General features: G+C 69.4%; 47 protein-coding genes and 5 pseudogenes. 20 read left to right on the top strand and 32 right to left on the bottom strand.

What is annotated here, in order from left to right:
- From ACIBK8_RS33655 to ACIBK8_RS33615, 9 genes are all read right to left on the bottom strand, one after another.
- A partial coding sequence (locus ACIBK8_RS33655; protein WP_399046252.1) for a transposase occupies positions 1-153 on the bottom strand: 153 nt, incomplete at its 3' end.
- Positions 154-891: 738 nt separating this feature from the next.
- Positions 892-1,317, bottom strand: a complete 426-nt coding sequence (locus tag ACIBK8_RS33650; protein WP_399046247.1) for a lasso peptide biosynthesis B2 protein — start codon at positions 1,315-1,317, stop codon at positions 892-894.
- The gene (locus ACIBK8_RS33645; protein WP_399046245.1) at positions 1,314-1,577 is read right to left on the bottom strand and encodes a lasso peptide biosynthesis PqqD family chaperone; all 264 of its coding nucleotides are present in this window, start codon (positions 1,575-1,577) and stop codon (positions 1,314-1,316) included. The genes ACIBK8_RS33650 and ACIBK8_RS33645 overlap by 4 nt, the downstream gene beginning before the upstream one ends.
- Positions 1,578-1,585: 8 nt before the next feature.
- The gene (locus ACIBK8_RS33640; RefSeq protein ID WP_399046243.1) at positions 1,586-3,436 is read right to left on the bottom strand and encodes an asparagine synthase-related protein; all 1,851 of its coding nucleotides are present in this window, start codon (positions 3,434-3,436) and stop codon (positions 1,586-1,588) included.
- Between the two features lie 243 nt (positions 3,437-3,679).
- The gene (locus tag ACIBK8_RS33635) at positions 3,680-3,823 is read right to left on the bottom strand and encodes a lasso RiPP family leader peptide-containing protein (RefSeq protein WP_399046242.1); all 144 of its coding nucleotides are present in this window, start codon (positions 3,821-3,823) and stop codon (positions 3,680-3,682) included.
- A 181-nt stretch (positions 3,824-4,004) separates the two neighbouring features.
- On the bottom strand, positions 4,005-4,568 hold the full coding sequence (locus tag ACIBK8_RS33630; protein WP_399046240.1) for a cellulase family glycosylhydrolase: 564 nt from the start codon (positions 4,566-4,568) through the stop codon (positions 4,005-4,007).
- A 186-nt stretch (positions 4,569-4,754) separates the two neighbouring features.
- The gene (locus ACIBK8_RS33625) at positions 4,755-5,723 is read right to left on the bottom strand and encodes an amidohydrolase family protein (protein WP_399046238.1); all 969 of its coding nucleotides are present in this window, start codon (positions 5,721-5,723) and stop codon (positions 4,755-4,757) included.
- A gap of 11 nt (positions 5,724-5,734) precedes the next feature.
- The gene (locus ACIBK8_RS33620) at positions 5,735-6,994 is read right to left on the bottom strand and encodes a beta-ketoacyl-[acyl-carrier-protein] synthase family protein (protein WP_399046236.1); all 1,260 of its coding nucleotides are present in this window, start codon (positions 6,992-6,994) and stop codon (positions 5,735-5,737) included.
- 33 nt (positions 6,995-7,027) lie between these two features.
- On the bottom strand, positions 7,028-8,020 hold the full coding sequence (locus ACIBK8_RS33615) for a methyltransferase (RefSeq protein WP_399046234.1): 993 nt from the start codon (positions 8,018-8,020) through the stop codon (positions 7,028-7,030).
- A gap of 531 nt (positions 8,021-8,551) precedes the next feature.
- Between ACIBK8_RS33615 and ACIBK8_RS33610 the strand changes: the two genes are divergently transcribed.
- A complete protein-coding gene (locus ACIBK8_RS33610) occupies positions 8,552-9,886 on the top strand; it encodes an NAD(P)/FAD-dependent oxidoreductase (RefSeq protein WP_399046232.1) in 1,335 nt (444 codons plus the stop codon).
- A 254-nt stretch (positions 9,887-10,140) separates the two neighbouring features.
- On the opposite strand, the gene ACIBK8_RS33605 is transcribed toward ACIBK8_RS33610, so the two are convergent.
- From ACIBK8_RS33605 to ACIBK8_RS33595, 3 genes are all read right to left on the bottom strand, one after another.
- Positions 10,141-10,806, bottom strand: coding sequence for a DUF1345 domain-containing protein (locus ACIBK8_RS33605; RefSeq protein ID WP_399046231.1), 666 nt, complete (start codon positions 10,804-10,806; stop codon positions 10,141-10,143).
- Positions 10,807-10,935: 129 nt separating this feature from the next.
- Positions 10,936-11,826: an MBL fold metallo-hydrolase gene (locus tag ACIBK8_RS33600; RefSeq protein ID WP_399046229.1), complete on the bottom strand. Its 891-nt coding sequence runs from the start codon at positions 11,824-11,826 to the stop codon at positions 10,936-10,938.
- Between the two features lie 138 nt (positions 11,827-11,964).
- Positions 11,965-12,180 (bottom strand): hypothetical protein, encoded by a 216-nt coding sequence (locus tag ACIBK8_RS33595; protein WP_399046227.1) that lies wholly within the window; start codon positions 12,178-12,180, stop codon positions 11,965-11,967.
- Between the two features lie 195 nt (positions 12,181-12,375).
- Here ACIBK8_RS33595 and ACIBK8_RS33590 point away from each other — a divergent pair, with 195 nt between their 5' ends.
- Positions 12,376-12,993, top strand: a complete 618-nt coding sequence (locus ACIBK8_RS33590; protein ID WP_399046225.1) for a TetR/AcrR family transcriptional regulator — start codon at positions 12,376-12,378, stop codon at positions 12,991-12,993.
- Between the two features lie 105 nt (positions 12,994-13,098).
- Here the strand turns inward: ACIBK8_RS33590 and ACIBK8_RS33585 are convergent, their stop codons facing one another.
- Entirely contained in the window at positions 13,099-13,548 is a 450-nt protein-coding gene (locus ACIBK8_RS33585; RefSeq protein ID WP_399046223.1) for a winged helix-turn-helix transcriptional regulator, read from the bottom strand.
- A gap of 105 nt (positions 13,549-13,653) precedes the next feature.
- On the opposite strand from ACIBK8_RS33585, the pseudogene ACIBK8_RS33580 reads away from it, so the two are divergent.
- From ACIBK8_RS33580 to ACIBK8_RS33565, 4 genes and pseudogenes are all read left to right on the top strand, one after another.
- Positions 13,654-13,890 (top strand): annotated as a pseudogene (locus tag ACIBK8_RS33580) (polysaccharide deacetylase family protein); the annotation flags it as partial.
- Between the two features lie 265 nt (positions 13,891-14,155).
- Complete coding sequence (locus ACIBK8_RS33575) at positions 14,156-14,872, top strand: NmrA family NAD(P)-binding protein (protein ID WP_399046221.1); 717 nt, start codon at positions 14,156-14,158, stop codon at positions 14,870-14,872.
- Positions 14,869-15,030 (top strand): hypothetical protein, encoded by a 162-nt coding sequence (locus ACIBK8_RS33570; protein WP_399046220.1) that lies wholly within the window; start codon positions 14,869-14,871, stop codon positions 15,028-15,030. The genes ACIBK8_RS33575 and ACIBK8_RS33570 overlap by 4 nt, the downstream gene beginning before the upstream one ends.
- A 369-nt stretch (positions 15,031-15,399) precedes the next feature.
- On the top strand, positions 15,400-16,566 hold the full coding sequence (locus ACIBK8_RS33565) for a cytochrome P450 (protein ID WP_399046218.1): 1,167 nt from the start codon (positions 15,400-15,402) through the stop codon (positions 16,564-16,566).
- Between the two features lie 676 nt (positions 16,567-17,242).
- On the opposite strand, the gene ACIBK8_RS33560 is transcribed toward ACIBK8_RS33565, so the two are convergent.
- The gene (locus ACIBK8_RS33560) at positions 17,243-18,028 is read right to left on the bottom strand and encodes an alpha/beta fold hydrolase (protein WP_399046217.1); all 786 of its coding nucleotides are present in this window, start codon (positions 18,026-18,028) and stop codon (positions 17,243-17,245) included.
- 513 nt (positions 18,029-18,541) lie between these two features.
- Here ACIBK8_RS33560 and ACIBK8_RS33555 point away from each other — a divergent pair.
- Positions 18,542-20,032: a carboxylesterase/lipase family protein gene (locus ACIBK8_RS33555; RefSeq protein WP_399046215.1), complete on the top strand. Its 1,491-nt coding sequence runs from the start codon at positions 18,542-18,544 to the stop codon at positions 20,030-20,032.
- Positions 20,033-20,114: 82 nt separating this feature from the next.
- Here ACIBK8_RS33555 and ACIBK8_RS33550 read toward each other — a convergent pair whose 3' ends face one another.
- Positions 20,115-21,332 (bottom strand): glycosyltransferase, encoded by a 1,218-nt coding sequence (locus ACIBK8_RS33550; RefSeq protein ID WP_399046214.1) that lies wholly within the window; start codon positions 21,330-21,332, stop codon positions 20,115-20,117.
- A 594-nt stretch (positions 21,333-21,926) separates the two neighbouring features.
- On the opposite strand from ACIBK8_RS33550, the gene ACIBK8_RS33545 reads away from it, so the two are divergent.
- Entirely contained in the window at positions 21,927-22,511 is a 585-nt protein-coding gene (locus ACIBK8_RS33545) for a hypothetical protein (protein ID WP_399046212.1), read from the top strand.
- 908 nt (positions 22,512-23,419) lie between these two features.
- On the opposite strand, the gene ACIBK8_RS33540 is transcribed toward ACIBK8_RS33545, so the two are convergent.
- Entirely contained in the window at positions 23,420-24,466 is a 1,047-nt protein-coding gene (locus tag ACIBK8_RS33540; protein ID WP_399046210.1) for a lysozyme, read from the bottom strand.
- Between the two features lie 267 nt (positions 24,467-24,733).
- On the opposite strand from ACIBK8_RS33540, the pseudogene ACIBK8_RS33535 reads away from it, so the two are divergent.
- A pseudogene (locus ACIBK8_RS33535) lies at positions 24,734-25,003 on the top strand (transposase family protein); the annotation flags it as partial.
- 118 nt (positions 25,004-25,121) lie between these two features.
- Positions 25,122-25,418 (top strand): barstar family protein, encoded by a 297-nt coding sequence (locus ACIBK8_RS33530; RefSeq protein ID WP_399046208.1) that lies wholly within the window; start codon positions 25,122-25,124, stop codon positions 25,416-25,418.
- 385 nt (positions 25,419-25,803) lie between these two features.
- On the opposite strand, the gene ACIBK8_RS33525 is transcribed toward ACIBK8_RS33530, so the two are convergent.
- The 5 genes from ACIBK8_RS33525 to ACIBK8_RS33505 all read right to left on the bottom strand — a co-directional run bounded on the left by ACIBK8_RS33525 (position 25,804) and on the right by ACIBK8_RS33505 (position 30,039).
- A complete protein-coding gene (locus tag ACIBK8_RS33525; protein ID WP_399046206.1) occupies positions 25,804-26,376 on the bottom strand; it encodes a GNAT family N-acetyltransferase in 573 nt (190 codons plus the stop codon).
- Between the two features lie 184 nt (positions 26,377-26,560).
- Positions 26,561-27,583 carry a DUF6207 family protein gene (locus tag ACIBK8_RS33520; RefSeq protein WP_399046204.1) on the bottom strand — a complete coding sequence of 341 codons (1,023 nt, stop codon included), beginning with the start codon at positions 27,581-27,583 and terminating at the stop codon, positions 26,561-26,563.
- A complete protein-coding gene (locus ACIBK8_RS33515; protein WP_399046202.1) occupies positions 27,583-28,482 on the bottom strand; it encodes an XRE family transcriptional regulator in 900 nt (299 codons plus the stop codon). The genes ACIBK8_RS33520 and ACIBK8_RS33515 overlap by 1 nt, the downstream gene beginning before the upstream one ends.
- Complete coding sequence (locus tag ACIBK8_RS33510) at positions 28,479-28,715, bottom strand: hypothetical protein (RefSeq protein WP_399046200.1); 237 nt, start codon at positions 28,713-28,715, stop codon at positions 28,479-28,481. Before ACIBK8_RS33510 ends, ACIBK8_RS33515 begins: the two co-directional genes overlap by 4 nt.
- 436 nt (positions 28,716-29,151) lie before the next feature.
- A complete protein-coding gene (locus tag ACIBK8_RS33505; RefSeq protein ID WP_399046198.1) occupies positions 29,152-30,039 on the bottom strand; it encodes a formyltransferase family protein in 888 nt (295 codons plus the stop codon).
- A 355-nt stretch (positions 30,040-30,394) separates the two neighbouring features.
- Between ACIBK8_RS33505 and ACIBK8_RS33500 the strand changes: the two genes are divergently transcribed.
- On the top strand, positions 30,395-30,985 hold the full coding sequence (locus ACIBK8_RS33500) for a snapalysin family zinc-dependent metalloprotease (RefSeq protein WP_399046196.1): 591 nt from the start codon (positions 30,395-30,397) through the stop codon (positions 30,983-30,985).
- A gap of 97 nt (positions 30,986-31,082) precedes the next feature.
- On the opposite strand, the gene ACIBK8_RS33495 is transcribed toward ACIBK8_RS33500, so the two are convergent.
- The 3 genes from ACIBK8_RS33495 to ACIBK8_RS33485 form a co-directional block, all read right to left on the bottom strand.
- Entirely contained in the window at positions 31,083-32,393 is a 1,311-nt protein-coding gene (locus tag ACIBK8_RS33495) for a 4-hydroxybenzoate 3-monooxygenase (protein ID WP_399046194.1), read from the bottom strand.
- Between the two features lie 85 nt (positions 32,394-32,478).
- Positions 32,479-33,204, bottom strand: a complete 726-nt coding sequence (locus ACIBK8_RS33490; RefSeq protein WP_399046193.1) for a GntR family transcriptional regulator — start codon at positions 33,202-33,204, stop codon at positions 32,479-32,481.
- Between the two features lie 212 nt (positions 33,205-33,416).
- Positions 33,417-34,808, bottom strand: a complete 1,392-nt coding sequence (locus tag ACIBK8_RS33485) for an aminopeptidase P family protein (protein WP_399046191.1) — start codon at positions 34,806-34,808, stop codon at positions 33,417-33,419.
- Between the two features lie 380 nt (positions 34,809-35,188).
- Here ACIBK8_RS33485 and ACIBK8_RS33480 point away from each other — a divergent pair, with 380 nt between their 5' ends.
- Both ACIBK8_RS33480 and ACIBK8_RS33475 read left to right on the top strand, forming a co-directional pair.
- The gene (locus ACIBK8_RS33480) at positions 35,189-37,162 is read left to right on the top strand and encodes a collagenase (RefSeq protein ID WP_399046189.1); all 1,974 of its coding nucleotides are present in this window, start codon (positions 35,189-35,191) and stop codon (positions 37,160-37,162) included.
- 301 nt (positions 37,163-37,463) lie between these two features.
- Positions 37,464-38,150 (top strand): GntR family transcriptional regulator, encoded by a 687-nt coding sequence (locus ACIBK8_RS33475; RefSeq protein ID WP_399046188.1) that lies wholly within the window; start codon positions 37,464-37,466, stop codon positions 38,148-38,150.
- Here ACIBK8_RS33475 and ACIBK8_RS33470 read toward each other — a convergent pair.
- The 6 genes from ACIBK8_RS33470 to ACIBK8_RS33445 form a co-directional block, all read right to left on the bottom strand.
- Positions 38,134-38,760: an SRPBCC family protein gene (locus ACIBK8_RS33470; RefSeq protein WP_399046187.1), complete on the bottom strand. Its 627-nt coding sequence runs from the start codon at positions 38,758-38,760 to the stop codon at positions 38,134-38,136. The two genes, ACIBK8_RS33475 and ACIBK8_RS33470, sit on opposite strands and share 17 nt — an antisense overlap.
- A gap of 80 nt (positions 38,761-38,840) precedes the next feature.
- Complete coding sequence (locus tag ACIBK8_RS33465) at positions 38,841-39,326, bottom strand: (2Fe-2S)-binding protein (RefSeq protein WP_393687139.1); 486 nt, start codon at positions 39,324-39,326, stop codon at positions 38,841-38,843.
- Positions 39,316-40,188 carry an FAD binding domain-containing protein gene (locus ACIBK8_RS33460; protein ID WP_399046186.1) on the bottom strand — a complete coding sequence of 291 codons (873 nt, stop codon included), beginning with the start codon at positions 40,186-40,188 and terminating at the stop codon, positions 39,316-39,318. Before ACIBK8_RS33460 ends, ACIBK8_RS33465 begins: the two co-directional genes overlap by 11 nt.
- Positions 40,185-42,506: a xanthine dehydrogenase family protein molybdopterin-binding subunit gene (locus ACIBK8_RS33455; RefSeq protein ID WP_399046250.1), complete on the bottom strand. Its 2,322-nt coding sequence runs from the start codon at positions 42,504-42,506 to the stop codon at positions 40,185-40,187. The genes ACIBK8_RS33460 and ACIBK8_RS33455 overlap by 4 nt, the downstream gene beginning before the upstream one ends.
- Positions 42,507-43,077: 571 nt before the next feature.
- On the bottom strand, positions 43,078-44,004 hold the full coding sequence (locus ACIBK8_RS33450; protein ID WP_399046185.1) for a VOC family protein: 927 nt from the start codon (positions 44,002-44,004) through the stop codon (positions 43,078-43,080).
- 90 nt (positions 44,005-44,094) lie between these two features.
- Positions 44,095-44,991, bottom strand: a complete 897-nt coding sequence (locus ACIBK8_RS33445) for a LysR family transcriptional regulator (protein WP_399046183.1) — start codon at positions 44,989-44,991, stop codon at positions 44,095-44,097.
- A gap of 186 nt (positions 44,992-45,177) precedes the next feature.
- On the opposite strand from ACIBK8_RS33445, the gene ACIBK8_RS33440 reads away from it, so the two are divergent.
- Together ACIBK8_RS33440 and ACIBK8_RS33435 are read left to right on the top strand one after the other, a co-directional pair.
- Entirely contained in the window at positions 45,178-45,843 is a 666-nt protein-coding gene (locus ACIBK8_RS33440) for an NIPSNAP family protein (RefSeq protein WP_399046182.1), read from the top strand.
- A gap of 261 nt (positions 45,844-46,104) precedes the next feature.
- Positions 46,105-47,118 (top strand): NADPH:quinone reductase, encoded by a 1,014-nt coding sequence (locus ACIBK8_RS33435; protein WP_399046181.1) that lies wholly within the window; start codon positions 46,105-46,107, stop codon positions 47,116-47,118.
- 90 nt (positions 47,119-47,208) lie between these two features.
- On the opposite strand, the gene ACIBK8_RS33430 is transcribed toward ACIBK8_RS33435, so the two are convergent.
- Both ACIBK8_RS33430 and ACIBK8_RS33425 read right to left on the bottom strand, forming a co-directional pair.
- The gene (locus tag ACIBK8_RS33430; protein ID WP_399046180.1) at positions 47,209-47,673 is read right to left on the bottom strand and encodes an SRPBCC family protein; all 465 of its coding nucleotides are present in this window, start codon (positions 47,671-47,673) and stop codon (positions 47,209-47,211) included.
- Positions 47,661-48,557 (bottom strand): RNA polymerase sigma-70 factor, encoded by an 897-nt coding sequence (locus ACIBK8_RS33425; protein WP_399046179.1) that lies wholly within the window; start codon positions 48,555-48,557, stop codon positions 47,661-47,663. Before ACIBK8_RS33425 ends, ACIBK8_RS33430 begins: the two co-directional genes overlap by 13 nt.
- A 611-nt stretch (positions 48,558-49,168) precedes the next feature.
- Here ACIBK8_RS33425 and ACIBK8_RS33420 point away from each other — a divergent pair.
- From ACIBK8_RS33420 to ACIBK8_RS33400, 5 genes and pseudogenes are all read left to right on the top strand, one after another.
- Positions 49,169-50,752, top strand: coding sequence for an alpha/beta hydrolase (locus tag ACIBK8_RS33420; RefSeq protein WP_399046178.1), 1,584 nt, complete (start codon positions 49,169-49,171; stop codon positions 50,750-50,752).
- A gap of 220 nt (positions 50,753-50,972) precedes the next feature.
- A pseudogene (locus ACIBK8_RS33415) lies at positions 50,973-51,098 on the top strand (SDR family NAD(P)-dependent oxidoreductase); the annotation flags it as partial.
- A pseudogene (locus ACIBK8_RS33410) lies at positions 51,092-51,184 on the top strand (short-chain dehydrogenase); the annotation flags it as partial. The pseudogenes ACIBK8_RS33415 and ACIBK8_RS33410, both read left to right, overlap by 7 nt.
- 201 nt (positions 51,185-51,385) lie before the next feature.
- On the top strand, positions 51,386-52,150 hold the full coding sequence (locus ACIBK8_RS33405) for a GNAT family N-acetyltransferase (RefSeq protein WP_399046249.1): 765 nt from the start codon (positions 51,386-51,388) through the stop codon (positions 52,148-52,150).
- A 355-nt stretch (positions 52,151-52,505) separates the two neighbouring features.
- Positions 52,506-52,641, top strand: a pseudogene (locus ACIBK8_RS33400) (GNAT family N-acetyltransferase); the annotation flags it as partial.

Below are 52,641 nucleotides of genomic sequence, written 5' to 3'. Positions count from 1 at the left end.
CAGATCCCGCCACTGCACCCCCGTCCGGACGCGGTACAGCACCCCGTTGATCACCCGTCGGTGATCACTCCACCGGCCCCCACGCGCACCACCACGAGGCAAGAACGACTCCAGCCGATCCCACTCCGCATTCGTCAAATCCCCACGGCCCATACAGCCAGCCTGACCCCAACACCCCGTCCACGCCAGGAGATCCGAGAAACAGTGCCTAGACCACGTGGACGCCAGAAGACGCTTCCGACAACCTGTGCCAGGTGGGACCGCACCGCCGCCCGCCTCAAGAGCGATGACAACGCGCTCCGACACGAAGCTGGGCACCGACCGCGGCAACGCGACTCTGCGCCGGCCGCAGTGCCCAACTCCTGCAGCCCGCCCCGAGATCCGGACCATGCACGGAGCAACTCGACGCCCATCTGCGCTATTTCCCCTGTCTCTCCTGGTCAGCAGGGCCGTGAGCCGTGTACCGCCAGCAGACGAAGAATCCGCTGGCGAACTCACCCCGCAGCCTGCCTGCCGCAGTCACTCAGCGTGCCTACAGCAGCTCGCCGGATAGGCGGCTGCCGCGTAACCCTCATCTGCGAGGCGGGCTCCTCCCGGGGAGAATCTGGGGAGTATGGACGTCGCTGGGGAGCGTGTGGGGAGAATCGGCCGCGTAAAGCGACACGATCCTGAAAGACGCCGAAAGACACATCTACACAGGTCAAAAACCTGCATCGCCACATCTCCGCAGGTCAGAGCGACCCGATAGACAACTTCATCTTCCACCTCACCCGCGTCCCTGCGACCACACCCGAGCCATCCGGCAACGACGGGTAGCCCGCCCGCGAGTCGAGCCCGGTGGCTGAGCGCGGGCGCTGCCCTCGGCGCCGAAGGAGCGCCGGATCGTGTCGGTCACGGCTGGTCGGGCAGGCTGGGGACGCTCATGATCCGGTGATAGAGGGCCGTGGAGGGGGGTTCGCCGACGGGTTGGCCGTCGGCTTCCACCCAGGCGTGGGCGCGGAAGGGGTCGCTGCGGACTCCGGTGCACCAGGTCGGCCACACCCCGCGGATCCGGCACAGCAGTGTGGTGGCCAGGGAGCGTTGTACGCAGCCCTCTCCGGCGCAGCGTGCGCTCACGGCGATGACGGCCTGCCGGGCGGCCAGGGCTTGTTCGCCGGTCGCGGGCCGGGTACGGCTGCGCAGGATGTGGAGTACGCCGCGGATACGGCGGGGTGGCAGGTGGGCGAGAGCACGGGCCAGGGCGACGGCGAGCAGGGGGGCCACGCGGTGGAGCGGGGACAGTGACGGGCGGTCTTCGGGAGCGAAGGGCACGCTCATGGCCGCGTCACCAGCCCTGCGGTGCGCAGCGACTCCAGCAGTGCGGCGGCGTCGTGGCCGGCTTGCTCCGGGGTGAGTGCGGGATAGCGGTCGGCGAGTTCCGCCGCGGCGTGCTGGAGGATGCCGCCGTTGAGCAGGGTGCGCAGGATCAGTGCGCCGGTGGGATTGAGTTGCCAGTACCGGCCGGAGCGTTCGTCGAGCAGCACCATGCCGGCATCGGTGTCCGTGGTGCTGATGTCAGGGCCGAGTGCGAGCCTCATGGTGTTCCTTAAGTGGCCATGGCGGTGGGGGTGTTGGTGGCGGTCGGTGGTTCGGTTGACGGTCGGGGCTGTGAGCGAAGCCAGACTTCGCAGCTCAGGGTCGGCGTCAGGGAGCGGTGCAGATGGTGGTCGGGGTAGCCGCGGAGCGCGTTGCGCAGCTTGTCGGTGTCGATGAGGCCGATGCGGGACAACTGGGAGTCGTCGAACAGTTCCAGCAGTTCGTCCCGGTGGCGGCGTAGCGCGGTGAAGGAGTCGGCGCTGTACTCGCCCTTGGTGGTGCGGGTCAGGATGCGGCCCGGGACGATGTCGCGCATCGCCTCCTTGAGAAGGGGTTTGTACCGGGTGGGTGTCGTGCGCTCGTGCGGTGTGACGGCCAGTGCCGCCGTAATGACGGCGTCATCGTGGTAGGGCGTGGTGTAGCCGATGCCCAGGGTGTCGGTCGTGAACTGGTCGATCTGCCGGATGGCGTTCCCGCCGGTCCGTACGTATTGCAGCGCGCGGTGCAGCGCGCGGTGTGGCGAGAGGGGGGCCGGTGCCTGCGCGGCTGCTCGGCGCAGTGCCGCCGCCACCGTTTCCACAGCCGTCGGGGTGGCCCACGGCGGCATCCGCACCTCGGTGTCCCACCCCATTGGGGGCGCGTGGGACGCCGCGGGTGCCAAGGCGAGGCGTTCGGCGCTACGGGCCAGTTGGGTCGGGTAGCTGGAGCGTTCGCACAGGGCGCGCAGCACGGGAAGCAGTGGGGACCGACGGAACAGACGGCGCGCGTGGAGGGTGCCGAGTGCGGTCAGCGGATGAGCACGGGCCAGATCGTGCAGGTGGGACGGCATAGGGGTGAACAGCTCATCGGCGCCACCGCCCATCAGGTGCAGGCGTGAGCCCCGGGCGGCCATCCGTCCGAGTGTCCCGAGGAACTTTTTGTGATCACACACCCATCCGCCGGGCTCCTCGGTCGCCAGACGTGCTTCCAACATGTTTGCGTACCAGGTGGGTTGGTCGTCGTGGCCGGTGACCACGTGGTCGGCGTCGGGGAGTTCGGCGGCGGCTCGGCGTGCCCACAGGCCGTCGTCGTTCGCTTCGTCCCTCCCCTGCCAGCCGTTGGTGACCAACCGTGCGGGGCCCCGGGCGGCCAGGAAGCACAGGCTGGTGGAGTCCAGCCCGCCCGAAAGGTCCGCGCTGATCGTGCCGCCACCCGCGATGCACGCCTCCACCGCGGCACCCAGCGCCTGACGTACCGCACTCGCGCCCTCGTCGAAGGGCATCACGGGCTCCGGGAGGCTCCACCACCGCTCGGTGCGGGCGTCACCGTCCGGCTGAAGGACCAGGGCGTCGTCGGGCCGCACGCCGGAAACGCCCTTCCACACGCAGCGGTCCTCCAGCGGGTAGGCCAGGTTCACCGTCGCCAGGCGCAGCGCCAGGACCTCGTCGTCGATGCCTGCTCCGGTGAGTTCGGCGAGTACGTCCGCCCGGCCGGCGGCCACCGTCACTCCGGCCACCCGGGCGTGGAAAACCCTCCGCACACCCGCCGCGCCGCCCCGCATCCGCACCCGGCCGCCGATCGACGCCACCAGGTGGAAACTGCCTGCCAGCCCGACGGCCACCTGCTCCGCACCGGAGATCTGCGATACCCGGCTCAGCCGGGACGACAACGTCGCCGCGTCCACCGGGCAGCGGCCGATCACCGCCAGGCGCGCCAACCCCGCCTGCCCGAGCACCACTTGTCCCTGCGGCCAGCTACCCAGCAGCCACGGCCGTCCCGAAGCGTGATCGACGGCGTTCCTCGCGAAGGGCCGCAGCACACGCGCCGCGGCAACACCGGCATCACCATCGGGCAACACCGCGAACCACATCCCACCCGGCATCGACCACTCCTGTTCCCGAGCGAAGAGAAGGTGGTACGACGGCACGCCGCCGCACCACCTTGGTTCCGCCGATCGGAAAACCGCCGTCGCAAGAGGCCGCACCAGCGGACGGAACCGGAAAGGCCGGCATCAATTCCGCCGGTCATTCAACACCTCGACCAACGGAAACGATCGGGCCCTGTGAACCGGGCCCGGTCGCGGCACAACCATTCATGGCCAACCGAACCCACCAGCCGAAAACGCCTATTCGTCGTAATAGTTGAACGGTGGCGGTACAGGCTCGGTCGCACCCCCCTCCACATAGCCGCGCGTCAAGTCGGCATAGGAGCCGGCTTCCATCAGCGTCGGCACTTCGTACGTCTCCCCCAGTTGGTCCACGGATTCCATCGCACATCAACCCTTTCGCTCTCGCAGGTGCGGGCCACCTGCCCGCCGCAAGCATTTCCCGGAGTTCTGGAGCCAACACAACTGCCGATCAAGTGATATTGCCACATTGGCGTATTGACCGAGGTCAGGCTGCGGAAATGCGAAAGGGGGATCAAACATGGCTGAGCCCCTGCGGCGGGCGTCAGCCGGTGGTGCGGGCCCCGGAGCCGCCGTGCCCCGTGCCCTTGAAGACGCCGGCTTCCTCGGCGGTTTCCTTGATGTCGTCGGGGCCGTTGAACAGGCGCTCACCCCACGGGGTCAGCCGGCCCGCGTCGAAGCCGGTGACCAGGTCGAGGCACTCGACGCCGCTGCCGTTCCCGCTCCGGGGCCATCCCAGGTACCCCACCCCGAGGGACCTGGTGGTGACCATGATCGCGTCCTCGTCGGGGTCGCCGTCGGAATACCGGTCGCCGAATTCGCCTACCACGAGGGGGAGTTTGGCTTCCGTGAACCGGTTGATGTAGTCACTGACTTCACGCTTCGCGTCGTACACGCCGTACATATGGATCGAGAAGACGGTGTTCTTGTCCGGGTCCGCGGCGAATACCTCCTTCGCACCGTCGCGCATGGTGAAGGACCAGTCCTGGCCCCAGTTGGGCGCGTCGGCCGTGAGGGTGTTGGCGACTCCGGCGGCGCGCATCCGCGTGATGGCGGACCTGGTGTCGTCACCCCAGGATTCGTAACCGGTGTTTCCTGCCGCAGTCACTCAACGTGCCTACAGCATCTCGTCGGACAGGCCGACGGCCACGTACCCCTCGTCTGCAAGGCGGGCTCCTCCTGGGGAGAATCCGGGGAATCGACTTCACCCACGAGCCGTATGACCGGGACGCCGACATCACCCCCTTGCAAGACCATCTGGGGGTGCTCCCATACGGGTAGTTGAGGGAGTTGTTCACCTGTGGCGCAGGGCGGGCAGCAGCGTCAGTGCGTTGCGGTGCCCGATGGCCTCGCGGGCGCCCTCCGTCAGGTGGGAGGAGGATGCCAGGCCGGTGATGTTGTCTTGCACCACGGATTCCGGGGCGAAGGGGTAGTCGCTGCCGAACAGTATCCGTGCCGGGTCGGCGACGGTACGCAGGGCCGCGAGCGCATGCTGGTTGGCGCTGAGTGCCACGTCGTAGTAGAGCGCGTGGAGCTGTGCCATGACGGCGGTGGCGGTGCGGGTGTCCTGTTTGCCGGGGAGGGGGAGGGCATCGGCGAAGTGGGCGATGCGCCAGGCGAGGGCGGGGACGGCGGCGCCGGCGTGGGGGACGACGATGCGCAGGTTCGGGTAGCGCTGGAGGGTGCCGGTGTAGAGGAGGTTGACGACGGCGCGGGTGGTGTCGAGGGGGAACTCGATGACTGGTGCGGGGCGCCCCAGCCGGGTCTGTTCGGCGCAGACCGGGGAGGTGGGGTGTAGCAGGATGAGAGCGTGCCGGTCGTTGAGGGCGGCGAAGACCGGCTCGTAGAGCGGGTCTCCGAGGTAGTGGCCCTGGTAGTGGGTGAAGAGGGTGGCTCCACACATGCCCAGCGCGTCGAAGCAGTGGCCGATCGTCTTCAGCGTCGCGGTCACATCGGGCAGGGGCAGCACCGCCGTGGCCGTGAACCTGTCGGGGTGCAGGGTGACGATCTCGGCGATTTCCTCGTTCGTCCGGGCCGCGAGTGCCGCCGCCCCGTCTGCTCCCGCCAGCACGTGGACCGGCGGTGAGGTCACCGAGAGGACCTGGGCGGTGATGCGGTGGCTGTCCATGAAGTCCAGGGCGGCCTCAATACTCCAGGACGGGATGGGGAAGCCGCCGTCGAAGCTGGTCAGACCCGCGTCGTGCGCGGCCTGCCGGTAGGCCCGTGGGAGGCAGTGGGCGTGGACGTCGACCAGCTTCGGCATGCCCACAGTGCTCACGCGCCCCGCACGGCGATGGCGGAGTTGTTGCCGCCCATGCCGACCGAGGTGGACACAGCCGCGGGCACTGCGTGGCTGTCGCCCTGGCCGACGACGTGGTTGAGGTCGCACTCGGGAGCGGGGGTGACCAGCCCGTGAGTGGGCGGGACCTGGTCGTTGCGGCTGGCCAGCAGCGCCACGATCACCTCCACCGCACCGGAGCCGCCGAGCATGTGCCCGGTCGCTCCCTTGATGCCGCTGACCCGCAGCTCCTCGATGTGCTCGCCGAAGGTCTTGCGCAGTGCCACCGTCTCGGCAGGGTCGTTCGACTTGGTGCCCGTGCCGTGGACGTTGACGTAGCCGACGTCCTCCGGTCGCAGCTCTGCATCCGCCAGTGCCTCCTCCAATGAGGCTCGCATGCCGGGGGCGTCGTCGGGCGGGATGTCGCTCATGTCGTAGGCGTCGCCGCGCTGTCCGTACCCGAGCATCTCTCCGTGGATACGGGCGCCTCGGCGGGCGGCGTGCTCGGCCGCCTCCAGGACCAGGATGCCGGCGCCTTCACCCAGCACGGTGCCGTCACGGTCCACGTCGAAGGGGCGGCAGGCGCCCTGGGTGGAGCCGGTGTGGTTGGCCGCGAACCCGGCCACGATGATTTCGGTGATCGCCGACTCCGCTCCGCCGGCCAGCATGATCTCGGCACGGCCGTGCCGCACCCGGTCATAGGCCGCGATGATCGAGTCGTGGCCTGATGCGGAGGCACCGGAGACGGTCACCAGCGGCCCGCGCAGCCCGAACCGTACTGACAGCACCGAGGTGGCCGCGTTCGGCAGCGTCTGGTTGAACAGGCGCGGCGTGATGTGGCGCGCCCCTTTCCCTTCCAGGACCCTGAGCTGACGCCCCAGTACTTCCGTGGACGAGAACGCGACCCCGACCGCCGCCCCGTAGCGGTCGAACGTGCGGCCGTTCTTCTTGCGAGAGGTGATCTCCCGCGGAGGTATGTCCAATTCGGCGTCCGCCAGGGCTTCTTGTGCCGCCGCGATCACGTATTGCTGGTAGCGGTCCAGCGTGCGAAGGTCGCGCGGCGAGATGCCGTACGCCGACGGTTCAAAGCCGGAGACCTCTCCGGATCGTTTGATCGGGCAGTGCGTGGGGTCGAAGCGAGTGGTGTCGACGACTCCGCTCCGCCCTGCCGTGAGGCCGGTGAAGGTGTCGGGGGCGGTCAGGCCCACGGGGGTGATGGCTCCGATGCCGGTGATGACAACGCGTCTGTCTGCCATGACGGTGTACTCCTTCGCCGTGAGGGGGTGGGGTTACTTCGTGGCGATGACGGCGCCGTTGGCTCCCGCCGCGTCGAACCGCAGGATGCGGGGCTGGGTGAATCCGGCATCCGAGAGCCAGGAGAGGTACTCGGTTTCCGAGTAGTTCCTGCCCCCTTCCAGCTCGACGATCATGTTCATGCCCATCAAGGCGGCGGGGGCGGGGCCGGTGCGCTCGGGATTGAGCAGCAGCTCGCAGATCACGATCGTCCCGCCGGGCTCCAGGGCGTCCCTGCACTTACGCAGGAGATCCCGTCCGGTGGCCTCGTCCCAGTCATGAAGGATCATGCTGAGCAGGATCACGTCGTAACCCCGCGGCAGGGCGGCATCGGCGCGGAAGTCCCCGCCGACGGTGTCGATGACCTCGTCCAGCCCTGCGGCGGCGATCCTCTCCTGCGTGAGCTCGCAGACGTGGGGCAGGTCGAGCACGGTGGCCGACAGATGTGTGTAGCGCGTGCACAGTTCGATGGGGAAGGCGCCTGAGCCGCCGCCGACATCGAGAAGCCTCACGTGGGCCTTGAAGTCGTACGCATCGGCCAGAGCGGCGGCGGTGAAGGACGAGATGGAGTGCATGGCCTCCCAGAACAGCTCCATCATCTCCGGGTCCTCGGCAGCGAAGACCGAGTCCTGCGTCGCCGGATCCCACGTCAGCGGCCGGTTGGTCCGCATGGCGTCGACGACCCGGTGCCACGCCGGGTACTCCCGGTGGTCACAGAAGCGCACGAATCCGCCGAAATAGTGCGGGCGACCCTCGACGAGGAACTCCTCCGCCAAGGGCGAGTTGCGGTACCGGCCCCCGTCCTTCTCCAGCAGGCCCAGCGAGGCGCAGGCGGCCAGGAACATGTCAGCCGCCCGCGGGTGGATGTCCAGATCCGCTGCCGCCTCATCCAAGGTGACCGCGCGCCCGTCGGCCAACCTGGTGAACAGGCCCAACTCGACAGCCGCAGCAAAGGTCTTGAACGACCAGAACCCACTGGTCAACTGCATCAGAGGAACAGGAGTGGACCTGTCCGCGGAACCGTGCACGGCAACCTCCACCATCAGAGAAAGGGCCGTCGGGACGGCCTCTCAGCAGATATGAAGCACCCGGAAACCACCCCGCCGGAAGACGCGGGCCACGGTGCTCCTGTTGAACGTGTTGCACGCACGTGCCCTTGCGCATGCACGAGGGGTCCAAGCGGCCCGCTCCGCCCGGTACGTCGGCAGCGCGCCCTCCGGTAGGTCAGCCGCGCGCCCGGGTTCACCCGCACTGTGCTGGACGACGGCACTCCCCCAACTGTCGGCGGAGCAGGTGGGATCCGCTGCCCACCGTCACCGCTTCCCGCCGGGCTCGTCCGGCACCGGACCATGCCTGCCGCTACGGCCGGTGCGGGACGGGAAGGCCGCCCCGGCAGGGCGGTTTTCGGGCAGCCGGCACGGGCGGCGGGGCACATTTTCCATAACGCGTGTTGTGTAAATTCGTCCGGCTCGATACGGTGCCGCCATCTTCTGAACTCACGACAGGAAGCCGGTATCAACATGTACGACGTTGCAGTGAGCGGGGCCGGCTTCGCCGGCGTGACGTACTCGGCGTTCAGCGGCTGGGCCGACCGGCCCACCAACTTCGCGCCGATGCTGGAAGAGGAGCTCACGTGCGACATCGCCGTTGTCGGGGGCGGTTACGCCGGCATGGCGGCGGCGCTGCGGCTGGCCGAGCGAGGCGCCGATGTCGTCCTGCTGGAGTCCGGGTTCTGCGGATGGGGCGGCAGCTCGCGCAACGCCGGGTATCTGTCGAACGCGCTGGCAGGCGACCCGCAGCTGTTGAAAACGCTGTACGCACGCCGCCTGCCGCACCTCATCCGTTACGCGGACAAGGCGGCCCATTTCACCGAGGACCTGATCGGACAGCTCGCCATTGACTGCGAGTACGAGCCGACCGGCAACGTCATCGCCGCCGTCTCCCCGGGACAACTCAGGCGCACCCGGCGGAATGCCGAGATCCTCCGGAGCGCGGGGGCGGACGTCGAGTTCGTCGAGGGCCGCGACTTCGGCCTGCCGGAGTCATTCCTCGGCGGTGTCTTCGAGCGGGCCGGCGGGCTGCTGAACCCCGGGAAGTTCGCGCTCGGCCTGCGCGAGGCGCTTCTCGCATCGGACGTGCGGGTGTACGAGCGGACCGCCGTGCGCGCGGTCGAGCCCCATGCCTCGGGAGCCGTCGTCAGCGTGCCCGGCGGCAGCGTCCGCGCCGAGCGTGTGGTTCTGGCCACCAACGCCTACTCCCGCGATCTCGCGATCGCCCCGAAGCGGATGGTCACACCGATCTGGACCAGCCTGGTCGAGACCGAACCGGTCGACCCCGAACGCCTGGCGGCGACCGGCTGGACGAGGCGCGTAGGCATCATCACCCCGCACACGATCCTGGAGAACTACCGGCCCACGCCACGCGGCACGGTCATGTTCGGAACCCGACGGCTGCGGACGGCGCCGGGAGCGCTGGGCACCCGTGAGCCGGACGACACGGTCGTGGCGGACCTCGTCCGCGGCTTCCATGAACGGTTCCCGTCGCTCAGCGACGTCGCACCGCGACGCGCCTGGGGCGGGTGGATCGCGATGACGTCGTCGCTGCTGCCGGTCGCCGGCGAGGCGACGAAGAACGTTTTCTACGCCATCGGCTGTAACGGCCACGGCCTCGCCCAGTCCCCTTACCTCGGCACGCTGCTCGCCGACCGGCTCTCCGGCGACCGGATGCACGAAGACCTCGCCGCCGTATGGCGTGCGCGACCGCGGTTCGCTCCGTCCCTCCTCAGCACGCCGACGCTGCACGCCGCCTGGACGGCCGACCGCATCTCGGACCGCTTGCACCGCCGCAGGGCCTGAAGCCCGGCTGCGCCACGTCCGTGCGCCGCACCCGGCACTTCAGACCGGCCAGACCGGTCAGACCGGCGAAAGTGAAGGGCCTCGAACGGGGGCGCGTACAAGGCGGCGGCGAGACCCCGGCTCGCCGCCGCCGCTGGCCGAGGATCATCCGGTCATTGCCCGCCTGCGCCGCGACAACGGCTGGGTCACGTCTGCTGAGCAGCGGGAACAAGCGCGGGCATGCCGTGTGGCACCGCATCGTTTTCGCCGGTGGGCTAACGGCGGTCCAGCGCGGCTACCAGGCTTGCGACCGTGACGGTGTTGAAGACGAAGGCGATGACCGTATTCGCCGCCACGGTCCGTCGCATGTCCCGTGAGGTCACGTTGACGTCGGTGGTGCCGAACGTCGTCATCGCGGCCAAGGCGAAGTAGACGTAGTCGGCCCAGGCCGGGACCTGCTCTCCGGGGAAGTCGAGTGCCCGCTCGTTCTCCACGAGGTTGTCGGCCTGGAAGGTGACGGCGAAGGCCACGACCACGCAGATCCAGGCGACGACGACCAGAGCGAGAGCCACCAGCGTGCGCGGGAGGACGGAGAACGTGGTGCTGAGGTGGCCGGGAAGCCACAACACCGCCACCACCAGCGCGGCAGCCGCGATGAAGAGCGACGCCCCGGGCCCGGGTGCGGTCCCGAAGATGTAGCGCTGGAGGAACGTGCCGCGAGCTTCGCGATGCGCCCACGAACGGACCTGCTCCGGAACCACGCACAAGAAGGCGGTCAAGGTGAGGGCGAGGTAGGGAAGCAGGTAGGCGAAGAGAACGAGTACGCCGACATCTGCTGCCGAAAGCTGCACCACGCTGTCGTTGGGAAGGACGGCTGCCGCGCACACCGCGATGACCAGGCTCACCGCCGATCGGCGCCGTTCGGAAAGCCAGTGGTGCACGGACGAGCCTCTCCGGACGGTCGGTCATCGTGGTGACGGGCGACGCTGGACGGGCGGATCCCGGCCGATGTTACGAGCACTCCGGCTCGTCGTCGTGGTGGCGGGACCGCGGCGCGTCCGGCGCGCGTGCTACGTCGCGCGGAACCGTCCGGGCTCGACCTCCGTGACCAGACCTCTGCCGGTCAACCGGGCCAGGTGTTGCGCCGCCGTCCGCCGCTCGACCGGCTCCACGTGCGCACCTTCGACGTGCGGCCGGTAAACGAGCCGGTGCTCGCCGATCTCCGCGACGGTCCGCGGCTCGCCAAGGAGCGCCAGGAGCGCCGCGTCCCGCTTCTCCATCACCCCGGCGAAGTCGTCGAGCCGCCTGCGGAATTCCGTGGCGCCCTCGATCACACCCTTCTGATGGGACGTGCCGTACCAACGGGCGTCGGTCTCCCGGCACCGGCGCAAGGACGCCTCGAAGTCCATGAGATCGCTGCCGACGTCCCCGTAGTAGGGGCCGAATGACGTCAGGTCGATGTCCGCCACGAACAGGAAACCGTCCGGCTCGATCAGGAAGCCGCAGTGGCCCGCGGTATGGCCGGGGAGGTGCACGACGGTCACGGTGCGCCCGCCGAGGTCGAACACGGCGCCGTCGGTGAACCCCTTCGCATCCGGACGGCTTTGGACATGGAACCGTTCCCGCAGCATCCGCTCGGCGCGGTCGGCGGCGTCGGGCGGGAGGCCGAACCCGGCGACCATGACGTCGCGGGACCGCAGTGCGGCGAGGTCACCCTCGTGGACATGGACGGGCACCTCGTAGCTGCCGAGTCCGGCGATGTGGTCCTCGTGTGCGTGGCTCACCAGGACCACGTCCGCGGGTGGCGCCGATGCGACGAGCGACAGCGACGGATCGACGACCAGCGTGGCGTCGGTGCCGCGCACGAGCAGGGAATTACCGAACGGGTAGGCGCCCCGCTCGCCGCCGACGAGCACGGTGACCCCGCCGTACTCCGCTTCCGTGTATCCCGTGGTGGTCATGGTCCTCACTCCTTCGTCCGCGGCCTGCGGTGTACGGGTCAACCTGCGGTGTACGGGTCAAACGGGTGCGCGTCGCGCAGAGCCGGGTAACGGTCAGGAATGCACTCGTCCTTGACTCCTTGACCCGGGCGAACTCCTTCATGCCGTCCCGGAGACGGTATGGAACGTGGTCAGCTTCGCCATCTCCTCGACGAAGAGAACGCCGTTGCGGGCGAGTTCGGCGTCGATGTCCGGCAGGCGCGGCAGTACGCCACCGCCGTGGAGGGGTTCGGCCGGGTCGCCGGGGTTGGCGAAGGTGGTGCCGTCGTACTGGGTGCCGTGGCGGGAACCGCGGATGGTCTGCGACGAGTTCACTTTCGGGAGTGCCTGGAAGCTGATCCCTCACTGACTCCTGCATGGGCGTTCCTCCCGTAGGGCAGGTGGTGGCAGCACCGTAACGAGCCCTCAGCATTTTCCACAACAGTAGTTACGATAATTATGTGGCAGAATCGCAGGGTGTCCGACAACCCGACGCGACAAGCGAACGACGATGGTGGAACCGGGCCGGCCGTGCGGCGAGGCCGCCCGACGGGCGACCGTGCGGCGAAACGGGCCGAGCTGCTGAAGGCGGCGGCCTCGGTGATCGCGCAGGAGGGCTACGCCAACACCTCACTGCGCAAGGTGGCCCACCGCGCGGGATGCACGACCGGGGCGGTGACGTACTACTTCGCGAACAAGGAGGAACTGGTCACCGCGTTGGCCGAGAACCGGTTCGACGGCTTCGACGCCATGCTCACGGCCGGCCGGGGCCAACCCGACGTCAGGGCGATCCTGGAGCGGTGGCTGTTGCGGACCACGGACGATCCCGAGTTCTGGCCCGTGATGTCCCAACTGCTCGTCCACGCACGGTACGAACCGGCCTTCGCCGCCGTCATCGAGCAGCGCTACGCCCGCCACCGCGACGCGCTCGCCTCACTCCTCACAACCGGGCAGGCGCAGGGGACCATCCGCGACGACATCCCCGCCGACCTGCTCGCCGACCAACTCGGCGCCATCGGCGACGGCTGGATGATGATGTTCCCCATCGAGCCGGAGAGGTTCACACCGACCCGGGTCCAGGCCCTCCTCGACGCCGCCATCACCTTGATCGCTCCACCTCCGGGCGCCCGCCATGCGTCCGGCTCGTAAGTGACGGGCCCGCTGCCCGCCATCTGCCCCACGGGCGGCGGATGACGGGCGCCAGTCGGCCGCGATCCTTCGACGGCCTGCCTCTCGTCGCGTGAACGACTGCGGTCAGACGCCGTCGCCGGCCAGGGCGCGAGCGATACCCCGGGCCGCCTCAGCTCCGGTCTCGATGGCGGCATCGATGCCGACTTGGCCCGTTGGGGACTCTTGGTCCGTTTGGGACTCTTGGAATTCCACCACGGCCGCGCCGTGCTCGTGAGCCCACTCGGTCAGCACGGCAATCGGCTTCACCAGCGTCCGGCCCAGGTCTGTCAGCACGTACTCGACCTTCCCGGCCTCGGCGTGGCGGTCGACCAGGCCGTACCCCTGCAACCGCCGCAGCGTCTGGGTCAGCACTTTCCGCGAGATTCCGCCGATCACGTCGACCAGTTCGCCGTGCCTGCACGGTTCCCGGCTCAACGCGAACAGCACGACCACCGCCCACTTGTCGGAGATGATCTCAATCGCCAGCCGAGCCGGGCAGTCGGCGAGGAAGACGCTGCCGGAGTACTCACGCATGCCCCGACGGTAGCCCGCCGCCAGGAACCTGGAGGTACCTACCGCCTGACTAGCGTCCACGGCGGAAGCTACTGAGCATGGGAGCCGAATGCGGGCAGAGACCGAATGGCCGGGCGGGCGGAAGGTCGTCGCGCTGGTCACCGTCGCGTTGGAGCTGTGGCCACCAGGGCACACCCTGAGACCGTCATGACCGTGCACGAGGCGGGGCACGAGATCGCCGCACACTCCTGGGCCCAGGACGTGGTGCCCGCGCTGCTCGATGTCGATGCCGAGCGGACCAATATCCGTCATTGCACTGACATCCTCCGCCGCGTCACCGGCATGCGCCCGACGGGATGGATGAGCCCACGCGCCACCGGTTCGACGCGCACTGACGACCTGCTCGCCGAGGCCGGCTACCGCTGGACCGGCGACCACGGCGACCACGACCTCCCGCAGGTCCTGTCCACCACTCACGGCCCTCTGGTCTCCCTCATGCACAGCGACCACTCCGACGTCCGCGACGCTGCGGCCGGCCCGTACGCCTACCGCGACCTGCACCGTGAGCTACTGGACCAGATGCTCGCCGCCCCGGGCCCAGGCGTCTTCCGCCTGACCGTCCACGCCCATGCCGGAGGCCGACCGCTCCTCGCGGGCATGGTCGGCCCAACACCTGTTGGCCACCGCCGACGCCACCGTCACCGTCCCCACCCGCCACCCGGAGTCCGCCCACGCCACCGAACTCGCCGCCACCGCGCCCGACCACGTGCGACTGGTCCGCTACGGCTCGGCGGCCCTCGACGCCCTGATCGGGCAGGCCGACCGCGTGTTCGCCAACACCGACTTCTTCGCGACGGGCAGCGCCGTGGGCGAGTATCAGCAAGGGCTGCACCTGCTGGCCGCCGCGGAGCGGGCCGGCGTCGAGCGTTTCATCTGGTCCGCGTTGGACAGCGCGGTGTCCCTGACCGGCCAACCCGTCCCGCACTTCGACAGCAAAGCCGCCGTCGCCGCCCACATCGACCTGATGCGGTCGGAGGAAATGCTCCGCAAGGAGACCGACGGCTGGTACACGGACCACGTCTCGGTACTGACCACGGCGCCGTACTTCGAGAACCTGCGGGACCGGCTCACCCCCCGACCGGACAGCCGGGGCGGCCTGACCTTCAGGCTCCCCCTCGGCGCCGCCCCCTACCCGCTCGTCGCTCTCGACGACACCGGCACCGGGGACGCCGAGCCGTCGAGTGACCATCACCAGCTCCACGGTAGGCGTCGCCTACTCCAACGGGCCGGGGGAAGGATGGGCGGGGCCGGCTCTACGTCCCGGCGCACGTCGGCTTCAGCGTGATCATTGCCGCGTACTGGGGCAGCGGCCGACTGGACTGGACAGCCGGAGCGACCTGGATCGGTCCCCCGCTCGTCGTGGTGATGGACGTGCGCATGGGCGTGCGGTTCAACGATGCCTGGCCGCTGCCGAGTTACTTCCCTCCGGCGTGGCTGGTGTGACTCGTATTCTGCGTCCTCGGTCTGGCGTCCCTCCCCTTCACCTACCGCATCTGGTTCAGCCAGCTCCAGGAGCGAGCGGATGCTTGTCGGATACCGCAGCTTCCCCTGCCGAAGGGACGTCTTGATGTTCCCAGGCCGGCGGTTGCACGAGCGGTCGCGCCCGCCGCTTCGGTGGGACGGCTATCCGGTTCAGCCTCACCCAAACGGGTTCCAGGAGGGCGACGACCTCAGCGGCCACCTTCATCCTTACGGGTGAATTCCCGCTCCCAGGAGCATGGAGCAAGGTCGCCGACGGGTAAGGCCGCAGCAGCATCAGTGGCGATGGCGGATGACCCGACTGATGCCCCTTCGGCTCTGTGGAGGCGTGCGGTGAGCGTGAGGGAGATGCGCCGGTTCCGGCGTGATCCGCTGGCGTACATCGAGGACCGCGCCCGGCGGAGCCCGGCGGAGGTGTTCCGGCTCCCTTGGGGCGCCTGGTGTGTGAGGGACACCGAACTGGCGCTCACGGTGCTGCACGACCCGGTCTTTCACACCGGCGTCTCCACGTTCTTCGGGGACATGCTGCCCTCACGGCCCGCCCAGATCGCCCTCGGCCGCGCCGTCCGGAACGTGATGCGGGCGCACCTGCCCGTCTACCGTCAGTGCCTGGCCGAGGCGGTGGCCGGACTGGGCCCGGTCAGCCAGTGGCCCGATGCGGGACCGTCGCTGGTCTACCGGTGCACGGCGGATGCGTTGCTGCACCCCGACGCGCCGACGGCGTTGCGGCAGCTGATGGCGAAGGCCGTAGCGGGCGGACTGACCGCCCGCCAGCGGTACATGTGGCAGCGGGCACGGGTGGAGATGCTGCGCCCCGGGCTGCTGGCCTCGATCACCGAACATGTGCGGAACCGCCGGGCGGAGGGCTCCGGAGCGGGCGAGCCGCGGGATGTTCTGGACGCGGTGGTCGGAGCCTGCCCCGAGGGGACCACCGACCGGACCGTGACGGACCTGTACGTGCTGCTGTTCCAGTCGATCGTGGGCAACATCGGCTACGCGGTGGCGTGGTCGCTCCTGCTGGCCTGCCTGCACCACCCGCCCGGCCCGCCATGGCCCTGGGCCACGGAGTCGCTGGTGCGCGAGGCCGGACGCCACCGTCCGTTCGTCTGGATGGTCGGCCGGCCTGTCCCCCATGCTCTCGAATTCGGCGGCCAGTCGTTCGCGCCGGGCACGATTCTGTCGGTCAGCCCCTACCTGCTGCACCACGACACGCGCCGCTGGGACCGGCCCGAGCTGTTCCGGCCCGAGCGCTGGAACGAGCCAGGTGGGCAAGGCCCCTACCTGCCCTTCAGTACTGGTCCGTTCACCTGCGCCGGCGCGGCCGTCGCCCACAGCCTGATCACCGAGGCGGTCACCGCCCTGGCACAGGACGCCCACCTGACCATCAGCGGCGGCGATGCCCGGCCCCTGGTGTCCGGCTCCGTCCACCCTCGCCCCTTCGTCCTTCGGCGCACCCACAAGCCCCCCCGTCACCCCACGCTCATGAAGGGAGGTGAATGACATGATCGCTGCCATCCGACGCATCCTCAGGAACAAGCCCGCCAGTTACTGGGATCCGCCCGTCTGGCTCTAGTGGTCCCGATCGTCCACGCCGGTCCGCACTCCGTGGCCAACGGCGTGCGGGCCGTCTCCCCAACTCCGTGAGGCCCGACCCCGCTACTGGCGAGGCGGCCCAACGCCGGTACGCGGACGAACTCAGCGACATGGCGCTCGCCTACCTCCTCACTCCCGACCATGGCCGCACCGCTCACTGTTGAGGCGTCGAGGGAGCCAAGGGCGCTCTGTACCGTCGACGGGCCCGTGCCGTGCTCTTTCTGTTTCCGTTGCGCCCGCCCGTTTCCGATGCGCCCGACTCAGGTCACCGTGGGAGCCGGGCGGTCTTCATCCACTGTCGGAGATCGCCTACCGGTGCGGCTACAGCAGTCAGGCCCACCTCAATCGCGGCTTCCGCGCGCCGGCCGACTGCCCCGCCCGCTTCCTCGCCCGCCACGCGCTCGGCCGGCAGGACGCCAGGCCGCACTCCCACCAGCGTCCCGTCAAGACGATCGCCGTCACCGATGGCGCGTGGTCACGACCGCGGTACGCATGGCTGCTCGATGCAACTTCCCGCATCCTGGCCAGTGAGCACGGCGCACCGGCAGGACCTTGTCCGGGGTGGCGAAGCGCTTGGCGTCGGCTATCCCCACAGTTCGCGCAGGGCGGCGTTGACGGTGGCGGGCTGCTGGGTGTGCGGGTAGTAGCCGGGTACGCGTAGGAGTTGGGCGCCGGCTGTGTCGGCGACGGCCACGGCGCAGGCGATCAGTGGTTCGCCCGCGTAGGTGCGGTACGGCTCCGGCGCGTCCTGCCAGGTCCCGCAGATCACCAGCGTGGGCCACGGAGCGGTCCGCAACGGTGTCAGCGGCACGGTCGCCTCCCATACCGGGCGTTCGCGCATCGAGGTGGCCACGGCGCGCAGGCGCTGAGGGGTGGGGTCGGGCATGGCCATCCCGAGGCCCTGTGTGGAGGCGCGCAGGTACTGCTCCGGCGTCACCGAATCCGGCACACTCGCGTTGCCTCGCACCCGGTGCAACATGGCCTCGACCACAGGGTGTTCGGCAGCTGCGGAGAACGCGGCGGGCTGGATCAGCGTGAGGGAGCGCACGAGGTCGGGACGGCGCCCGGCCGCGAGCATGGCGGCCAGACCGCCGTTGCCGTGGCCCACCAGGTGCGCGCCGCTGTCCAGCCGTGCCAGCAGTTCCACCAGGTCGTCGGCGTCGGTGTCGAAGTCGCTGCGGCCGGTGTCGGGGCTGTGGCCGTAGCCGCGACGGTCCACCAGCAGCAGGCGGTTGCGGTCGGCCAACGGCCGCTGGGCCGCGAAGCCGTACGCCTCGTCGCTGCCCCACGTAAAGATGTTGTGCACGAAGACCGCGGGAACTCCCTGCCCGCCGGTCTCGTCCCACACCGTCATGTGCAGCGCGGTCATCAGGGGTCTCCCCTTCCCGTTCCGGTGTGCCGTTCCGGCGTCCTGCTCCTGGATACGGGCCCGTCGTGGGTGGTCGCTCGGCGTCGGCCTCGCGCGTGATTCGCAGGCCGTCGGGGAGCGTGTGGACACGTGTGGACAGCGGTGACGATGCGATCACATCACGCGGGCAATCCGTCAGCCAAGGCACCCGGCCTGGCCAACTCTCACGGACGATGAACCAGCTCTCCGCGGCCGAAGGCGTTGTCAAGTGCAGGTGTTGTGCTGCTCGTTGATGCGATCGGTCCGTGAGAGATCCGTGAGAGGTCCGTGGGTAGGGACGATCCGGCCGGCCGTCCAGTTCGTCGCCTGTCCGGCCGGCTCCGGGGCGTGGCCGCGTGCGTGGCTGATCCTGATGGGGGCAGCTCTGGAGGGAGGGGAAGGAGCGGGGGTTGCTGTTCTCTGAAGGTGGTGGCGGCCGAGGGGCTGGTCGTCGCCGAATGGTCTGCCGATGCCTGCTGAGGGGAAGGAAGTGGCATGTCCGAACAGCCACGGGTGTGTACTGCGGAGGGTGTGGTCGAGGGGCGCCGGCGGCGGGGGCATGCGGTGTTCCGGGGCATTCCCTACGCCCAACCGCCAGTAGGCGCGCTCCGCTTCGCGGCACCCGCCCGACCTCGGCGCTGGGAGGGGACACGGCAGGCGGTGGAGTTCGGGCCCGCGGCGCCGCAGTCCGTGCCGGTTCACGCGAGTCCGGCGGAGGGCACGGATTGGCTGACGCTCAACGTCTGCACTCCGGATCCGGGCGCGGCGGGGCTGCCGGTGCTGGTGTGGATCCCCGGCGGCGGCTACATGGCGGCGGCGTCGAGCGACCCGATGTACGACCCGACGGCGCTGGCCGGGGCGGGGATCGTCGTGGTGAGCATCAACTACCGGGTGGGCGCGGAGGGTTTCGCCCTCTTCGAAGGCGCTCCACCCAACCGCGGCTTCCTTGACCAGATCGCGGCGTTGCACTGGGTGCGGCGGAACATCGCCTTCTTCGGAGGAGACCCCGATCTGGTCACCGTGGCCGGGCAGTCCGCGGGGGCGGGGTCGATCGCCGCCTTGCTGACGATGAAGCCGGTGCGCGGCCTGTTCCGACGGGCCATCACGCACTCGGTGCCGGGATTCCACTGCACCCGCGCCCTGGCAGAGCAGGTCGCCACCGTGCTCGCGGAACGGCTCGGCACGGCCCCCACCGTCGCGGCCCTCTCCGAGGTCACCCCCCAACGCCTGGCTGAAGAGGTCACCTCCCTGTGCGTCGACCTCCCTCAGTACCAGCAGCGCTGGGGACGGCTCGCCCAGCTCGGTATCGCCGTCTGCCCCGTGGTCGACGGCGAGGTCCTCTCCGAAACGCCCTGGACCGCGCTGACCAGTGGCCGCGCGAGCGGAATCGACCTCCTCGCCGGCCATACCCGCGATGAATTCCGGCTGTTCAGCGTCATGACCGGACGGCGTGGCACGTTCACCGAACAGGACACCCGCACCGCCCTGGACCTGTTCGCCCCGGCACCGGACGGTCCGGACGCCTACCGTGCCGCCCACCCGCGGGCCACCCCGGAAGAACTGCTGGAAACGGTGTACTCCGACAGCACCTTCCGGATGCCGTCACTGCTGCTGGCGGAGGCGAACGCGGCGGCCGGCGGCAGCTCGTTCCTCTTCGAGTTGCATCTGCCCGCCCCGGCGCTCGGAGGGATCATGGGCGCCTGCCACAGCCTCGACGTCCCCCTGGCGTTCGGCACGATGGACAGCCCCTCCGGCAAGCAGCTCTTCGGCGACCAGCCCGCTCCCGAGGCCGTAGCGGTGTCGCGTGAACTCCAGCAGGCATGGGCCCGGTTCGTCACCAGCGGCGCCCCCGGATGGGCCGCCTACCATCCCGGCCGGCAGCTCACCCGCGTCCTGGACGCCGAATCAAAGACCCTGCCGTACACCGGGCACACCTCCCGCCGGATCTGGCAGGGCCGCCCTCCCACCCCCTTCGACGTCACGTAGAACCGTCGGGAGCAGGTTCGCAGCGGCTGCTCGCGGAGTGACGTCTTTGAGGCCCGGCCCGGCCCGGCCGGTCCTGCCCCACTCAACCGATGGCGTCACCGACGGCGTCGAACAGCAGGTTCGCGGCCACCGCCGCTCCATCGGTGTGGATCTTGGTGCCCAGAGCCTTTGCCCGCTCCCGGGTCTCGGGCGCCAGGGCCGTCTTGAACGCGACGCTCAGGGACTCGACGGTCGGAGCCGGACCGTCGAGTGCCGCACCGATGTCCAGGTCCGCCACCCGGCCGGCCCAGTACGGGTTGTCCGAGATCTGGGCAGGCAGCACCACTTGCGGCACGCCCGCCCGTGCGGCCGTCACCGTCGTGCCCGCGCCGCCGTGGTGCACCACGGCGGCCACCTTGCCGAACAGACGCTGTTGGTTGACCTCGCTGATGGCGAAGCAGTCGTCTCGATCGTCGATCAGGCCCAGATCCGCCCAGCCGCGGGAGACGAGTGCGCGGTGGCCCTGTGCGCGGAGCGCCTCGATGGCCCCGCGGGCGATGTCCTGCGACAGGCTCATGCTGCCGAAACCCACGTAGACCGGCGGCGCGCCCACCTCCAGGAACGTCACCAAGTCGGCCGGGAGCGGGCGTTCGTCCGCCAGGCTCCACGCGCCCGTCTGGATCACGTCGAGGCCCGGGGTCTCCCGCCACGGTGCCAGGGCCGGGTCCGCCGCCAGCCACGGCTGGTCGGTGAAGACGTGGTCGCGGACGTTGTCCACCGGTGGCAGGCCGAGTGACGCCCGGTGGCCGTTGAGCGTCTCGCCGAATTGCGCGTTCACGTTGTGGACGTCCAGCTCCCACAGCGTCCGGTTGTCGCTCACCTCCGGCTCCGGCCAGCCCGGCCGTGGCGGCGGCGCATGGTGCGGCGACGGCAGGTGTACCGCCGCATAGCTCGCGTATACGTAGCGGATGCCCGCGGCCTCGGCCACGGACCGCGCGGCTATCTGTGCCAGACCGGCCGCCACCAGCGCGTCACATCCGTCGGCCGCCGCGGGGAAGATCTCGAACTGTGCGTCAACCAGCTCGGTCCGGTACCGGGCCAGGTCCGCCGCCGGCGGCAGCGTCGCCCCGCGCATCAACGCCCGCACCGGTGGCCCGACCGGCACCAACTGCACGCCGATACCCGCCAGCCGCTCCACGAACTCCTCGTCCGGCGGGGCGCACATCCGCACCTCCGCGCCGAGCTCCCGTAGCCGCACCGCGAGTGCCACCAGCGGTTCGACATCGCCACGCGTCCCGTATGTCGACAACAGCACCCGCATTCCGCGCCCTCTTTCGTTCCGTCGTCCCATGAGCCCCGGTCCGTGCCGGCTCAGCCTTCGAACGGTCCCCCATCGGCGGCGATGCGTCTGCCGTGGGATATGCGGGCAGCAGTGTACGTCGCGGGCCCATGGACGCCTTGCGGATGAACGTCGTCGGCCCGGAAACGGACGTGGGCCGACGGCAGGACCGCCGGTACGCGCTCAGTGGCAGCCGACCCCGTCCTCCTAAGGGTCAACTCAGCGCCACATACGCCGACTTCTTCCCCCGGAGACAAGACAGCGGCCAGCGTCCGCCGGGCCTCCTCGCGGACAATCTCGTCGATCAACGCGCCGCTCTCGCGTGCAGCCGTCCTCGGTGATTACGGTGAGCGCCCAGCGCGCTTTCCGGCCAACGTTGCAGCGTCGGCCTCGGGCCGCCGTAGCCGACGAGGCGCGCAGGGTTCCCGATCGTCCGCACAACCGGAGAGCCACTCGATGCCCAGATCGTCCGCGCCCGTCCCTGATGTTTCGATCGTCTTGCCCTGCGCCGGATTCGGAACCCGCTTCAGCGCGCCCTACTCGAAGGAACTGCACTCTCTGGCTCCTGGGGTAACTGTGCTCGACCGCAGCCTGGAAGCCGTTGTCGAACTCGCCAAAAGCGGGCTCAACGTGCGGCTGGTCGTGGTGTTCAGGGCACACAAGCTCGACACGGTGAGTTATCTCGCGCGCTACGCTGAATTCTTTCAAATGGTCTTTGTCTACCAAGACGATTCGTTTGAATCGGGCCTCGACGGCGCGATCCGGTCCGCCTTGCCGATGACGCAAGGACCGGTGGCCCTTGTCCTGCCTGACATCGTCATGACCGGCGCGGACAGTACCGGCAGTCTTCTCGCCGCATTCCGACGAATAGGGACGACAGGCTGGAGCGTAGTGGCCACCGAGGAACGGGATCCCGGCACGCTGCAGCAGGTGGGCGCGCTGGCCGTGGTCGAGGAAAACGGCGTAATGACGGTCAGTTCGGCCGTCGAAAAGCCGTCAGATCCTTCGGGCTTCAACGCATTCTGGGGCATGGTGACAGCCACCGAGGAAGAGGCACACCGGTTGCCCGACGTGGTGAGCAAAGGAGCAGACAATCCACTGGCCGGGGCGACCGCTCTCATGGTGGAGGGAATCGTCAACTACAACACCGCCGTTGGATGACTCCAGGCGCCAACGAGCCCATGTTTGAGGGGACTTCCCGCAGCGACAATCGGCTCGTGGGCCTTTGACCCCCGTCGTCCCGTCGTCCCGGCGTAATCGAAGTCGGCGTACAGCAGACGCGTCAGCTCGAAACCGGATCAGCATCGCTACGGGCGAGCGACCGGGCGAGGGGTCGTCTCACGCCCCTGCCCCATGAGCCATCGGGCCGCGCCGGCGGTCTCGGGCCGTACGCCGAAACCGGGCGGCCGGGGTGACGTGACCGCCGGAGCGCGGGCGGCTCAGCGGCTGGAAAAGCCTCCGATGTGGCGCCTTTTGCTGTCAACCGCGGCGACTCATGACCGCGTCATGACAGGCAGGGCGGGGAAGGGAGAAACGGTCGTGCCCGGCGGCGGGCTTTGCCGTACATCGGACCAGAAGCACGTAACAAGGTGGCGTTCCGCGACATCAGCGGTGACGGAAAGGCCGACTACGTCGTCGTCTACGGCGGCGGATCCGTCCGGGCCTGGCTCAACCGGGGCGGCAATATGTAGCGCCCGCACCCGATGAACCCTCCCGGCCGGGGCCTGGCACATACAACTGCCAGACCCCGGCCGGGGCCGTCCTGCCCCCTCTCCCGTGCGAAACGCCACGTCCGTCCTTCACCCGGGCGCGACGACGGCCGCCGCCCCAGCAGATCTGTGCGACCGGATCTTCCAGCCAGGCAAGGGACTTGTCCCGGGCGATGTCATGACACAGCTCCAACACCCGGCGGGATGGCGCCCTCCGTCCTCGGGGCGGGCCGCGGAGCCGTGCCAAACGTCGTCACACCTGGCCCTGCGAGCAGCCGCGCGGCAGAGCTTCACTTGCCGCACGGCCACCGGCAACTGACCTGGAAAGTCAGGCGCACGCCCCTAGGAAACCCTGGGCGGTCAGCCCTTGCTGAGTGCGTCAGTGAAGGCAAACGGCGACTGGGAGACGCCGCTGCACACCGGCGAGGCCGCCGCCTTGGTGGTCCGCGCGGCGTCCATGCCGCGCTTGGCCGCCGCCTTCGCAGCCGAGCCGCACGCCTGGTCGCGGCTGACGGACCAGTGGGACATCCGGCCGACCCCGTTGCTCGCCGCCCAGCTCGCCACCGAGGCGGCGTCGGCCAGGCTGAAGGTGGAGCCGTCGTCGTTCACGCCGATCATCGGGGTAATGCCGAGGTTGGCGTAGGTGTAGCTGGAGTCCACGGACTGCATCTGCGCCAGGGTGGCCTTGCCCGCGCTGATCGCCGCCGCGCCCATGTCGGTGCCGGTGCCCTGCCCGTAGTCCATCGTCATGATGTTGACGTTGTCCAGCTTCACGCCGGCCGTCTTGGCAGCCTTCAGTACGTTGACGCCGTCGGCGGTCAGGCCCGTGGGCAGCACCGGCAACGTCACCGAGGCGGTCAGCCCGGAGTTGTTCGCCTTCAGGTGCTTGATCGCGGTCATCTGCCGGGCCACGCCCGCGGTGTCCGCGACGGCCGCGCCCTCAATGTCGAAGTCCAGGGATGTGGTGCCGTAGGCGGTGATCTCCTTCTGGTAGCCCGCGTCGATCTTGCTCTGATCGGTACAGGTGAAGGCCAGCGGCTCACCGCTTGCTCCACCGGAGGAGATGATCACGCTGGCGCCCTCGGCCTTGGCCTTGGCGATCTTCGGATCGGTGTAGGGGTCATCACCGACAGGGAGCGTGTCACCCCAGATGTTGTTGCAACCGGCGCCGATGGTGAAGGCGGCGGTGTAGATCTTCACACCGTGGCCGGTGATGGCTGTGTCGAGCATGTCCGCGGCGGAGTTGCTCATGTCCACGTACGGGGCGAACTGCCCCGCCGCGTCGAGGCGGGCGGCCGGGCGGATCGTCTGCGGGTACGCGGTACTCGCGCCGGCGGCGGTGATTCCGACGACGGACAAGGCTCCGGCGGCTGCCGTGGCCAGGACTATACGGGTCGGCTTCCTCATCAAGTGTCCGGTCCTTCCGAGGGGGAGGAAGAGAGAAGAGCATGACCGTTCACCGACAAAAAATGGACTAGACCAAAGCTGCCGTCAAGAGCCCGCAGGCCCCAACTACCCATTCTTTGACACTGCTTGGGCATCCATGGAGCACGGGTTGACGGCTCTCCGGGCGGACGTGCCGTCTTCGTGCCTGGTCATCGAGGTGTGTGTGGCCGACGGTGAGTTGGCCGGCCGACTGGCTGGCTGGCTGGTGGCCTCAGGCAACCCCTGGCCGAGCGCTGCCAGGGCGTGACCGTGCTCGGTGACGGGGCCTCCATCAATACCGGCCTCCTCGCCCCGCACCGCAAACGCCCCGGACGTCCCCTGCCGGCAGGCGAGGAAGCGGACAACGCCGAGCACCGACGGGTACGCGCCCGCGTCGAGCACGCCTTCGCCCGCATGAAGAACTGCAAGATCCTCCATGACTGCCGCCAGCGCGGCACCGGCCTCCACCACGCCGTCCAGGCCGTCGCCCACATGCACAACCTCGCCCTGACCGCATGACCAGACCGGACACGAACCCGGCCCTGACCCGACCAGTCACACCCTCCTGCAACACGCTTTAGAGTCCCTCCCTTTGACCGGTGAATGCCTCGTGGTGGGGGCTGGCTAGCCTGCTGCAATGACGAATAGTGAGCTGATCGTTGACCTGCGCGGTCGGCCGATCGAGACACTCGACGACTTCTGGGATGCGGTTGCCGAGCCGTGCGGGCTGCCCGAGTGGTTCGGCCGGAACCTGGACGCGTGGTCGGACACGATCCAGACCCGGGGCATCTCTGAGGTGATCGACAGCCACGACATCCTGATCGTGCACGTCGACCAGAGGGGTCTCTTTGGTGGGGACCGGAGGGAGGCCGGCGTCCTGGCCGGCGTCTTTGACGGTGAGCAGAACCGGCTCGTGATCCATGGGCTGACCTAAGGTGCTGCCCGCAGTGCGTGGCTTCCTCGCGCATGGGGGTTGGGCGCAAGGCGGTAGCGGCCTGGGTACTGGATCAGCTCTATGAGCGGGGCAGCGAGGCAGAATTGTCGCCAGCCGCGCGAGGCGAGAGCGATGCCATGCGCGTTCGCCTGCGGGCTCGGCACCGGCTGGATGAGCCGGAGAGCGAGATCGACCGCGCGATCGATGACCGGCCTTGGCGCTCCGGCCGACATCGACCGGCTTCAACGCCGCATTGTCGCGCTGGAACACGAACTCGCTGACGCGGCCAACGAGTTGGAGGAGCCAGCCGAGGAACTCGAAGCAGCCCGAGCAGCCAACCGCGAAATGAGCCGCGCCCTGAACGTCGGACGAGCTGTCGGACCTCTCAGCGGGCTGGAGTCGGCACGGTCGACGGTTGCCATTCTCGCCTGATCAACCCGAACACCCACGAGTCGGATACCTCGCCGTTCACGACGCAGTCTTCCCGCAACGTCCCTTCACGCACGAATCCGACCTTCTCCAGTACCCGGGCGGATGCCTTGTTGCGCGTATCGGCCTCGGCCTGGACTCGATTCAGGTCCAGTGTGTCGAATGCCCACTGCAGCAAGGCGTGCGCGGCCTCTGTCGCGAAGCCGTGGCCCCACATCGCATCGCCGAGGCAGTAGCCCAACGACGCACTGCGGTAGTCCGGGTTCCATCCGGTCAGACCGCACCAGCCGACGAAGGCACCGTCAGAAGCACGGTCGATGGCCACCCGTGCCCCGGTGCCTTCGTCCGCGATCTTCCGGCACATCGCGATGAAGCGGTCGGCGCGGGCATGTTCGGTCCACGGTGGGGAGTCCCAGTAGCGCATCACGTAGGTGCTGCTGTGCAGCGCGAAGAGGGAGTCCGCGTCGGCTTCGGTGAAGGGCCGCAGTCGCAGGCGAGCGGTGTGCAGTATGGGGGTGGCCAAAGTCATGCGCACCATCTTGTGTCCTCATGGGCGGGCAGAACACCGAATATCCAATCCCGGTCCGGTCACTGATCCTCTGCTCGAACGGATCTCGCCGGACCGCTTGGGGAAAGGGATGAGAGTGGTCACGAACGCCGTGGTCTTCTGGGCACCCTCATCAACACCGGCCTGGAAGGCCGGCGCCACCGGCTCAGGACGGCTGTACAGCTCTGGTTCGGGATTCCTGGAGGGTGGCGCCATGTGGGCGTCGGTCCAGGTAGTAGCGCAGCCGGATGCCGGGGTGGTCCATCTCCCTGATGGTGAGGTCGGCGGTGGCCGTCTTCCAGCAGGCCGCGATCGCTTCCTTGAAGGCGGAGGCGGACTCGTCGTCCACGGCCGCGATTTCGACGAGAACGCGATCCGGCTCCTGCGCGTACGCCTGGGGACGGTCATCCGCGTGAAGATCGAGTGGGGGGCGGTTGGGCAGGGCCGTGGCCGACGGCTCCCTTGGACGGGAGGACCCCGGGGCGGACAAGGTGGTGGCAAGGATGATCTCGATGTGTTCGGCGAAGTGCGGTCCTGGCAGGGGGATTTCGTAGCCGGGGTTACGGGCGTAGCCCGCGGTGACGGCGGCGACGACGTAGTTCATGACGGCGTCGGCCGCCTCGGTGCGTCCGCGGCCCGTGGCAGGGGTGAGGTGGCTGAGGATGCGTAGGGCGGTGGGAATGTCGATGTTGAGGCTGTAGGCCGGGGCGTCGTTGCCGGCAGGGGTGGTGCTGTCGGTGTTCGGCTGGGTGCCGATGCCGGTCTGTTCGCGCCAGAAGGCGGCTGCGTGGCTGTCGCCGAGCGCGAGGTGGTGCAGGTAGAGGCAGTAGGAGGCGGCGGGTTCGCCGGCGCCGGCGGCGTACTGCCACCAAAAGCGTGCGCCGTCTTCGGCGGCGGCGAGTTGGAGGAGGCATCCGAGGATCCAGGCGCCGTGGGGAGCCGGCAGTTGTTCGGTGATGAAGTCGGCGATCTGGCCGGGGGTGGAGTGGCTGACGGCCGCCTCGCACAGGGCGTGGAGGTTCTTCGCGGCGGTGTCGTCGGTCAGATCACGGCCGCAGCTGTCCCACAGTGGTGTCCCGTCGGGTGTGAGGGCGGGGTAGGCGGTGTCTTCGTAGGGGACGGCGTCCGCGGGAATCTGCGGATCGTTCACGAGGAGAGCGCGGGCGAGGAGGCGGTCGATGGCGATCATTACGGGGTGATCACTCCCGGGTTGTCGTGGCGGTAGATGCGTTCCAAGGCCCCTCGGGCGTGGTGGTCCATGGCGTGGGTGATGACCGGGGACAGTCCGACGACGACGGGGATGCTGTCCTGGCTGAAGCCGCACAGGTAGCGCAGGACGGTGACGTCGAGCTGGTCTTCGGGCAGGCGGCCGATGACGTCGAACAGGTCCGCCAGCTCGCCGATCGCTGCGAACCGGTCGGCGAGGTCGTCGCTGTGGGTCTGGGCGACGGTGGTGAACGCCGCGGCGCGCAGGTCGGGGTGCCCGTCGTGGTGGTGGGCGCGCAGCATGACGCGGGAGCGCAGCAGGCGCCAGGCGTGGCGGCGTACGTCGGGGCTGGTGGTGGCTTCGTCCCAGCCGAGCCAGAGGATGTCGAAGACCTCCGCGATGACCCACCGGGCGCGCCGGTCGCTCTGGAGGAAGGCGTGGGCGTAGGCCGTGTAGGGCCGGCGCATGTCCTCGGTGAAGCCCTGATGGGGCAGTGGCGGTTCTTCCGGTTGCAACGGCTGGACCTCGTGTATGCGGTTTTCGATCCAGGTGGTGTCCTTGTCCGCTTCTCGGGCGGCAGCGGTCCACAGCCGGCGTAGCGGCCAGATGGGGATGTCCAGGGCACGGACGACGCTGTAGGTGATCTCCCAGCCCGGGTAGTAGCCCTTGCCGCGCAGGAGTTCGGAGATGCGGGTCTTGGAGTACCCGGAGCGGTTGACGAGGTCGTCGAGGGTGAGGCCGCTGGCGCGGAGCCGGTTGCGGACCGGTTCCAGCCACGCGCGGTGGGAGGCGCCGGCCTTCTTCGAGATCGACTCCGGTTTACGGCCGCGCCTGCTCGGCGGCTCTCCGCTGGGCTGCTGCGGCACGGAGGACGGTGTCATCGATGCGACTCCTCACGCCCGGCGGCGCCGACTGCGGCAGCGGGCGAGCGGCCCGCCGCGACGTCGCGTCGAGTCTCCGTGCCGTTGAGCGCGGCGGCGATCTGCTGCACCAGCATCCCGAGCGAGGGCAGCAGCGCGGCCATGGCCGTGAGCTGCCCCAGTGCGGTCATCACCGTGCTCCACGCGAAGACCGTCACCAGCACGGCGGCGGTCCATATCTGCTTTCCGGACATCGCACCATTTCCCTCAAGTAGACGTGTCTGTAAGGCCCTTCCCGGCGGTGCTGAAGCGCCTGGGAAGAGTGGGATCAGCATGGTCCGCCTGCCGGACGCGACTCAACGTGATCATGGGATTACGGAACAATGGTGTGGCGGCCAACTGCACGGCAGGGCATACGCGTTAGGCACCTCAAGCATCAACGAGGGCCAAATCATGGCCCGATGAAGGCTTTTGATGGCAAAAACGTGCTTCTCCTTGCGGCACTGCGGGCAAGGAGCACCATGGAACGCAGACGCCTCCGAGCGTCGCACCTTCCCGTCTGGAAGGCTTCGCCGTCCCCTCGTGCTGAAGAACGATGGAGGGGACCGCACTGCTCCCGCCCAGTCCTGTGCTGGGCGGGAGCCGCAGCCGTACCTCCGGAAACGGGCAGCAGCACAGCTGGGATCGGGCCTACCTCGGCCAGGCGAAGGGCGAGTTGGGTGTGGTGCGGTGTCCGGGGTGTCGGGAATGGTTGACGACCGGCTCGTGCTCAGGAGCCGGGCCTGTGAAACGGGCGGTCAGGTCGTCGATGTCACGCTGGTCCACGAAGCGGAAGCCGCGGTGTTCGAGGGTGAGGGCTTCGTCGGGGGTCAGTTCCTTGCAATAGCGACGTCCTGCTGAATCCTGCGGCCTGGCGATCGGCCGGCGGCCCGCCGCCAGGTCCGCGAGCGTCTCCAGGAACATCTCGGCCCCCAGCATGTACAGCGTCGGCAGGTGCCACAGGATGGACCGGTCCCGGTCGAAGGTGAGCGCCCGGCTCGCGATCACCGGGCCGCTGTCGATGTCGGCGTCCACCACGTGGAGGGTGCACGTCAGGTCCGGCTCGCCGGCGAGCAGTGTGTGCGCGTACGCGGACAGCCCGGGATAGGCGGGCAGGGCGCCGGAGTGGGTGTTGAAGATGCCCAGCGGCGGCAGCGAGAGCGTCGGCTCCCTGAACAGCCGGCCGAACCGCAGGGAGAGGATCACATCGGGCCGGAAGGCAGCGGCCGTCCGGTGCAGGTCTGCCGCATCGGTCCGGTCGAGCGTGTGGAACGGCACGCCGTACCGACGCGCGAGATGCCCGAACGACAGGAGTTCACCCGGTGGAGCGGGGAGCCCGTCCAGCGGCGCGAGGACCTGCTGCGGCAGCATCTCCCGCTCGAACCAGTCGCTGAGCCGCAAGGGCGAACCCGACGACAGGTCCACCGGCCCCTGGTCGAGCAACGCCACCATGACGGTGTGCTCGTCGAGTCCTTGCAGCAGCCGGTTCAGCGCCACACACGTCACGAGGTCCTTCTCGGCGCACACCATGATTCGCATCGCGACCGTCCTCTCCGTTCAGGCATGGGACGGTCGCTGATTCTCCCTCGTTCCGCCCCGCAACGCCGTGGGTGCCGGTGGTTCCGAGCCCCCCCCCGTGGGCAGACCGATCGCAAGGCGGTTGGGGCAGTTGAGGCAGTTGGAAGCGGAGTGAAGAACGGGACCTGACGAGCCAGGACCTTCCTGGCAGCAACAGCGACGCTGAGCCGTGCTGCGTGCCGCGGCCGAACCAGGGTGAAATCCCCGGGAGTTGACGGTGCGAGAGCGGCCGATTGGTGACTTGTAGAGGCCGTTGTCTGCGTGGTGGCCTTATCGCTTGCGGGGCAACTGATGCTCAAGGAGGCGCACGAGTCTCATGATCAAGCGAATAGCCGCCGTGGCGGCCCTGATACCGGCCATGCTGGGTACTACGGCCGGAAGTGTTTCAGCGCACTCCGCGCCGAAGGCGACCGCAGCGGTGGTCACCCTGACCTACGACGCCAGTCAAGCAGGGCAGTGGGCGGACGCGATCAAACAGGCAGCGCAGAACTGGAACGACGCGGTGCAGAACGTGCACCTGCAGCCGGCAAGTTCGCCCGGATCGGCCGACTACGTCTACAAGGCGACCGACGGCTGGCCCCAGTCGACGGTGGGGCCGGTGTTCCCGGGCGGTAGCGGTGAGGTGCAGCTGGGCCAGGAGGCGGTGAACGAGGGCTACGACCTGACCCGGGTCGCGACGCACGAGACCGGGCACATCCTCGGGCTGCCCGACGACTACGACGGCCCGTGCTCGGAGATCATGTCCGGACACGGCCCCGGACCGTCGTGCAAGAACACCAAGCCGGACGCGGCCGAGGCAGCGCAAGTTGACCAGAACTACGCCGCCGGCCCGTCGGCAACGCGCCCGAAGACCCATCAGGTCGTGATCGACATCTGGCACAACCCGGCCCTCACCCCTTCACACTGACCAGCCGACAGACCGCGCAGGCGGAGACAGTGTGCCGGTCATCCGGGTGAGCAGAATCGGCCCGAGCCGGGAAACGTGCGGAACCCGCGGCAGGCGATCAGCCCCGACTGCCGCGGGCACCGGCCCCCGGAGACACCTCACCGCTTCCCAAAGGGCTGCGCGGATCGTGATCGGCGGGCCCGCAGGGACGCTTGCGTCCGTCGGCAAGGACGATCCCGGTGTAATTCGCCGCGAGTTCCGCAGCCGCGTGCTGTGAGGAGGCGATGCGGTCCAGTTGGGAGAGTTGGAGGCGGGTGTCGAAGGAGGACTGGTCCGGTGCGGTGTGGAGCGTCGTGGTCATGAAGTACGAGAAGTGCTCGGCTCGCCATACGCGCCGCAGGCAGGTGTCGGAGTAGGTGTCGAGCAGTTCCGCTGAGCCCGAGCCGTAGAGGTGGGTGAAGGCTTCGGCGAGTAGCGTGACGTCGGATGCGGCAAGGTTGAGGCCCTTGGCCCCGGTGGGCGGGACGATGTGGGCGGCGTCGCCGGCCAGCAGGATACGGCCGTGACGCATCGGCTCGGTGACCGAACTGCGCATGGGGAGAACGGACTTGGCGGTGATGGGGCCGCGGTTGAGCCGCCAAGAGGTGTCGGCTCCGATGCGGAAGTCGAGTTCGTCCCAGATCCGGCCCTCGCTCCAGGTGGCGGGGTCCTCCCCGTTGGGGACCTGGAGGTAGAGGCGGCTCACCGATGGGGAGCGCATGCTCGCCAGGGCGAATCCGTGCTCGGAGTGGGCATAGATCAGCTCGTCGTAGGCGGGTGGGGCATCGGCGAGGATGCCGAGCCAGGAGTAGGGGTACGTACGCTCGTGGACCTGGGTCGCTCCTGCGGGGACGGCGCTGCGGACCACGCCGTGGAAACCGTCGCAGCCGACGACGTAGTCGCAGGTGAGAGCGCGATCCTGCCCGTTGTGGGTGTAGTGGACGAGGCAGCTGTCCGAGTCCGCGCCCGTCACGGCGTGGACTGGCGCGTCGAAGTACAACGGTGCGCCGTCCTTGAGCTGAAGGGCGATGAGGTCCTTCACGACCTCGGTCTGGGCGTACACCCACACCCGGCGGCCATCGGTCAGGGAGGGGAATTCGATGCGGTGGCGCCTTCCGCCGAAGCGGAGTTCGATGCCGTCGTGGGGCATGCCCTCCCGGTCGAGCCGGGTGGCCGCGCCCGCGCGGCGGAGGGTGTCGACCGTGCCCTGCTCAAGGATTCCGGCGCGCTGACGCTGTTCGACGTAGGCGCGATCACGGCTCTCCAGTACCACGCAGTCGATGCCGCTCCGATGAAGCAACCGGGCGAGCAGCAGCCCGGCGGGGCCGGCCCCGACGACGGCGACGCGGGTACGGACGGGGTGGTTGTTCATGACGGGGTGGTTGTTCATGGGGTCACTCCTTGGAGAGTGCGGTTTCGCCACCAGGATTCCCCGCCCTCGTGCAGTTGATGGCCTGTCAGATGGCCGTCGGCCGCTATCGCCTGGGCTCGTCGGCATGGCGCCGCGCCGCTCCCCTGGTTTCGGCCGACGAAGCGCTGCCACCGCCGGCCCACAGGGAGCGGACATGGCCCAGGTGCTTGGCCATGCACTTCTCGGCCATCTTCGCGTCACCCGCGAGCATCAGCTCCAACAGCTCCAGGTGCTCATCGGCCGAGGGGATCAGCGCACCCCGTTCGTCCAGGGCGGTGAGCCCGTACAGGCGGGAACGCTTGCGCAGGTCGCCGACGGTCTCGACGAGGCGGTCGTTGCCGCAGAGCGCGAGGAGCGAGAGATGGAACTGCCGGTCGGCCTCCAGGTAACCGATGAGGTCGTGGTCACGCGCCGCCCGCACGATCTCCTCGGCGACCGGGCGCAGCGACTCCAGCTCCTCCCGCCTGGCACTGCGGGTGACCCGGCCGACCATGGGGATCTCGATCAGCGCGCGGACCTCGGCGTACTGATCGAGATCACGCTCACTGACCTCGGTGACCCTGAAGCCCTTGTTCCTGACGGGCTCGACCAGGCCCTCGCGGACCAGGTCGAGCATCGCCTCGCGTACCGGGGTGGCGGAGATGCCGAAGTCCTCGGCGAGCGTGGGCGCCGAATACACCACGCCCGGACGCAGTTCGCCGGAGATCAGGGCGGCCCGCAGGGCGTTGCTCACCTGGTCGCGCAGCCGCTCCCGGCCGACGTTGAGATCGCGGTGTTTCAGGTGCCCCATAGAGGTTCGTGATCCCTTCGGTCCGGCCTGGAACCACCACCGTACAATGTCACGTTGCTCCAGCGGGCGACAGAGGTGGGCCCGGAGGCCCGGCCCGAGATGCGGAACTCCCTTGCCAACCAGCCCTGTTCGGTGCGGACCGTGACTGGATACGTTCAGGCCGTGCCCGGCGGCGTGCGCGCGAAGGCGCGATCCATTGCCGTCAACGGCCCTCAGCAGTCGAGGAGTTCTCCCATCCACGCCTCGACCGCGTCGGGTGTACGCGGCAGCGCGCCCGACAGCATCCGTGCGCCATCCGCCGTGATGATCAGGTCGTCCTCGATACGCACACCGATGCCGCGCAGCTCGGCGGGGAGCGTCTCGTCGTCGGGCTGGAGGTAGAGACCGGGTTCGACGGTGAGCACCTGCCCCTCTTCCAGCACCCCGTCGAGATACGCCGCCGCGCGCGCCTGGGCACAGTCATGGACGTCCAGGCCCAGCATGTGCCCGCTGCTGCAGAGGGTGTAGCGGCGGTGGAGGTCGCCGTCGGCGCTCTTCAGTACGCCCCAGTCGGCGAGCCCTTCGGCGATCACCCGCATGCCCGCCTGGTGGAAGTCACGGAAGCGGGCGCCGGGCTTCAGCGCGGCGATGCACGCTTCCTGTGCGGCGAGTACGAGTTCGTACACGTCCCGCTGGACGGGCGAGAAGCGGCCGGAGAGCGGCAGCGTGCGGGTGATGTCCGCCGTGTGGAGCGTGTCGGTCTCCACCCCGGCGTCGAGCAGCAGCAGTTGGCCGGGGTCCAGGGGGCCGTCGTTGCGGATCCAGTGGAGCACGCATGCGTGGGCGCCGGAGGCGGCGATCGTCTCGTAGCCGGTGCCGTTGCCCTCGGCGCGGGCGCGCAGGTTGAAGATCCCCTCGATCCAGCGCTCGCCGCGCGGATGGGCGAGGGCCCGCGGCAGCGCCCGTACCACGTCCTCGAAGCCCGACGTGGTGTGGTCGACGGCCAATTGCAGCTGCGCGACCTCCCAGGCGTCCTTGATCAGCCTCAACTCGCTGAGGGTGGAGGCGAGTTCGGGGTCGGACGAGGCACAGCGCCCCGGTGGCACCGCGCGGTACGCGTCCAGGTGTACGCACCGGATGCCGGTCATCCGCTCGGCCTCGGCGAGGTCGGGGCGGCGTCCGACCCAGAACTCCCCGTAGCGGCGGTCCCGATAGAACTCGTCGCCGTCGTCGCGCGGCGCACGGGGGCGCACGTACAGCACCGGCTCGTGCCACTGCGGCCCGTCCGGCTCCAGGACCAGCACATGGCCGGCCTGGTCCTCGCCGGTCAGTCCGGTCAGCCATGCGTAGGCGCTGTGCGGCCGGAAGCGGTGGTCGCAGTCGTTGGAGCGGACCTTGAGCTCGCCCGCGGGGATGATCAGCCGCTCGCCCGGGAAGCGGGCGGAGAGGCGCGCACGGCGGGCGGGGGTCAGCTCGGCGACCGGGTTCAGGATGTCGTCCGGTGGCGGCGTCGCGGCCCAGTGGCCGGACAGGAACGCGGCGAGTTCCGTCGAGACCGGCAGGTCGTGACTCGCCGTACGGATTCCGGACGTTGCGGTGTTTCGGGTGGCGATGGAGTCGTCCATGGCAGCGGTCTCCTCTGGCACGGGTGGGCAACGACGTCACTTCACCTTGTCAGTGCCATTTCACATTACATGTCACCGGTCACCTTCTCGCGTGGGCCGCAAAGTGCACAACGGTCAGCATCGGCAGGGCAGTTGGCGGCACCCGCGAAAGGGCGGCACTCGCACCGTCCCGTCCAACCGGGACTCCCACCCTGACGGGCCATCAGTTTTCGCCTGCCGCCCGTGGCCCTCTTTCACTGCCATGTGAACTGTGAAATTGTACGGTCGCACTTTTCGCGAGCATGACAGCTCCGGGAGTGCGCAACTTCTGTGCCATCACGGTCCGTATCCCCACCGCCGTGCCCCACGCACGGCTTCCGACCGGCCTGGAGGCCATAGCCATGCATAGACCCCCCACCTGCAAGAGACTCACCCGCCTGCTGATACCAACCGTGGCCGCCGCCTGCCTGGGGCTCACCATGCTCGCCCCCGCCAGCGGCGCGGCACCGGTCGGCGCCGAGGCGCCCAAGCCCGCACCGAGGTCGGGCCCCGGCCCGCAGCCCGCCTCCGCCACCGTGCTCGCCGCTGATCTCGCACCCGGACACGCCGCCGCCCCCGCGCGATCGGGCACGCATACCGCGAACTCCGCGCAACGTCCGCCGCTCCCCGCGGCCCAATCCCCCGCAGAGCGCAAGCGGGCCCACTCCGCGGCGAAGGCCGCGGCGGACTGCAACGTCAGCGACTTCACGTCGAAGAGCGGCGCTGCCCTGGTCGAACAGATCAAGCAGTCGGAGACCGCCTGCATCAACACGCTGTTCAGCGTGGACGGTGCGGACTCCAAGGCCCTGTTCCGCGAGGAACAGATGGTCACGGTGGCGAACGCGCTCAAGGATGTCGCGGCCAACTACCCCGGGGACAACAGCACTTCCGCAGCCCAGGAGGTGCTGTACCTGCGCGCCGGCTACTACGTCCAGTACTACCAGCCGGAGAACGTCGGCGAATACGGTCCGACGCTGAAGAGCGCCATCGAGGGTGCCCTGGACAGCTTCTTCGGCTCGTCCCACGCCTTCGACGTCACCGAGGCCAACGGAGAGACCCTGGCCGAGGCGGTCATCCTGATCGACAGCTCCGAAGAGAACGCCCGCTACCTCGACGTGGTCAAGCGTCTGCAGAAGGACTACAACGCGTCGTACGACGCGTTCTACGGGATGCTCGCGGCGGTCAACAACACCTACACCGTGCTGTTCCGCGGCCACCAGCTGCCGGAGTTCGTGGATGCCGTGCAGGCCGACCCGAGCGTCCTCACCGGACTGCGGGACTTCGCCGTCGCCCACGACGATCTGCTCGGCACCGACAAGTCCTACCTGGCCGCCAACGCCGGACGCGAACTCGGCCGCTTCCTGCAGCACGCCGACCTCAAGGACACCGTCAAGCCGCTGGTCACAGAGCTGCTCGGCCGCAGCGATATCACCGGGCGCACCGCCTCGCTCTGGGTCGGCCTCGCCGAGATGACGGACGCGTACGACAAGACGAACTGCGCCGATTACGACACCTGTGACCTGCAGAACCGCGTGCGCGACGCGGTGCTGACGGTCAAGCACAGCTGCGGTCCGAGCGCGAAGATCCTCGCGCAGGAGCTGACCGCGGCCGAACTCTCGGCCACCTGCGACAGCATCCTCAAGCAGGACACGGTCTTCCACGGCATCGTCAAGGACAACGGCCCGGTCAAGGACGACAACAACACCAACATCGAGATCGTCGCCTTCAACTCCAGTACCGACTACCAGACGTACGCCGGCATCGTCTTCGGCATCGACACCAACAACGGCGGCATGTACCTGGAGGGCGACCCGGCCGCTGAGGGCAACCAGCCCCGCTTCATCGCCTACGAGCAGCCGGACCAGGACGGCGCCTTCCAGATCTGGAACCTCAACCACGAGTACACCCACTACCTCGACGGCCGCTTCGACATGTACGGCGACTTCGCAGCCGGGCAGACCACACCGACCGTGATGTGGGTCGAGGGTTTCGCCGAGTACGTCTCCTACTCGTACCGCGGCGTCACCTACGACCAGGCGATCGAGGAGGCGGGCAAGGGCACTTACCAGCTCAGCCAGCTCTTCGCGACCACCTACGACAACGCCGACACCACCCGCATCTACCAGTGGGGCTACCTGGGCGTCCGCTACCTGCTCCAGTCGCACCCCGATGACGTGACCGCCCTGCTCGGCCACTACCGCGCAGGCGACTACGACGCCGCCTACAGCCTGCTCCACGACACCATCGGCACCAAGTACGACGCGGACTTCGCCGACTGGCTGAACAAGTGCTCCGGCGGCGACTGCGGCCAGCTGCCGGCCCGAAGCGGCCGGTGACCTGGGCCTCGGCCACCGGCAAGAACGGCAAGAACGGCAAGAACGGAACCAGGAGAGCCTGGTGTCCCGCGCATCGTTCGTGAGCGACCTGCGCAAGGAGGCCGGCCGCACCGGGAAGGAACGCGCCGCCCGGTGCGGCCGGCACTCCGACGCACCCCGCGCGCTTGAGCGCGGCGGAGTGGCAGCCACCCCCTGGGGAACGGGGTGCACAGCCCTTCCGTGGGATCGTGTTCCGCGGGCCTGGATAGGGTTTTGCGGGGTGGGGCCGTCTCCGGGCGGTGCAGCCAGCGAGGAGTGGGACATGGGAGAGGGACGCCGCGGCGCGCAGTCCGCTGCCCAGCGCGCGTATGTGGAGATCGCCGAGCGTATGGCCGCGGGCGACCTGGAGCCGGGCGCCTGGCTGCGGGAGGAGTCCTTGGCCGCGTCGATCGGGATCAGCAGGACCCCGGTGCGGGAGGCGTTGCGCAGGCTTGCCTCGGAAGGTCTGGTCCGTTTCGAGGCGAACCGCGGTGCCCAGGTGGTGGCGTGGAACCGCAGCAAGATCGCCGAGATCTACGGTCTTCGCGCGGCGGTCGAAGGGTACGTGGCCGCGGTGGCCGCACAGAACATCAGCGACGAAGCCCTGGGAAGGCTTGAGGCCAACCTCGACGAGTACATCCGTGTCATCGCCGATGAGCGGCCGGACGCCAGGCAGTGCGCGGCCGAGCTGAACAACGAGTTCCACGCCCTGGTACTGGCCTCGACCGCGAACGAGAGCCTCGTCTCTCTGCTCCATGGCGTGCTCGGGCTGCCGCTCGTGCGCCGTACCTTCCTGCGGTACTCCGAACGTGATCTCGCGCGCAGCGTCGAGCATCACCGTGAACTCATCGAGGCCCTGCGCCGCCGGGACGCGCCCCTCGCGGAAATGATCATGAAGGTGCACATCCGGGCCGCCGAGCACTCCGTGCTGGAGGCGCAGGACCTCGACAGGGTCAACGACGACGGGTGAGCAGCCAGACGAACAGAGCGCCCGCCGCGAACGCTCCGGCCACGGGCGCGCCCCGCCGGACCACGGGCGGCACCAGAGCCAGCGCGTTCAGCTCGGGCTCCGCCTGCGGGGCGGGGGGCCTGGCGTCGGCCGCACCGCTCGCGGACGGGGCCGCGGCGTCCTGGGATGCGCCCACCACGGCCTCCAGGTTGGCGGCGAACTGACCGATCAGACGGGCGCCGACGTCCGCCATGGCGCTGCGGCCGAACTGGGCGATCTTGCCGGTGATCTGTAGCTCGGTGCTCACCACCACGCGTGTCTTGTCCGGGCCCTCACCGGCCAGTTGCACGGTGACCAGTGCTGTGGCGGAGCCTTTGCCGCTGCGCTCCTGGCCGCCGGCGTCCAGCACCATGCGGTGCGCCGACGCGTCGAGTTCGGTGAAGGTCGCCGTTCCCGAGTAACTGACCTTGATGGGGCCGACCTTGACCGTGACCGCGCCTTCGTAGGTGCCGTCTCCCGCGGGAGTGACCGACGCGCCCGGCAGGCACGGCGCCACGCGCGGCACATCCGTCAGCAGCGTCCAGGCGTCGTCCGGCGCCGTCGGCACGAGGAACTCGTGGGTGAACTCCATGTCTCATCTCCTCCGTTGAGTCTGCGCTGTCACCGCTGCGACGCAGAACCGGCCGACCGCCGTCCCGTCCACGGGTGACCTCACCGGCCTTCAGCGCTGATCCGTGCGTCGACGGTCTTCTCGATGGCGCGGACGATGCCGTTGTAGCCGGTGCAGCGGCAGATGTTTCCGGCCATCGCCTCCTGTATCTCCTCGCGGGCCAGCGGCTCGCGCCGACGGACAAGGTCGCAGGCGGTGATCAGCATTCCCGGCGTGCAGAAGCCGCACTGCAAAGCGCCTTCACGGGCGAAATCGGCGCGGAGGGCTTCCACGTCCGGCCCCTCCAGTGCCTCCACGGTGACGACCTCCGCGCCCTCGCAGGCGGCGGCCAGGGTGAGGCAGGCGCGCACCGGCAGGTCGTCGACGAACACCGTGCAGGCTCCGCAGACGCCCTGCTCGCAGCCGAGGTGCGTCCCGGTGAGGCCGAGCCGGTCCCGTAAGAGATCGGCGAGAGTGGTCCGAGCGGGGAACGTGGCTTCGGTCTTCCGTCCGTTGACACGCAGGGCGATCGTCAGGTCATGCGGCATGCGGTGCCTTTCCCACTGCCGTCAGCGCGCGGTGCACCGTGACGGCGTGCAGTTGCAGAGCGTGGCGGTCGTGCGGCGACGCGGTGGCCGTGTCCGCCCCGATGTCAGCCGCGAGCGGCCCGCTCAGGTCGGCCGGGAGCAGGCCGCCATCCGGCCGATCGGAGAGCGCCTCCTCGACATGCTCCAGGCGCAGCGGGACGTCCTTGGCGGCCCCCAGCCACACGGAGACCGCGGGTGTCGAGGCACCGGTGTCGCGGACCTGCACGACGGCGAGGGACTCGGCGAACTCCCCCGGTTTGCGGGCCATCTTGTACATGCCCCACTGCGTGCCGGGGGCGATCCGGGGCACCGAAACCGCGGTGATCAGCTCGTCGTCCTCCAGCGCCGTGCTGAAGAAGCCGCGCAGGAACTCCGTTACGGGGATGTGCCGTTCACCCCGGACCGACAAGACGTGGACGGTGGCGCCGAGCGCCGACATCACGGTGGGCCATTCCGCCGACGAGTCGCTGTGCGCGAGGCTTCCGCCGACCGTGCCGCGGTTGCGGATGGCACGGTAGCCGATGCCGCGAGCCGCGTGGCTCAGCAGCCCGTCCGCCACATCGGGCACCAGTTGGTGCTCGAACATCATGTGCGTCGTCGCCGCCCCGTACGTCGCGCCGTCGGCGGTCAGGTCCGTACGCCGCAGTTCCGGTACGGCGGAGACGTCGACGAGGTGCGCGGGCTCGGCGAGGCGCATGTTCATGAGGGGCAGCAGGCTCTGGCCGCCGGCGATCACCTTGACGTCCTCGCGCAGCCGGTACAGCAGATCGGCTGCCTCGGCGCTCGTCCCCGGGCGGTGGTACGCGAAGTCCGCCGGCTTCACCGGTCCGTTCCCGTCATGGCGGCGCCGCGCACCGGAGATGCCTGGGCGTCCTGCAGTGCCGTCCAGATCCGGACCGGCGTCATCGGGGTTTCGTTCGCCTCGGCGCCGAAAGCCCGCAGGGCGTCGGTGACCGCGTTGGCGATGGCCGCCGGAGGGGCGATGGCGCCGCCTTCGCCCGCGCCCTTCACCCCGAACACCGTGTGCGGGGACGGGGTCTGCAGATGACCGATTTTGATCATCGGCACCTCGGTCGCCCCGGGGAGCAGATAGTCCAGGAAGGACGTCGACTTGGGCTGTCCATCGGCGTCGTACACGAGTTCCTCCAGCAGCGCGGTGCCGATGCCCTGGGCGATACCGCCGGTGATCTGACCGTCGACGATCAGCGGGTTCACCACCGTCCCGCAGTCCTCCACGACCGCGTAGTCGAGAAGCGCCACCGCTCCGGTGTCCAGGTCGACGCTGACCACCGCGGCGTGGGTGGCGTAGGTGAAGGCGCCGGTCTGGGTGTCGGGCCGGTAGTAGTAGGAGACCTCAAGACCGGCCTCGACCCCGGGCACATGGTCCGGGGTGAACAGGAACTCCTTGGCCAGCTCGCGGTAGGTGACGGAGCCGGTGCGCCCCACGACGGCCCCGTCCATGAGCTGGAGCTTCTCCGGGTCCTCGCCGAGCAGCACGCCGCCGATCCGCAGTACCTTCCCGGCGAGTTGCTGTGCCGCGCCATGCGTGGCCCCGCCGGCCATCACCATGGAGCGGGAGGCGAACGTGCCGTCACCACGAGGGGTGAGGGCCGTGTCGCCGTGCACGACCGTGACCAGCGCGGGGTCGACGTCGAAGACCTCGCTGACCACTTGGCCCAGTGTGGTTTCCGCACCCTGGCCGTGGCTCTTGATCCCGACGCTCAGGGTCAGGCCCCCGGAGGAGTCCATCTCCAGGCGTGCCCCCTCGGTGCCGATGGTGATGGCGAGTCCGCGAGAGGCCCATTCGATGCATCCGTGCGCGGTCTGCTCGGTGAACGAGCCGTATCCGATGCCGATGCGGTGCCGGGCGCCGTCGGAAACGTCCTGCTGCTGCTTGCGCCAGGCGTCGTGTCCGATGAGTGCCGCCACACGACGCACCGCTTCGGGGTAATCACCGCTGTCGTAGACCTTCTTGGCGACGGAGGTGTACGGCATGTCATCCGGCCGCACCATGTTGCGGATACGCATCTCATACGGCTCGATGCCCAGTGCGTGGGCAAGCTCGTCGACGGTGCGCTCGATCGCCAGGCACGCGCCCGGCCGCGCCACCCCGCGGTACGGCCCCAGCGGTGTCTTGTTGGTGGCCACGCTGCGGGTACGGAAGCGGTAGTTGCCGAGCCGGTAGGGGCCGGGGATCATCGCCGCCGACATGGTGGCGTCCATCGTGGCCGTCCACGGGTGTACCGAGTAGGCCCCCGCGTTGACCAGGATGTCGGCCTCGACTCCCAGCAGGGTGCCGTCCGCGGCTGCGTGCGCGGTGATCCGGTAGTGGTGGTCGCGGGCCTGGGTGGAGGAGACCATCGCCTCCCAGCGGTCCTCGACCCAGCGGATCGGGTGGGGAAGCCGCATGGCGACCGCGGCGAGGGCGATCTCCTCCGGGTAGACGGAGCACTTGGTCCCGAATCCACCGCCCATGTCGGGTGCGATCACCCGCACTTGACGTGCCTCGATGCCCAGCAGGATCGCGATCATGTCGCGGATCATGTGCGGAGTCTGGGTGGAGGAGTGGACGACGAGCTGTCCGCTGGTCCGGTCGTGCTGGGCCATCACGCCACGGGTCTCCAGCGGGACGACCGCCTGGCGGTTCATGGTGTACTCGCGGGTCACGGTCACCGCGGCATCGCGAGCGACGGCGTCCACGTCCCCGACGTCACCCGAGGTGGTGGCGTACACGTTGTCCGGCCAGTCGTCGTGGACCAGTGGCGCGTCCTGAGCCAGGGCCCCGGTGAAGTCCACGGCTGCGGGTAACGGCTCGATGTCCACCGTGATCCGAGCTGCCAGGTCCTCCGCCTCCGCGCGCGTGCCGGCGATCGCCATGGCGATGGGCTCGCCGACGTATCGCACCTTCTCCACGGCGAGATGGGGTAACGGGGCCGCGCGGAAACCCTTCAGCGTCGAGGTCGCGGTCAACGGCTCGGCGATCGGGGCGAGATCCGTACCGGTCCAGACCGACCCGGGTTCGACGTCCGCGGGTACCGCGACACCGCGGATACGCCCATGCGGCACCTGACTGCGCACGAAGGCGACCTCCCGAAGCCCCGGAGGCTTCATGTCCGCTACGAACTGCCCTCGACCTGACAGGTGCCGGGCGTCCTCGCGGCGCGGTGTTCGTGCCCCGATCCCGTTACGTCGTGCGGGATTGCTGCCTGTAGCGCTCATGCATCGCCTCCTTGGTGTGCACGTCGCCTTCCGAAACCGGACGGCGTGCACCTCGGCGGGGCCGGTGACACCGGTACAGCGACCGGATCACCAAGACCGTAATTGTATGCAACTTACGTCGAGGGTCCAGCTCACATCCTCCGCGCGGCCATCACTCTGCGGCCCCGCGACCGCAGCTCGATTCTTCCGCTCGGGCCAATCTGCACCAACCACCAGGCCCAGTGCAATACCGCCCGATCAGGCATCTGTAGAGAAGATCTGTCGCCCGCTCAGCGACGCCGAGCATCCGGTCGCGCCACAGCGAACCCATCGGCGCGCATCTGTCGAGCATCGCCACTTCGAGAATAGTTGTACACAATAAATCTCGGACGCGGCGAGCGACCTCACGCGAGGGACGTACGCGCGCACCCGCTGCGGGGCCAGATGCCCGACAACAGGGCCGAAGCCGACGACGGCCACGTCATACGCACACCGCGTGTCCTGCTCCGTCGGGTTACCGCCCCGCGCTGTGACTGCCGGTCATGAGGGCGGCGAGGTCCTCGGGGTGCAGGAAGGACGGGGGTGGCGGCGGCCCCCAGCTGAAGAGCGCCTTGGCGCCCTCCAGGACCTCCGGCGTCCACAGTTGGTCGTCGACGACGCAGTCCATGTCGCTGTAGTACTCGGAGAAGTTGCCTGCCGGGTCCTTCAGGTACCAGAAGAAGTTGGACCCGGCATGATGGCGGCCCAGGCCCCACACATGCCGCTCGGGGTGGTCCTCCAGCATCGCGGTGGCGCCGCGGCCCACGTCGTCGACGTCGTCGACCTGCCAGGAGGTGTGGTGCAGGAAGGCGACCGGGGCCTTGAGGACGAGGACGTTGTGGTGGTCGGTCGAGCAGCGCAGGAAGGCTCCGACGCCCTTGACGTAGTCGCTGGCCCGGAAGCCGAGTCCGTCGCGGAAGAAGGCGGTGGTGGCGGCGAATTCGGTGGTGCCGATGACGGCGTGGCCAAGCTTGCGCGGCCGGACCGGGGCGGTGCGTTCGACGCCGGGGGCGCGGGCGCCGGTCCGCTCGCTGCGGCCTGGCCCGTTGTACGGCGTCGCCGGTACGGGCTGCTGGGTGAGGCGCGGGGCGATGTCGAGTACGGCGCGTACGCCGGTGGCGGTGTCGTATGCCGTCAGGGAGGTGGCGGCCCGGTCGCTCGCGATGCCCAGGCGCTCCAGCCGGGAGGCAGCCGCGCCCAGGTCATCGGGGTCGTCCACGCCGATCCGGACCTCGATCAGACGACGGGCGGGCGCGCGCACGATGCGCAGCTGGCGGCCCGCGTCGCGCGTGGTGAACCAGCCCTCGCCGTCCGGGGTGAGGCCGAAGTCGGTGTAGTACGCGGCGGTTTCGGCGACGTCGGGAACTCCCATGGTGACGGAGGTCAGACGGTGCAGTGCCATGTCGGGGACTCCTTTGTCCAGCGGGTCGTGGCGGTGGCTCAGATCTCCCGGGCCAGGCCAGTGGCATCGGCTCCCCCGCCCGGTCGGCCGCTACCGGTGCACAACGGGTAGCGCGGTGTTCGATATGAGGTTCCACATCGCCTGCGCGGCGTCGGTGGCGACGCCGTGGGCCGGGGTCGCCACCGCGACGGTACAGACCAGCGACGCGTTGTCGAGCGGTACCAGCGCGGTGGGGACGCGGGTCGCGATCGCCAAGGGGCGGGGGACGATCGCGATGCCGAGGCCGTGTGCGACGAGTTCCAGCAGCGAACCGATCTCGTTGCAGGTGACCCGGACGTTACGGCTGATGCCGGCCGCCTGGAACGCCTGGTCGGTGACCTGCCGGGCGACGAGGTCGGCGGGGAAGTCGACGAAGGTCTCGTCCCGCAAGGCCGCCAGCTCGACGGACCTGCGGCCGGCCAGACGATGCCCCAGCGGGCAGGCCAGAACCATGGGGTAGGTGGACAGCGGGGTGAGCCGGATCCCCGGCGGGGCCTGCGGCGGCATGGTGACGAAGGCGAGCTCGATCGTCCGGTCCGTGAGCTTCGCGAAGAGGTCGAGCGGCATACCCCCGGTCACATCGACGTCGACGTGCGGGTTCTCGGCGGTGAACCGGCTGATCAGCGCGGCGAGATCGAGGCCGGCGAAGGACGGGATCGCCCCGACCGGCAGCGTGCTCTTGGTGACCCCCGGCCCGCAGCGGATCTGGGACTCGGTGGCTTCGAGCGCGGCCAGCGCCCGGCGCGCACCGACGTACAACTCACGGCCCGCTTCGGTCAGTTCGACCCGTTTCCTGCCACGCACCAACAGGGCCGTGCCGAGCCGGTGCTCCAGGGCGCGGATCGACGCCGACAGGCCGGGCTGGGAGATCCGGAGGCGTTCGGCCGCGGCGGTGAAGGTGCCTGCGTCGGCGATGGCCAGGAAGTACCGGAGCTGACGTATCTCCATGCATAGATCCTTCTTATGGAAGTGCCAGATTTTCAGTATTGGACATCCACGAGCTATGTCAACAGGCTCTCTGTGGAGGGCGGATCGGAGCGGAGCGGCGTCGATACCGCCCGCCATGACACGTGAGCCCGACACCCCCGCCCGGCACCCTCCACCACAACCGTCCATGAAGGGAGCGGCACGACGATGACCCAGCCCGTACCGATCAGCGAGGACGACGTCGATCCTCAACAGCAGGAACTGCGATACGAGTTGGCGACCCTGTCCTTCCGTCTGCTCGACGCCGAGAAGGCCGCTGCCGGGGTCCTTCCCTGGGTCGGCGACCCCGCCGCACGGGGCAGGCTACTGGGCTGCTGGCAGACGGAGAACGGCCCGCTGGGGCGGCTGCTGGTGCTGCGCGGCTTCACCGGCGACGCGGAACTGGCGCACGAGCGGATGCGGGCACGGAGCAGCAGCCAGCCGTTCGGTGCGGACGAGCACCTGACCGATCTGACGATGCAGAGCTTCGCCCCGTTTCCGTTCGTCCCTCAGGTGCGCACCGGCCGGTTCGGTCCCGTGTATGAGATCCGGGACTACCACCTCCGCCCGGGAGGTCTGCCCGCGACCATCGCCGGCTGGCGGCAGGCGTTGCCCGCCCGGCACCGTATCGACCCGCTGACGGTGGTGATGTACGCGCTCGACGGCCCCGACCGGATCACCCAGATCTGGCCGTTCCACAGCCTGGACGAGCGGGTCGGCATCCGCAGGGACCTCTACGCGTCCGGACTGTGGCCACCGCCCGGCGGCCCGGAACAGATCCTCGACGCCACCTCGATCATCGCCTGGCCGACCGAGTTCTCCCCGCTCACCTGACGGCGAGGGGGGCCGACCGTACGAGCGGGGTGGCGGAGCGGTGGATGCCGGAGGGACACCGCGCGTTCGTTCCGTTCGGTGCCGGTCGGTTCGGTGCCAGTCGATTCGGTGCCAGTCGATTCGGTGCCAGTCGATTCTGAGGGCTCGCGGGCGGAATACGCCGCTCCGTAAGGGAGTTCAGGAGGGGTACCCCGTACGGGCGGTGTCCTCTCCTGACGCCGGCCGGCCATTCTCGCGGGGTGAGCGAAGGACAGGTGAAAGATGAAGTCCGTCATCCGGACGGCTGCCGGTGGCCCCGAGGTCCTGCGGCTCGTCGAGCGTCCGGTTCCCGAGCCCGGACCCGGCGAGGTACGGGTTCGGGTGCACGTCTCGGGCGTCAACCCGACCGACTGGCGCAGCCGCAGACGCGCGCTGCCGCCGGGCATCAGCGAGCAGGTGCCCCACCAGGACGGTGCCGGGGTGATCGACGCCGTCGGCCCGCAGGTCGATCCGGCGCGGGTCGGGCAGCGGGTGTGGATCTGGGAGGCCGCGTGGGAGCGGCCCTGGGGAACAGCGCAGCAGTACACGCTCGTCCCCGAACGGCACGCCGTCGCCCTGCCCGACCACGCCCCGTTCGCACTCGGCGCTGCCCTCGGCGTCCCGGCCCTGACCGCCCACCGCGCGCTGACCGTTCACGACGGCGGACCGGGGCGTATCGCGCCCGGCACCCTGCGGGGCGCCACGGTGCTGGTGGCAGGCGGCGCCGGCGCGGTCGGCAACGCGGCCGTCCAGCTCGCCCGTTGGGCCGGGGCGCGTGTGGTCACCACGGTCAGCAGCCCCGCCAAGGCCGCGCTGGCGCACGCGGCCGGTGCCCACCGGGTGGTCGACTACCGCACACAGGACGCGGCCACGGAGGTCCGGGCCTTCGCCCCCGAGGGTGTCGACATCGTCGTGGAGGTCGCACCCGGCGCCAACGCCGCTCTGGACATCGCGGTGGCCGCCCAGGGCGCCGTGGTGGCCTACTACTCGGGCGGCAAGGACGAGCGGCTGTCCGTCCCCGTGCTCTCCTCGCTGTCGGCCAACCTGCGCTGGCAGAGCGTCTTCGTCTACACCGTGCCGCCCGCGGCGAAGCAGCAGGCACTCACCGACGTCGCGGCTGCCGTGGACGCGGGCGCGCTGCGCGTGGGCGAGGAGGCCGGACTGCCGCTGCACCGCTTCGCGTTGGAGCGCACCGCCGACGCCCACGCCGCGCTGGAGCGGGGCGTCGTGGGGAGGGTACTGATCGACGTCGCCTGATAGGTGCCTGATAGGTCCGTACGCTCACCGGCGGCCTCGCGACCGGGACGGCCGTCGGCACGCACGGCAGCCTTCCGGTCCGCGCGCCCCTCACTCCCGATCGGGGCTGGGGCGCCGGGCCAGCGCGGTGTCGGCGGCGTCGAGGATATTGCCGAAGGTGCGGGTGATGATCGGCCGCGCGAGGCGCCGGGTAAGGAAGGGCCCGAGCACGGGTACGGGGATCTCGGCGCGCGTGGTCCAGCGCACCCGGGTGCCGCCGTCGGCCTCGGCGAACGTCATGCGGCCGAGTTCGTGCCGGGCCGGCGGCAGGCTGCGCTCGACGACGTAATCGGTCGCGTACGGCGGCTCGTACAGCGTGATGCGTTCCCGGAACCAGCCGATCAGCCAGAGGTGGCTGCGGACCGCGCCGACTCCGTAGGGCGCGGACGCGCCCCGCCGGGTCAGGCGGCAGCGCACCACCAGGGGCGAGCACGTGTAGTTGGTGGTCGTGGTGAGCCAGGAGAAGACGTCATCGATCGGGGCGTCGATGACACGTTCCACCGTCATGGTTTCCACGGCTCATGACCTCCTCTGTCGAGTGGGAGCACCGTTTCGGCGCTGTGCAGTTTGTCCGGGTTGCGTATGCCGTAGAGGCCGGTGATCCGGCCGTCGTGGATCTCGAACGCGACCAGCGAGTCGAGTGCGCCGTCGATGACGAGCCGCACCGCGGGCATGCCGTTGCAGGCGACGTGCTCGATGCGGGTCGCCGCGGTGGTGGTACGGAGCACACCGAGGACGAACCGGGCGATGTCGGCCTTGCCGGTGATCGGGCGGCGGGCGGCGACGGCCTTCCCGCCGCCGTCGGAGATCTGCACGGCGTCGGGTGCCAGCAGATCCATCAACGTCTGGACCTCGCCGGTCGTCGCGGCGTGCAGGAACCGCTGGACGATCTCCCGGGCGGCCTCGGAGTCGGGCTCGAAGCGGCGGCGCCGCGCACGCACGTGCCGACGTGCGCGGTGGGCGATCTGCCGGACGGTGACCTCGGCCCTGCCGATCGAGGCGGCGATCTCGCCGTGGGTGTACCCGAACACGTCGTGCAGCACGAAGACCGCGCGTTCGGTCGGGTTGAGCGTCTCCAGGACCAGCATCATGGCCATCGACACCGACTCGGCCAGGATGACGTCGTCGCTCACCTCCGGCGCGGTACGGACCGGTTCGGGCAGCCACGGGCCGACGTACTCCTCGCGCCGCGCCGTGACCGCGCGCAGGTGGTTGAGTGCCTGCCGGGTCACCGTGCGGACCAGGTAGGCGCGCGGGTGCTCGACCGTGGCCGGATCGACCGCGCTCCACCGCAGGTAGCTCTCCTGCACCACGTCCTCGGCGTCGGTGACGCTGCCCAGCATCTCGTAGGCGATGGTGAACAGCAGCGGCCGGTGCCGGGAGAAGGCGTCCTCAACCATGCCCCACCACCGTCCCGCTCCCCCTCCGGTACCCCGGCATCACACGCGGCCCCTTCCCTTCGACTCTCCGACTCATCGGTTCTCCGACTCTTCGGCTGCCCATCGAGACACCCCGTACCAGCGGAACGTGACAGTTCTCCACCGTGATCCGCTTCACGGCACGGAACCGCGTGGAGTGCGGCGCATACTGACGCTGCGTCACATACGGGCCGGACACGCACGGACCGGCCACATACGGACCGGACACATGCGGGCCGGACACATGCGGACCGGACACATGCGGACCGGACCGTCGACGACACATGGCGATACCGCGCACACAGCAGTGACGCGACTCCTCCCGCAGTACGCGGGGGTCTGCGCCCTACCTCTGAGGTGCCGTGACCGGCCGTGCAGGCTAGGGCCATCGCGGTACGGGCGGCTCCTGCTCCGGAGCGATGCCGTGGTGTCGGTGCCGGTGGAAGGCTGACGCACATGTGTGGGGACGGCGGGCTCCCGGCCGGGCACGACGTCCCAACACCCCCGCCGAACGCCCCCCTCGGCACCTCCGCGCCCGTCACGGCTACCACCCCTCTGCCGTCACGGCCGTACTTCTCACCTCAGGAGACCGTGTGACCACCCTCAGAGCCACCGCGCGCCGAGCCTCGGCTGTTGGCCTCGCCCTCACCGCCTGCCTCACGGCGACCCCCGTCACCACAGCGGTGGCCGCCGGTCGCGACAGCGGCGCGGCGGCGACCAGCGCCGGGCTCGACCGCTACCGGAACCAGCGTCTCGACTGGCGCAGTTGTGTCCTGGGCGCGGACGACGAACAGGGCCGCGCCCTGGAGAAAGCGAGCGCGCGCTGCGCGAACGTGACCGTACCCCTGGACTACGCCGACCCCGGGGGCCGCACCATCACCGTCGCGATATCCCGGATGAAGGCCGCCGACACCCGCCACCGCATAGGCACGATGCTCGTCAACCCCGGCGGTCCTGGCGGCGAGGGCCTCGGCCTCCCCGCGCTGCTCCGCCCGGCGATGGGACAGGCCGGGACGCGCTACGACTTGATCGGCATGGATCCGCGTTTCGTCGGCCGCAGCACCCCGCTGGACTGCGGTTGGCCCATCGGCCCTCCGATGCGCTGGACAGGACCGAGCCGGACGGACTTCGACCGTCAGGTCGCCGTGCAGAAGGACCTGGCCGACAAGTGCCGCGCCACCAACGCACCGGTGCTGCCGCACATCAGCACCCGCAACACGGCTCGCGACATGGACGTCATCAGGGAAGCGCTCGGCGAGCGGAAGATCTCCTACCTGGGCTATTCGTACGGGACCTACCTGGGCACGGTCTACACCCAGATGTTCCCGGGGCGTTACGACCGGGTGGTGCTCGACGGGGCACTCGACCCGCGCCGCTACAACCCTCGCGTGGTCCGGGGCTCCGAAGCCGCGAACGACCGGGCGCTCGCCGACTGGGCCGGATGGGCAGCGAAACGTCACGGCACCTACGGCCTGGGCCGCACCCGCGATCAGGTGCTCGCCACCGTCGACCGCGTCGTCGAGACGTCCGCGCGACGGCCGCTGACCGTCGGCACCGCCCCCGACGTCTTCCGCCTCGATGCCACCGTGGTGCCCCTGGTGATCTTCGCGGGGACCAGCAGCGACGCCGACGCGGCACGGGCGGAACTCGGCGAGCACCTGTCCGTGCTGGCCAAGGCCACCGACGGTCAACCGACCGAACTCTCGGGCGAGTTCGCCGGACTTCTGCGGTCGCAGGTCACCAGCCAGGGATCGCGCTCCGGCAGCGTACAAACAGCGATCCTGTGCGGGGACGTGCCCGCTTCACGCGACCCCGGACAGTACTGGAAGGACATCGAGCGCAGCCGCGCCGCCCACCCGCTGTTCGGCCCGCTGACCAACAACATCGTGCCGTGCGCCTTCTGGGACCGCCCCCGTGAGAAGCCCACGCAGGTGCGTCACGACACCCCCGCGCTGATCGTGGCCGCCACCGGCGACCCGCGCGTCCCCTATTCCAGCAGCGTCTCCCTGCGCGGCCTGCTGCCGAGCGCCAGACTGATCACCCTCAAGGGCGCCGACCAGCACACGCTCTACGCGACGTACCACAACGCCTGCGTGGACGCGAAGGTCAACGCCTACCTGATCACGGGCAAGTTGCCCACCGAGGACCGGACCTGCGTCAAACCGGACGGCCACTGATACGGGCCCGGCTCAGGTCGCACCGGTAGGGGGGCGCGCGCTGAGAGCGGGTCTTCATGAAGCGGGACTCCATGAGGCGGGCCTTCAAGAGCGCGAGGGTGCGCGCCCCCATCGGCGATGCGAGACCGACCCGTTTTCTCATCCCGATGACCTGACGCCCCTTCCCCGGGCTGCGCGCCTGGCGGACCGAACCGTTCGACCGTTTGAAAGAAGAGCCACGATGCCGGCCACCCTCATCACCGGAGCCAACCGCGGAATCGGCCTGGAGGCCGCCCGCCTGCTCGTCGAGGCCGGGCACACCGTCTACCTCGGCGCACGCGACCTTGCACGCGGCCAGGAAAAGGCGCCGAGATCATCGTCCGCATGGCCACCATCGGCCCCGACGGCCCCACCGGCGGCTTCTTCGCAGCGGACGGCCCCGTCCCCTGGTGACACGCCTCGTAGCAACCCGCCACCGCCCCACCCGAGAAGCCTCCGCCGCTTGAGCGCGGAATGCAGGGCCTCCGCCGGGCCCGGACCGTGTCCCGCAGCCGCGGAAAAGTACCTGCGAGCGCCCAGGCAAGCATGCTGCAATGCAGCATCGTGAACGAAATGGAACGCCCCTTTACCAACGACCCCGACCTTCTGCTCGCAATGGAGCAGAACCTCGCCGAGCACGCCTGCCACCTGCACCAGTACCTGGAAGGCGCCTCCGTCACCCGGACCAACGATCTGCTGATCGCCGACAGCGGCCTGGACGACGACACCTTCAACATCGTCGCGGCGGCCCGCTTCACCCCGGAAACCGCCCCGGTCCGCACCGCGGAGACGGCCCGCACCCTGACCGCCACCGGACGCCCCTTCTCCTGGTGGGTCGGACCCGCCTCGGCACCGACCGACCTCGCCGAGCACCTCCAGGCCGCCGGTCTGGAGGCATCGGAGACGGAAACCGGTATGTGGAAGGACACACGCACAGCCCTCCCCGAAGCGCCTGCCGACGGCTTGGACATCCAGCCGGCGACCACCCCGGAACAGCTCGCCGACTACGCCACGGTCCTCGCCGCGAACTGGAACCCGCCCGCCGCCACCGTGCGCCGCTTCTTCGCCGACACCGCCGCATGGGCCCTCGCCGCCGACTGCCCCGCCCGCTACCTGGTCGGCTACGTTGACGACCGCCCCGTCTGCTCGGCCGAGGTCTTCCTGCACGCGGGTGTCGTCGGCATCTACAACATCGCCACCCTCGCCACCGACCGCCGCCGCGGATACGGCGGTGCCATCACCCTGGCCACCCTGCGCACAGCCCGCGATGCGGGATACGAGACCGCGGTCCTGCAGGCATCCGCCGACGGCGAACCCGTCTACCGCCGCCTCGGTTTCACCGCCTGCGGCCACTTCACCGAGTACGCCATCGCCCCCTGACCAGCCACTATCCCTTCCGTTCCTTCCATCCCTTCCATCGGCCCCATCGCGCCCTCGCCCGGACGAAACCCGCCGGGCGGGGACCGGCTGTAGGCCGGGCCGGGGCTGCCGTTAATGCAAAAGACGAGTGCTGGGGTACGTGGTACGTTCGATGAGTTCGTGTTGATCCAGGTTGAGGATGAAAGGGAGGTGGGGCTGATGACCGCGTTCAAGGCCACTGCGGTGCGCAGCGCCCGGACCGCCCTCACGTCCCGGGCGACGGTCTGACCCGGTCACCCCTGCCCGCTGAGAGCGTGAGCTCGCGCGGCATCCCTGCACGAACCTGAACCTCACCATGAAACGGATTCATCCCGTCATGCGTACCCACAGCAACTGGATCACCCGCGCCGAGACCGGCGCCGACATCCCCGCCATCCGCGACATCAACCTCGCCGCCTTCGACACCCCGGCCGAGGCCGACCTCGTCGACGCGCTGCGCGCCGACCCCTCCT

Origin of the sequence: Streptomyces sp. NPDC050161 (assembly GCF_044460025.1) — a bacterium.
Taxonomy (GTDB): domain Bacteria; phylum Actinomycetota; class Actinomycetes; order Streptomycetales; family Streptomycetaceae; genus Streptomyces.
This window is presented reverse-complemented; position numbering and strand designations above follow the sequence as displayed.

What these genes read in the sequence shown, in the direction of transcription:
- ACIBK8_RS33625 (WP_399046238.1), bottom strand. Translation starts at nt 5,723, where the DNA reads ATGCCGAAGCTGGTCGACGTCCACGCCCACTGCCTCCCACGGGCCTAC.
- ACIBK8_RS33440 (WP_399046182.1), top strand. Translation starts at nt 45,178, where the DNA reads ATGACCCAGCCCGTACCGATCAGCGAGGACGACGTCGATCCTCAACAG.
- ACIBK8_RS33515 (WP_399046202.1), bottom strand. Translation starts at nt 28,482, where the DNA reads ATGACACCGTCCTCCGTGCCGCAGCAGCCCAGCGGAGAGCCGCCGAGC.
- ACIBK8_RS33600 (WP_399046229.1), bottom strand. Translation starts at nt 11,826, where the DNA reads ATGACCACCACGGGATACACGGAAGCGGAGTACGGCGGGGTCACCGTG.
- ACIBK8_RS33470 (WP_399046187.1), bottom strand. Translation starts at nt 38,760, where the DNA reads ATGGAGTTCACCCACGAGTTCCTCGTGCCGACGGCGCCGGACGACGCC.
- ACIBK8_RS33475 (WP_399046188.1), top strand. Translation starts at nt 37,464, where the DNA reads ATGGGAGAGGGACGCCGCGGCGCGCAGTCCGCTGCCCAGCGCGCGTAT.
- ACIBK8_RS33560 (WP_399046217.1), bottom strand. Translation starts at nt 18,028, where the DNA reads ATGACCGCGCTGCACATGACGGTGTGGGACGAGACCGGCGGGCAGGGA.
- ACIBK8_RS33615 (WP_399046234.1), bottom strand. Translation starts at nt 8,020, where the DNA reads ATGCAGTTGACCAGTGGGTTCTGGTCGTTCAAGACCTTTGCTGCGGCT.
- ACIBK8_RS33550 (WP_399046214.1), bottom strand. Translation starts at nt 21,332, where the DNA reads ATGCGGGTGCTGTTGTCGACATACGGGACGCGTGGCGATGTCGAACCG.
- ACIBK8_RS33485 (WP_399046191.1), bottom strand. Translation starts at nt 34,808, where the DNA reads ATGGACGACTCCATCGCCACCCGAAACACCGCAACGTCCGGAATCCGT.
- ACIBK8_RS33500 (WP_399046196.1), top strand. Translation starts at nt 30,395, where the DNA reads ATGATCAAGCGAATAGCCGCCGTGGCGGCCCTGATACCGGCCATGCTG.
- ACIBK8_RS33620 (WP_399046236.1), bottom strand. Translation starts at nt 6,994, where the DNA reads ATGGCAGACAGACGCGTTGTCATCACCGGCATCGGAGCCATCACCCCC.
- ACIBK8_RS33450 (WP_399046185.1), bottom strand. Translation starts at nt 44,004, where the DNA reads ATGGCACTGCACCGTCTGACCTCCGTCACCATGGGAGTTCCCGACGTC.
- ACIBK8_RS33425 (WP_399046179.1), bottom strand. Translation starts at nt 48,557, where the DNA reads ATGGTTGAGGACGCCTTCTCCCGGCACCGGCCGCTGCTGTTCACCATC.
- ACIBK8_RS33610 (WP_399046232.1), top strand. Translation starts at nt 8,552, where the DNA reads ATGTACGACGTTGCAGTGAGCGGGGCCGGCTTCGCCGGCGTGACGTAC.
- ACIBK8_RS33645 (WP_399046245.1), bottom strand. Translation starts at nt 1,577, where the DNA reads ATGAGGCTCGCACTCGGCCCTGACATCAGCACCACGGACACCGATGCC.
- ACIBK8_RS33575 (WP_399046221.1), top strand. Translation starts at nt 14,156, where the DNA reads ATGCCGGAGGCCGACCGCTCCTCGCGGGCATGGTCGGCCCAACACCTG.
- ACIBK8_RS33465 (WP_393687139.1), bottom strand. Translation starts at nt 39,326, where the DNA reads ATGCCGCATGACCTGACGATCGCCCTGCGTGTCAACGGACGGAAGACC.
- ACIBK8_RS33635 (WP_399046242.1), bottom strand. Translation starts at nt 3,823, where the DNA reads ATGGAATCCGTGGACCAACTGGGGGAGACGTACGAAGTGCCGACGCTG.
- ACIBK8_RS33435 (WP_399046181.1), top strand. Translation starts at nt 46,105, where the DNA reads ATGAAGTCCGTCATCCGGACGGCTGCCGGTGGCCCCGAGGTCCTGCGG.
- ACIBK8_RS33405 (WP_399046249.1), top strand. Translation starts at nt 51,386, where the DNA reads ATGGAGCAGAACCTCGCCGAGCACGCCTGCCACCTGCACCAGTACCTG.
- ACIBK8_RS33445 (WP_399046183.1), bottom strand. Translation starts at nt 44,991, where the DNA reads ATGGAGATACGTCAGCTCCGGTACTTCCTGGCCATCGCCGACGCAGGC.
- ACIBK8_RS33555 (WP_399046215.1), top strand. Translation starts at nt 18,542, where the DNA reads ATGTCCGAACAGCCACGGGTGTGTACTGCGGAGGGTGTGGTCGAGGGG.
- ACIBK8_RS33490 (WP_399046193.1), bottom strand. Translation starts at nt 33,204, where the DNA reads ATGGGGCACCTGAAACACCGCGATCTCAACGTCGGCCGGGAGCGGCTG.
- ACIBK8_RS33495 (WP_399046194.1), bottom strand. Translation starts at nt 32,393, where the DNA reads ATGAACAACCACCCCGTCATGAACAACCACCCCGTCCGTACCCGCGTC.
- ACIBK8_RS33540 (WP_399046210.1), bottom strand. Translation starts at nt 24,466, where the DNA reads ATGAGGAAGCCGACCCGTATAGTCCTGGCCACGGCAGCCGCCGGAGCC.
- ACIBK8_RS33505 (WP_399046198.1), bottom strand. Translation starts at nt 30,039, where the DNA reads ATGCGAATCATGGTGTGCGCCGAGAAGGACCTCGTGACGTGTGTGGCG.
- ACIBK8_RS33585 (WP_399046223.1), bottom strand. Translation starts at nt 13,548, where the DNA reads ATGCGTGAGTACTCCGGCAGCGTCTTCCTCGCCGACTGCCCGGCTCGG.
- ACIBK8_RS33530 (WP_399046208.1), top strand. Translation starts at nt 25,122, where the DNA reads ATGACGAATAGTGAGCTGATCGTTGACCTGCGCGGTCGGCCGATCGAG.
- ACIBK8_RS33520 (WP_399046204.1), bottom strand. Translation starts at nt 27,583, where the DNA reads ATGATCGCCATCGACCGCCTCCTCGCCCGCGCTCTCCTCGTGAACGAT.
- ACIBK8_RS33510 (WP_399046200.1), bottom strand. Translation starts at nt 28,715, where the DNA reads ATGTCCGGAAAGCAGATATGGACCGCCGCCGTGCTGGTGACGGTCTTC.
- ACIBK8_RS33525 (WP_399046206.1), bottom strand. Translation starts at nt 26,376, where the DNA reads ATGACTTTGGCCACCCCCATACTGCACACCGCTCGCCTGCGACTGCGG.
- ACIBK8_RS33650 (WP_399046247.1), bottom strand. Translation starts at nt 1,317, where the DNA reads ATGAGCGTGCCCTTCGCTCCCGAAGACCGCCCGTCACTGTCCCCGCTC.
- ACIBK8_RS33640 (WP_399046243.1), bottom strand. Translation starts at nt 3,436, where the DNA reads ATGCCGGGTGGGATGTGGTTCGCGGTGTTGCCCGATGGTGATGCCGGT.
- ACIBK8_RS33480 (WP_399046189.1), top strand. Translation starts at nt 35,189, where the DNA reads ATGCATAGACCCCCCACCTGCAAGAGACTCACCCGCCTGCTGATACCA.